This window comes from Georgenia sp. Z1491, from assembly GCF_049856175.1.
GTDB lineage: Bacteria > Actinomycetota > Actinomycetes > Actinomycetales > Actinomycetaceae > JB111.
The window spans coordinates 57,672-114,416 of sequence record NZ_JBNDNA010000011.1; the positions used below are offsets into that span (position 1 = coordinate 57,672).

Annotated in this window: 52 protein-coding genes (2 of these 52 running past the window's edge); 13 read left to right on the forward strand and 39 right to left on the reverse strand. The window is 73.4% G+C overall.

The features are described from left to right. The 13 genes from gmk to ACPYO4_RS12025 all read right to left on the reverse strand — a co-directional run. Nucleotides 1–134 carry the 5' end (the start) of a guanylate kinase gene (gene gmk, locus ACPYO4_RS11965; protein ID WP_425709550.1) on the reverse strand. 475 nt of this gene lie to the left of the window's left edge, so the window shows 134 of its 609 coding nt (coding positions 1–134); it begins with the start codon at nt 132–134; its stop codon lies beyond the left edge, outside the window. Nucleotides 135–208: 74 nt separating this feature from the next. Next, on the reverse strand, nt 209–520 hold the full coding sequence (gene mihF, locus ACPYO4_RS11970; RefSeq protein WP_425709472.1) for an integration host factor, actinobacterial type: 312 nt from the start codon (nt 518–520) through the stop codon (nt 209–211). Between the two features lie 287 nt (nt 521–807). Further along, complete coding sequence (gene pyrF / locus ACPYO4_RS11975) at nt 808–1,725, reverse strand: orotidine-5'-phosphate decarboxylase (protein WP_425709473.1); 918 nt, start codon at nt 1,723–1,725, stop codon at nt 808–810. Further along, nucleotides 1,722–5,105 (reverse strand): carbamoyl-phosphate synthase large subunit, encoded by a 3,384-nt coding sequence (carB, locus tag ACPYO4_RS11980; RefSeq protein WP_425709474.1) that lies wholly within the window; start codon nt 5,103–5,105, stop codon nt 1,722–1,724. Before carB ends, pyrF begins: the two co-directional genes overlap by 4 nt. Continuing rightward, nucleotides 5,105–6,310 carry a glutamine-hydrolyzing carbamoyl-phosphate synthase small subunit gene (gene carA / locus ACPYO4_RS11985; RefSeq protein ID WP_425709475.1) on the reverse strand — a complete coding sequence of 402 codons (1,206 nt, stop codon included), beginning with the start codon at nt 6,308–6,310 and terminating at the stop codon, nt 5,105–5,107. The genes carB and carA overlap by 1 nt, the downstream gene beginning before the upstream one ends. Then, on the reverse strand, nt 6,311–7,642 hold the full coding sequence (locus ACPYO4_RS11990; protein WP_425709476.1) for a dihydroorotase: 1,332 nt from the start codon (nt 7,640–7,642) through the stop codon (nt 6,311–6,313). Then, nucleotides 7,639–8,646, reverse strand: coding sequence for an aspartate carbamoyltransferase catalytic subunit (locus tag ACPYO4_RS11995; protein ID WP_425709477.1), 1,008 nt, complete (start codon nt 8,644–8,646; stop codon nt 7,639–7,641). The genes ACPYO4_RS11990 and ACPYO4_RS11995 overlap by 4 nt, the downstream gene beginning before the upstream one ends. Then, complete coding sequence (gene pyrR / locus ACPYO4_RS12000; protein WP_425709478.1) at nt 8,643–9,356, reverse strand: bifunctional pyr operon transcriptional regulator/uracil phosphoribosyltransferase PyrR; 714 nt, start codon at nt 9,354–9,356, stop codon at nt 8,643–8,645. Before pyrR ends, ACPYO4_RS11995 begins: the two co-directional genes overlap by 4 nt. 79 nt (nt 9,357–9,435) lie before the next feature. Continuing rightward, complete coding sequence (gene nusB, locus ACPYO4_RS12005) at nt 9,436–10,149, reverse strand: transcription antitermination factor NusB (protein ID WP_425709479.1); 714 nt, start codon at nt 10,147–10,149, stop codon at nt 9,436–9,438. After that, nucleotides 10,150–10,707: an elongation factor P gene (gene efp / locus ACPYO4_RS12010; RefSeq protein ID WP_425709480.1), complete on the reverse strand. Its 558-nt coding sequence runs from the start codon at nt 10,705–10,707 to the stop codon at nt 10,150–10,152. 150 nt (nt 10,708–10,857) lie between these two features. After that, nucleotides 10,858–11,358: a hypothetical protein gene (locus ACPYO4_RS12015; protein ID WP_425709481.1), complete on the reverse strand. Its 501-nt coding sequence runs from the start codon at nt 11,356–11,358 to the stop codon at nt 10,858–10,860. After that, nucleotides 11,355–11,966 carry a hypothetical protein gene (locus tag ACPYO4_RS12020; RefSeq protein WP_425709482.1) on the reverse strand — a complete coding sequence of 204 codons (612 nt, stop codon included), beginning with the start codon at nt 11,964–11,966 and terminating at the stop codon, nt 11,355–11,357. Before ACPYO4_RS12020 ends, ACPYO4_RS12015 begins: the two co-directional genes overlap by 4 nt. A gap of 10 nt (nt 11,967–11,976) precedes the next feature. After that, on the reverse strand, nt 11,977–13,467 hold the full coding sequence (locus tag ACPYO4_RS12025; RefSeq protein ID WP_425709483.1) for an HNH endonuclease: 1,491 nt from the start codon (nt 13,465–13,467) through the stop codon (nt 11,977–11,979). 316 nt (nt 13,468–13,783) lie between these two features. On the opposite strand from ACPYO4_RS12025, the gene ACPYO4_RS12030 reads away from it, so the two are divergent. Beyond that, complete coding sequence (locus ACPYO4_RS12030) at nt 13,784–14,536, forward strand: 3-beta hydroxysteroid dehydrogenase (protein ID WP_425709484.1); 753 nt, start codon at nt 13,784–13,786, stop codon at nt 14,534–14,536. Nucleotides 14,537–14,626: 90 nt separating this feature from the next. On the opposite strand, the gene ACPYO4_RS12035 is transcribed toward ACPYO4_RS12030, so the two are convergent. From ACPYO4_RS12035 to aroC, 3 genes are read right to left on the reverse strand one after another with little or no spacing between them, the layout of a single operon-like run. Continuing rightward, complete coding sequence (locus ACPYO4_RS12035; RefSeq protein ID WP_425709485.1) at nt 14,627–15,244, reverse strand: shikimate kinase; 618 nt, start codon at nt 15,242–15,244, stop codon at nt 14,627–14,629. Continuing rightward, entirely contained in the window at nt 15,241–16,893 is a 1,653-nt protein-coding gene (gene aroB / locus ACPYO4_RS12040; RefSeq protein WP_425709486.1) for a 3-dehydroquinate synthase, read from the reverse strand. The genes ACPYO4_RS12035 and aroB overlap by 4 nt, the downstream gene beginning before the upstream one ends. After that, entirely contained in the window at nt 16,890–18,107 is a 1,218-nt protein-coding gene (gene aroC, locus ACPYO4_RS12045; protein WP_425709487.1) for a chorismate synthase, read from the reverse strand. Before aroC ends, aroB begins: the two co-directional genes overlap by 4 nt. 156 nt (nt 18,108–18,263) lie before the next feature. On the opposite strand from aroC, the gene ACPYO4_RS12050 reads away from it, so the two are divergent. Next, nucleotides 18,264–18,794, forward strand: coding sequence for a flavin reductase family protein (locus ACPYO4_RS12050; protein ID WP_425709488.1), 531 nt, complete (start codon nt 18,264–18,266; stop codon nt 18,792–18,794). 109 nt (nt 18,795–18,903) lie between these two features. On the opposite strand, the gene ACPYO4_RS12055 is transcribed toward ACPYO4_RS12050, so the two are convergent. The 7 genes from ACPYO4_RS12055 to ACPYO4_RS12085 all read right to left on the reverse strand — a co-directional run bounded on the left by ACPYO4_RS12055 (nt 18,904) and on the right by ACPYO4_RS12085 (nt 26,313). After that, a complete protein-coding gene (locus ACPYO4_RS12055; RefSeq protein ID WP_425709489.1) occupies nt 18,904–19,695 on the reverse strand; it encodes a creatininase family protein in 792 nt (263 codons plus the stop codon). Next, nucleotides 19,692–21,035, reverse strand: a complete 1,344-nt coding sequence (locus tag ACPYO4_RS12060; RefSeq protein WP_425709490.1) for an FAD-binding oxidoreductase — start codon at nt 21,033–21,035, stop codon at nt 19,692–19,694. Before ACPYO4_RS12060 ends, ACPYO4_RS12055 begins: the two co-directional genes overlap by 4 nt. An 8-nt stretch (nt 21,036–21,043) precedes the next feature. Continuing rightward, complete coding sequence (locus ACPYO4_RS12065) at nt 21,044–22,228, reverse strand: hypothetical protein (protein ID WP_425709491.1); 1,185 nt, start codon at nt 22,226–22,228, stop codon at nt 21,044–21,046. A 74-nt stretch (nt 22,229–22,302) separates the two neighbouring features. Further along, on the reverse strand, nt 22,303–23,262 hold the full coding sequence (locus ACPYO4_RS12070; protein ID WP_425709492.1) for an ABC transporter permease: 960 nt from the start codon (nt 23,260–23,262) through the stop codon (nt 22,303–22,305). Further along, nucleotides 23,259–24,038, reverse strand: coding sequence for an ABC transporter ATP-binding protein (locus ACPYO4_RS12075; protein ID WP_425709493.1), 780 nt, complete (start codon nt 24,036–24,038; stop codon nt 23,259–23,261). The genes ACPYO4_RS12070 and ACPYO4_RS12075 overlap by 4 nt, the downstream gene beginning before the upstream one ends. Then, the gene (locus tag ACPYO4_RS12080) at nt 24,035–25,396 is read right to left on the reverse strand and encodes an amidohydrolase family protein (RefSeq protein ID WP_425709494.1); all 1,362 of its coding nucleotides are present in this window, start codon (nt 25,394–25,396) and stop codon (nt 24,035–24,037) included. The genes ACPYO4_RS12075 and ACPYO4_RS12080 overlap by 4 nt, the downstream gene beginning before the upstream one ends. After that, nucleotides 25,393–26,313 (reverse strand): MBL fold metallo-hydrolase, encoded by a 921-nt coding sequence (locus ACPYO4_RS12085; RefSeq protein ID WP_425709495.1) that lies wholly within the window; start codon nt 26,311–26,313, stop codon nt 25,393–25,395. The genes ACPYO4_RS12080 and ACPYO4_RS12085 overlap by 4 nt, the downstream gene beginning before the upstream one ends. A 130-nt stretch (nt 26,314–26,443) precedes the next feature. On the opposite strand from ACPYO4_RS12085, the gene ACPYO4_RS12090 reads away from it, so the two are divergent. Further along, nucleotides 26,444–27,085 (forward strand): helix-turn-helix domain-containing protein, encoded by a 642-nt coding sequence (locus ACPYO4_RS12090; protein ID WP_425709496.1) that lies wholly within the window; start codon nt 26,444–26,446, stop codon nt 27,083–27,085. Here the strand turns inward: ACPYO4_RS12090 and ACPYO4_RS12095 are convergent. Genes ACPYO4_RS12095 through ACPYO4_RS12105 form a run of 3 tightly spaced genes read right to left on the reverse strand, consistent with a single transcriptional unit; the run spans nt 27,054 to nt 29,907 of the window. Then, nucleotides 27,054–27,512 (reverse strand): cupin domain-containing protein, encoded by a 459-nt coding sequence (locus ACPYO4_RS12095; protein ID WP_425709497.1) that lies wholly within the window; start codon nt 27,510–27,512, stop codon nt 27,054–27,056. The two genes, ACPYO4_RS12090 and ACPYO4_RS12095, sit on opposite strands and share 32 nt — an antisense overlap. Nucleotides 27,513–27,568: 56 nt before the next feature. Beyond that, nucleotides 27,569–28,342, reverse strand: coding sequence for a cysteine hydrolase family protein (locus ACPYO4_RS12100; protein ID WP_425709498.1), 774 nt, complete (start codon nt 28,340–28,342; stop codon nt 27,569–27,571). Beyond that, complete coding sequence (locus ACPYO4_RS12105) at nt 28,339–29,907, reverse strand: AtzH-like domain-containing protein (protein WP_425709499.1); 1,569 nt, start codon at nt 29,905–29,907, stop codon at nt 28,339–28,341. Before ACPYO4_RS12105 ends, ACPYO4_RS12100 begins: the two co-directional genes overlap by 4 nt. 139 nt (nt 29,908–30,046) lie before the next feature. Between ACPYO4_RS12105 and ACPYO4_RS12110 the strand changes: the two genes are divergently transcribed. The 6 genes from ACPYO4_RS12110 to ACPYO4_RS12135 all read left to right on the forward strand — a co-directional run bounded on the left by ACPYO4_RS12110 (nt 30,047) and on the right by ACPYO4_RS12135 (nt 37,337). Continuing rightward, a complete protein-coding gene (locus ACPYO4_RS12110; protein WP_425709500.1) occupies nt 30,047–31,570 on the forward strand; it encodes an MmgE/PrpD family protein in 1,524 nt (507 codons plus the stop codon). Further along, nucleotides 31,571–32,464, forward strand: coding sequence for a methylisocitrate lyase (gene prpB, locus ACPYO4_RS12115; protein ID WP_425709501.1), 894 nt, complete (start codon nt 31,571–31,573; stop codon nt 32,462–32,464). It begins immediately after the preceding gene. 71 nt (nt 32,465–32,535) lie between these two features. Further along, entirely contained in the window at nt 32,536–33,666 is a 1,131-nt protein-coding gene (locus tag ACPYO4_RS12120) for a bifunctional 2-methylcitrate synthase/citrate synthase (RefSeq protein WP_425709502.1), read from the forward strand. A gap of 249 nt (nt 33,667–33,915) precedes the next feature. Beyond that, the gene (locus ACPYO4_RS12125; RefSeq protein ID WP_425709503.1) at nt 33,916–35,466 is read left to right on the forward strand and encodes a xylulokinase; all 1,551 of its coding nucleotides are present in this window, start codon (nt 33,916–33,918) and stop codon (nt 35,464–35,466) included. A 132-nt stretch (nt 35,467–35,598) separates the two neighbouring features. Continuing rightward, complete coding sequence (locus ACPYO4_RS12130) at nt 35,599–36,636, forward strand: zinc-dependent alcohol dehydrogenase (RefSeq protein WP_425709504.1); 1,038 nt, start codon at nt 35,599–35,601, stop codon at nt 36,634–36,636. Nucleotides 36,637–36,683: 47 nt separating this feature from the next. Further along, nucleotides 36,684–37,337 (forward strand): class II aldolase/adducin family protein, encoded by a 654-nt coding sequence (locus ACPYO4_RS12135; protein WP_425709551.1) that lies wholly within the window; start codon nt 36,684–36,686, stop codon nt 37,335–37,337. A gap of 98 nt (nt 37,338–37,435) precedes the next feature. On the opposite strand, the gene ACPYO4_RS12140 is transcribed toward ACPYO4_RS12135, so the two are convergent. From ACPYO4_RS12140 to ACPYO4_RS12170, 7 genes are all read right to left on the reverse strand, one after another. After that, nucleotides 37,436–38,104 (reverse strand): prepilin peptidase, encoded by a 669-nt coding sequence (locus ACPYO4_RS12140; protein WP_425709505.1) that lies wholly within the window; start codon nt 38,102–38,104, stop codon nt 37,436–37,438. Nucleotides 38,105–38,153: 49 nt separating this feature from the next. After that, nucleotides 38,154–39,143: a shikimate dehydrogenase gene (locus ACPYO4_RS12145; RefSeq protein ID WP_425709506.1), complete on the reverse strand. Its 990-nt coding sequence runs from the start codon at nt 39,141–39,143 to the stop codon at nt 38,154–38,156. Continuing rightward, complete coding sequence (gene mltG / locus ACPYO4_RS12150) at nt 39,140–40,312, reverse strand: endolytic transglycosylase MltG (protein WP_425709507.1); 1,173 nt, start codon at nt 40,310–40,312, stop codon at nt 39,140–39,142. The genes ACPYO4_RS12145 and mltG overlap by 4 nt, the downstream gene beginning before the upstream one ends. Further along, nucleotides 40,309–40,809 (reverse strand): Holliday junction resolvase RuvX, encoded by a 501-nt coding sequence (ruvX, locus tag ACPYO4_RS12155; protein WP_425709508.1) that lies wholly within the window; start codon nt 40,807–40,809, stop codon nt 40,309–40,311. The genes mltG and ruvX overlap by 4 nt, the downstream gene beginning before the upstream one ends. Next, nucleotides 40,806–43,487 carry an alanine--tRNA ligase gene (alaS, locus tag ACPYO4_RS12160; protein WP_425709509.1) on the reverse strand — a complete coding sequence of 894 codons (2,682 nt, stop codon included), beginning with the start codon at nt 43,485–43,487 and terminating at the stop codon, nt 40,806–40,808. The genes ruvX and alaS overlap by 4 nt, the downstream gene beginning before the upstream one ends. Before the next feature lie 176 nt (nt 43,488–43,663). Beyond that, nucleotides 43,664–44,287: a 30S ribosomal protein S4 gene (gene rpsD, locus ACPYO4_RS12165; RefSeq protein ID WP_425709510.1), complete on the reverse strand. Its 624-nt coding sequence runs from the start codon at nt 44,285–44,287 to the stop codon at nt 43,664–43,666. Between the two features lie 139 nt (nt 44,288–44,426). Further along, on the reverse strand, nt 44,427–45,788 hold the full coding sequence (locus ACPYO4_RS12170; RefSeq protein WP_425709511.1) for a replication-associated recombination protein A: 1,362 nt from the start codon (nt 45,786–45,788) through the stop codon (nt 44,427–44,429). 120 nt (nt 45,789–45,908) lie between these two features. On the opposite strand from ACPYO4_RS12170, the gene ACPYO4_RS12175 reads away from it, so the two are divergent. Both ACPYO4_RS12175 and ACPYO4_RS12180 read left to right on the forward strand, forming a co-directional pair. Continuing rightward, nucleotides 45,909–48,161 carry an MMPL family transporter gene (locus ACPYO4_RS12175; protein WP_425709512.1) on the forward strand — a complete coding sequence of 751 codons (2,253 nt, stop codon included), beginning with the start codon at nt 45,909–45,911 and terminating at the stop codon, nt 48,159–48,161. Nucleotide 48,162: 1 nt separating this feature from the next. Beyond that, on the forward strand, nt 48,163–49,437 hold the full coding sequence (locus ACPYO4_RS12180) for an MFS transporter (RefSeq protein WP_425709513.1): 1,275 nt from the start codon (nt 48,163–48,165) through the stop codon (nt 49,435–49,437). 141 nt (nt 49,438–49,578) lie between these two features. Here the strand turns inward: ACPYO4_RS12180 and ACPYO4_RS12185 are convergent, their stop codons facing one another. Genes ACPYO4_RS12185 through ACPYO4_RS12195 form a run of 3 tightly spaced genes read right to left on the reverse strand, consistent with a single transcriptional unit; the run spans nt 49,579 to nt 52,206 of the window. Further along, on the reverse strand, nt 49,579–50,376 hold the full coding sequence (locus ACPYO4_RS12185; RefSeq protein ID WP_425709514.1) for an ABC transporter permease: 798 nt from the start codon (nt 50,374–50,376) through the stop codon (nt 49,579–49,581). Further along, a complete protein-coding gene (locus ACPYO4_RS12190) occupies nt 50,373–51,290 on the reverse strand; it encodes an ABC transporter permease (protein WP_425709515.1) in 918 nt (305 codons plus the stop codon). Before ACPYO4_RS12190 ends, ACPYO4_RS12185 begins: the two co-directional genes overlap by 4 nt. After that, on the reverse strand, nt 51,283–52,206 hold the full coding sequence (locus ACPYO4_RS12195; protein ID WP_425709516.1) for an ABC transporter ATP-binding protein: 924 nt from the start codon (nt 52,204–52,206) through the stop codon (nt 51,283–51,285). Before ACPYO4_RS12195 ends, ACPYO4_RS12190 begins: the two co-directional genes overlap by 8 nt. A gap of 109 nt (nt 52,207–52,315) precedes the next feature. On the opposite strand from ACPYO4_RS12195, the gene ACPYO4_RS12200 reads away from it, so the two are divergent. Beyond that, entirely contained in the window at nt 52,316–53,053 is a 738-nt protein-coding gene (locus ACPYO4_RS12200; protein ID WP_425709517.1) for a hypothetical protein, read from the forward strand. 39 nt (nt 53,054–53,092) lie between these two features. On the opposite strand, the gene ACPYO4_RS12205 is transcribed toward ACPYO4_RS12200, so the two are convergent. The 3 genes from ACPYO4_RS12205 to aspS all read right to left on the reverse strand — a co-directional run bounded on the left by ACPYO4_RS12205 (nt 53,093) and on the right by aspS (nt 56,433). After that, a complete protein-coding gene (locus tag ACPYO4_RS12205) occupies nt 53,093–53,713 on the reverse strand; it encodes an L-threonylcarbamoyladenylate synthase (protein ID WP_425709518.1) in 621 nt (206 codons plus the stop codon). A 102-nt stretch (nt 53,714–53,815) separates the two neighbouring features. Then, nucleotides 53,816–54,592 carry a GNAT family N-acetyltransferase gene (locus ACPYO4_RS12210; protein ID WP_425709519.1) on the reverse strand — a complete coding sequence of 259 codons (777 nt, stop codon included), beginning with the start codon at nt 54,590–54,592 and terminating at the stop codon, nt 53,816–53,818. Continuing rightward, nucleotides 54,589–56,433: an aspartate--tRNA ligase gene (gene aspS / locus ACPYO4_RS12215; protein ID WP_425709520.1), complete on the reverse strand. Its 1,845-nt coding sequence runs from the start codon at nt 56,431–56,433 to the stop codon at nt 54,589–54,591. Before aspS ends, ACPYO4_RS12210 begins: the two co-directional genes overlap by 4 nt. A 114-nt stretch (nt 56,434–56,547) precedes the next feature. Between aspS and ACPYO4_RS12220 the strand changes: the two genes are divergently transcribed. After that, nucleotides 56,548–56,745 carry the beginning of an MFS transporter gene (locus ACPYO4_RS12220; RefSeq protein ID WP_425709521.1) on the forward strand. Its footprint extends 1,317 nt past the window's final position, so the window shows 198 of its 1,515 coding nt (coding positions 1–198); its start codon is at nt 56,548–56,550; its stop codon lies beyond the right edge, outside the window.

Genomic DNA, 56,745 nt, shown 5'->3' on the forward strand with positions numbered 1-56,745 from the left:
TACCACAGGTCCGGGTACAGGCGCCGCAGCTCGGTGACCACGGTGCCCTTGCCGACGGCGGTCGGCCCGGACAGCACGGTCAGGCGCGAGGTGTCGACGGGCGCGTGGTCGGGCCCGTGGGTGGTCTCCCCGATCGGTGGCGTCTCGTTCGGCACCGCGTCATTGTGTCAGGTCGACGGGCACGGTCGTCAGTCGCCGGTCGCGATCGTCAGCCGAACCGCTCGACGAGCCGCGAGCGCTGGTGCGGGCCGAGCCCACGCACGCGCCGGGACTCGGCGATGTTGAACTCCGCCATGATCGCCCGCGCCGTGGAGGAGCCGACGCCGGGCATCGCCTCGAGCAGCGCGACGACCTTGAGCTTGTTGAGCGCCTCGTCGTCCGGTGCGCGGCTGAGCACGTCCGAGAGCTGCAGGGCGCCTGCCTTGAGCTGGGACTTGACCTCGGCGCGCACGCGACGCGCCTCGGCGGCCTTGGCCAGGGCCGCAGCCCGTTCGTCGGCCGTGAGCGGGGGGACTGTCACAACGACCACCTCGTCAGTTGGTGAACACCGGTCCGGAGTAGAGGCTGACCCTAGCCCGGGAGACGCGGGTCACGCCAGATGAACACGCAGGTCCGTCCGGGCATCCGGGACGTACCGCGTGGGCGACGACGCGGTGAACGGCGCGTCGCCGGTCCGCCGCACTCCCCCTGCGGGTGCTCCGCCGCCCTGCCACCGCGCCGCGCGCGGGTCGCCCCGGCGGTCGGCCCTCGGGTGTCGCAGGCGGTCGCCCCGCGGGTCGCCCGGACGATCGTCCCGCGGGCCGGGGCTCACCGTCCGCGCAGCGCGCTGGTCACCACGGCGGCGGTCTCACGGGCGGCGCTGCCGACGGCGCCGCGCTGCGGACCGGCGGCGAGGACCGCCCGGGAGGCGGCGGCGAGCACCCGGTGGCGGGCGGGTCCGAACACGGCACGCAGCTCGTCGGGGCCGGCGCCCTGCGCGCCGACTCCCGGGGCGAGGATCAGCCCGCCGAACCCGTCGAGGTCGAGCCCGAGGTCCGTGGCCGCGGTGCCGATCGTGGCCCCGACGACGAGGCCGACCGGCCCCGGCGACGCCTCGGCGCCCAGACGGGCGTTGGTCGCCTCTGCCCAGGCCGCGACCTGACCCGCCACGGACCTGCCCGGGCCGCCGGCGTGCTGAACCGCGGAGCCCTCCGGGTTCGAGGTGAGGGCCAGCGCGAAGACGCCGCGACCGCCCGCGTGCGCGAGCTGGACGGTCTCGTCGAGCGAGGCGGGCCCGAGGTAGGGCGAGACGGTGATCGCGTCCGCGGGCATCGCGGCGTCGTCGGCGAGGTGCGCGGCCGCATAGGCTGCCATCGTCGAGCCGATGTCGCCCCGCTTGACGTCGAGGATCGTCAGCACGCCCGCCGAGCGCGCGGCCACCAGCACCTCCTGCAGGGCCGCCCAGCCGGCCGGGCCGTGCCGCTCGAAGAACGCCGACTGCGGCTTGAGGGCCGCCACGGAGCCCGCCACCTCGTCGACGACGCGCAGGCCGAGCTCGCGCGCCCCGTCGGCGGTGTCCGCCAGCCCCCAGGACGCAAGGACGCCGGCGTGCGGGTCCACGCCGACGCACAGCGGCCCGTGGTCGTCCATCGCGCCGGCGAGCCGCTCGCCGAACCCTGTGCGGGGAGCAGGTGCGTGGCGCCCGGATGACGCGTCGCCGGCCGACTCGCCGCCGGCCTGCGTCATGCGCTCGCCCCGGCCGCGGGAGCGGCACTACCGGGAGCGGCGCTGCCAGGAGCGGCGGCGCCCGCCCGGCCCAGGCCGAGGCGCTCGTCGCGCGCGGCGTCGAGGTCCTGGAGGGAGGCGACGTCGAACGCCCCGGCCCGCTCGGCCTCGATGGCGCGCACCGCGACGACGAGCTGCGCCGTCGTCGTGATGATCGCGCGGTCCACGGCCGTGGTCGCGGTACGGATCTCGTACCCGTCCGCGCGCGAGCCCTGCCCGCTGGGGGTGTTGATGACCATGTCCACCGAGCCGTCGGTGATGAGGTCGATGATCGTCGGCTCGCCGTTCGGTCCCCGCCCCTCCGAGTGCTTGCGCACCGTCGTCGAGGGGATGCCGTGGCGCAGGAGGACCGCCGCGGTGCCCTCGGTGGCGAGGAGCTCGAACCCGAGGTCGACGAGCCGGGCGGCCGGCCCGGCGATGTCCCGCTTGTCCCGGTCGGCGACGGACACGAACACCCGACCGCCGCTCGGCAACCCGCCGAACGCCGCGGTCTGGGACTTGGCGAAGGCGACCGGGAGGGTCGGACCGACCCCCATGACCTCACCCGTGGAGCGCATCTCCGGCCCGAGGATGGAGTCGACGACCTGTCCCTCGCGGGTGGCGAACCGCTTGAAGGGCAGCACGGCCTCCTTCACGGCGATCGCGGAGCCGAGGTCGATCGTGGAGGCGTCCACGGCGGGCAGCAGCCCGGACGCCCGCAGGTCGGCGATCGACTCCCCCGCCATCACCCGCGCCGCGGCGCGCGCGAGCGGCACGCCGGTGGCCTTGGCGACGAACGGCACGGTGCGCGAGGCGCGCGGGTTGGCCTCGATGACGTACAGGACGTCGGAGACCAGGGCGAACTGGATGTTGATGAGCCCGTGGACGCCGACGCCTGCGGCGATCGCCTCGGTCGAGTCGCGGATGCGCGCGATCTCGCCGGCGGAGAGCGAGACGGGCGGCAGCACGCACGAGGAGTCGCCGGAGTGGATGCCGGCCTCCTCGACGTGCTCCATGACGCCGGCTAGGTAGAGCTCGGTGCCGTCGTACAGGGCGTCGACGTCGATCTCCACGGCGTCGTCGAGGAACCGGTCCACGAGCAGCGGGGCCGCGCGACGGGTCGCGTCGCCGGCGTGGACGGTGGCGTCGGCGAGGTAGTCGGTGAGGTCGGCCTCGTCGTAGACGATCTGCATGCCGCGGCCCCCGAGCACGTAGCTGGGCCGCACGAGCACCGGGTAGCCGATGGATCCCGCCACGGCGAGCGTGTCCGCCGGGGTCACGGCGGTGCCGTGGGCGGGGGACGGCAGCCCGGCGTCGTCGAGGACGCGGCCGAAGATCTCGCGGTCCTCGGCCGCGTCGATGGCCTGCGGCGGCGTGCCGAGGATCGGCACGCCCGCGTCCGCGAGGCGCTGCGCCAGCGAGAGCGGCGTCTGGCCGCCGAGCTGGACGATGACGCCCTCGACCGGGCCGGCGGCGAGCTCGGCGCGGTAGACCTCCATGACGTCCTCGAACGTCAGCGGCTCGAAGTACAGGCGGTCGGAGATGTCGTAGTCGGTGGAGACCGTCTCCGGGTTGCAGTTGACCATCACCGTGGTGAACCGGTCGGCGAGCTCGAGCGTGGCGTGCACGCACGAGTAGTCGAACTCGATGCCCTGCCCGATCCGGTTGGGGCCCGAGCCGAGGATGATGATGGCCGGCCTCTCCCGGGGCGCGACCTCGCTCTCGGCGTCGTAGGCGGAGTAGTGGTACGGCGTCTGCGAGGCGAACTCGGCGGCGCACGTGTCGACCGTCTTGAACACCGGGTGCAGGTCGAACGCCCGGCGCACCTCGCGCACGGCGTCCTCGGACAGGCCGCGCAGCTCCCCGATCTGGACGTCGGACAGGCCGTGCCGCTTGGCCCGCGCGAGGACGCCGGAGGTGAGCGCGTGCGCGCCGGCCACCTCCTGGGCGACCTCCTCGACGAGCACCATCTGGTCGAGGAACCACGGGTCGATCCAGGTCGCCTCGAAGAGCTCCTCGACGCTCGCGCCGCCGCGGATCGCCTGCTGCACGTCGACGAGGCGGTGCTCGGTGGGCGTGGCCGTCGAGGCGACGAGTGCGGTCAGCTCCTCACCGGCGGGCGCCTCGCCGCGCCAGTGGAACTGCTGGCCGGACTGGTCCAGGGAGCGCAGCGCCTTGCCGAGCGCCTCGGTGAAGTTGCGACCGAGCGCCATGGCCTCGCCCACGGACTTCATGGTGGTGGTGAGCGTGGGGTCCGCGGCGGGGAACTTCTCGAACGCGAACCGCGGGACCTTGACGACCACGTAGTCCAGCGCCGGCTCGAAGCTCGCGGGCGTGGAGCCGGTGATGTCGTTCGGGATCTCCGGGAGCGTGTAGCCGATGGCCAGGCGCGCTGCGATCTTGGCGATCGGGAAGCCGGTCGCCTTCGAGGCCAGCGCGGAGGACCGGGACACGCGGGGGTTCATCTCGATGACGACGATGCGGCCCGTGCTCGGCTCGACCGCGAACTGGACGTTGCAGCCGCCCGTGTCGACGCCGACCTCCCGCAGCACCGCGATGCCGATGTCCCGCATCCGCTGGAACTCGCGGTCGGTCAGCGTCATGGCGGGCGCCACGGTGATCGAGTCGCCCGTGTGGACGCCGACCGGGTCGACGTTCTCGATCGAGCAGACGACCACGACGTTGTCCGCGTGGTCGCGCATGAGCTCGAGCTCGAACTCCTTCCACCCGAGGATCGACTCCTCCAGGAGCACCTCGGTGGTCGGCGAGAAGTGCAGGCCGGCGCCGGCGATGCGGTCGAGGTCCTCGCGCGTGTGGGCCAGGCCCGAGCCGAGGCCGCCCATGGTGAAGCTCGGGCGGACCACGAGCGGGAGCCCGAGCTCGTCGGCGGCGGCGTGCACCTCGTCGATCGAGTGCGCGATGACCGAGCGGGCGGACTCCCCGCCGGCGCGCTCGACGACCTCCTTGAACGCGAAGCGGTCCTCCGCCTTGTTGATGGCGTCGACCGAGGCTCCGATGAGCTCGATGCCCAGGCGGTCGAGCACGCCGGAGTCGTGGAGCGCGATCGCGGTGTTGAGCGCGGTCTGGCCGCCGAGGGTGGGCAGGATCGCGTCGGGCTTCTCCTTGACGAGGATGGCCTCGACGACCTCGGGGGTGATCGGCTCGACGTAGGTCGCGTCGGCGACCTCCGGGTCGGTCATGATCGTCGCCGGGTTGGAGTTGACGAGGACCACCCGCAGGCCCTCCTCGCGCAGCACGCGGCAGGCCTGGGTTCCGGAGTAGTCGAACTCGGCCGCCTGGCCGATGACGATCGGGCCCGAGCCGATGACGAGGACGGAGCTCAGGTCGGTCCGGCGGGGCATCAGTTCTCCTCGGAGGTGGTGGGGGTCGCGGGCTCGGCGCCGCGGTGGGCGGCCATGAGCGCGAGGAAGCGGTCGAAGAGGTGCTCGCCGTCGTGCGGTCCGGCGGCGGCCTCGGGGTGGTACTGGACGGAGAACGCCGGCAGGTCCAGCGCCCGCAGGCCCTCGACCACCTGGTCGTTGAGGCCGACGTGGCTGACCTCGACCCGGCCGTAGCGGCCGTCGTCGTAGGGCGCGACGGACTCCCCCTCCACGGGGGCGTCGACGGCGAAGCCGTGGTTGTGCGCGGTGATCTCCACGCGGCCGCTCGCCTTGTCCAGGACCGGCTGGTTGACGCCCCGGTGACCGTAGGCGAGCTTGTAGGTGCCGTAGCCGAGGGCCCGGCCGAGGAGCTGGTTGCCGAAGCAGATCCCGAAGAACGGGATCTGCTCGTCGAGGATGCCGCGCAGCAGCTCCACCTCGTGCTCGGCCGCGCCCGGGTCGCCGGGGCCGTTGGAGAAGAACACGCCGTCCGGCGTCAGCGCGAGCACCTCGGCGAGCGTGGTGTCACGGGGGACGACGTGGACGCGCGCGCCGCGCTCGGCGAGCTGGGCGGGCGTACGGGCCTTGATGCCCAGGTCGACGGCGACGACCGTGGCGACGGGCTCGCCGTCGGGCTCGATGGTGTACCGCTCACCGGTGGAGACCTCGCCCGCGAGGTCGGAGCCGGACATCGCCGGAGCGTCCCGGACGACGTCGACGAGGACCCGGGTGGCCTGCGGGTGCAGGTCCGCGGCGCCCGCGGGCAGCGCGGAGCCGGAGAAGATCCCGGCGCGCATGACGCCCGCCTCGCGCAGGTGGCGGGTGAGCGCGCGCGTGTCGACCTCGCAGATCCCGACGACGCCCTCGGCGGTCAGGCGCGCCTCGAGCCCGCCGGTGGCCCGCCAGCTGGACGACCGCCGGGCGGCGTCGCGCAGGACGTAGCCGGCGACCCACACGCGGTCGGACTCGTCGTCCTCGTCGTTGACGCCGGTGTTGCCGACGTGCGGCGTCGTCATCACCACGATCTGGCGGTGGTAGCTCGGGTCGGTCAGGGTCTCCTGGTAGCCGGTCATGCCGGTGGAGAAGACGATCTCACCGAGTGTGCGGCCGCCCGCGCCCCAGGCAGATCCTCGGTAGGTGGTGCCGTCCTCCAGGACGAGCAGGGCGGGTGTGCGCTCGGCGCTCACTCAGGACTCCTTCTTCTCGGGCATGCCGGCGAGGTCGTCGACGAGGGACCCGTCGAGGACGGTCGCCCGGCCGGCGTAGAACGTGTGCGTCACGGCGCCACCCAGCTCGCGGCCCGCGAACGGCGAGTTGCGGGACCGCGAGGCGTGCGCCGCGGTGTCGACGGTGCGTCGGGCGGCCGGGTCGACGAGGGTGAGGTGGGCGGGGGCGCCGGGAACGAGCTGCCGGCCCTGGTCGGCGACGCGGCCGATCCTCGCGGGCGCGGTCGACATCACGCGGGCGACCCCGGCCCAGTCGAGCAGGCCGGTGGCGACCATCGTCGTGGTGACCACGGCCAGGGCGGTCTCCAGCCCGGTCATCCCCATCGCGCCGGCGGCCCACTCGGTGTCCTTGTCCTCGGCGGCGTGCGGGGCGTGGTCGGTGGCGACGATGTCGATCGTGCCGTCGGCCAGCCCGGCGCGCACGGCCTCGACGTCTGCCGCGGTGCGCAGCGGCGGGTTGACCTTGTACAGCGGGTCGTAGTCGCGCACGAGGTCGTCGGTGAGCAGGAGGTGGTGCGGCGTGACCTCGGCGGTGACGTCGATCCCCCGGGCCTTCGCCCAGCGGACGATGTCGACCGAGCCGGCGGTCGAGAGGTGGCAGACGTGCAGCCGGGAGCCGACGTGCTCGGCGAGCAGGACGTCGCGGGCGATGATCGACTCCTCCGCGACCGCCGGCCAGCCGGTCATGCCGAGCTCGGCGGAGACGACGCCCTCGTGCATCTGGGCGCCCTCGGTCAGGCGCGGGTCCTGCGCGTGCTGCGCGACGACGCCGTCGACCGAGCGGACGTACTCCAGCGCCCGGCGCATGAGGACGGGGTCGCTCACGCACCGGCCGTCGTCGGAGAACACGGTGACGCCGGCCGCGGAGCGGTGCATGGCGCCGAGCTCGGCGAGCTGGGCACCGGCCAGGCCGACGGACACGGCGCCGACGGGTCGGACGTCGACGTAGCCGGCCTCGCGGCCGAGGCGCCAGACCTGCTCGACCACGCCGGCGGTGTCGGCCACCGGCATGGTGTTGGCCATCGCGTGGACGGCGGTGAAGCCGCCCGCGGCCGCGGCTCGGGAGCCGGTGCGGACGGTCTCGGTGTCCTCGCGGCCGGGCTCGCGCAGGTGGGTGTGCAGGTCGACGAGGCCGGGCAGCGCGACGAGGCCGTCGGCGTCGACCCGGACGGCGTCGGACGAGGCCTGCGCGGCCGCGTCGTCGCCCACGGCGGTGATCGTCCCGCCCGAGAGCAGGAGGTCGGCCCGGTCCCCGCCGAGGGGCCGTGCCCCGGTGATGAGGTAGCTGGTCATGACGTGGTCCCTTCGGAGCCGGCAAGCAGGAGGTAGAGCACGGCCATGCGCACGGCGACGCCGTTGCGGACCTGCTCGAGGACGACGCTGCGCTCGGAGTCGGCGGCGTCGGCGGAGATCTCCAGGCCGCGGTTCATCGGGCCGGGGTGCATGACGATGCCGTGCGCCGGGAGGAGCGCGAGACGGGCGGCGTCGAGCCCGTAGAGGCGGTGGTACTCCTGGGCCGAGGGGAAGAACCCTCCCCCGCCGGCGGACATCCGCTCGTGCTGGACGCGGAGCATCATCACCGCGTCGGGCGCGGCCTCGAGGGTGGCGTCGAGGTGGTGCTCGACGCGCGCGGGCCAGGCGCCCACGCCCACGGGCAGGAGCGTCGGCGGGGCCACCAGCGTGACGTCGGCGCCGAGCGTGGTGAGCAGGTCGACGTTCGACCGCGCCACCCGCGAGTGCAGGACGTCCCCGACGACGACGACGCGCGCCCCGGCGAGGTCGCTGCCCGGCGGGGCCGGGGTGTCGGTGGTCGGGGGCTCCCCGGGCGCGGGTTCCTCGGCACGCGAGTGCAGGTGGCGGCGCAGCGTGAAGGCGTCGAGGAGGGCCTGCGTGGGGTGCTGATGGGTGCCGTCGCCCGCGTTGAGGATCGGGACGTCGGTCCAGCCGGCGTGCGCGAGGCGGTGCGGCGCGCCGGAGGCGGGGTGCCGGACGACGACGCCGTCCGCGCCCATCGAGCGCAGCGTGAGCGCGGTGTCCTTGAGCGTCTCGCCCTTGGACACCGAGGATCCCTTGGCCGAGAAGTTGATCACGTCGGCGCTCAGGCGCTTGGCCGCCGCCTCGAAGGAGATGCGCGTGCGGGTGGAGTCCTCGAAGAAGAGGTTGACGACCGTGCGGCCGCGCAGGGTGGGGAGCTTCTTCATCTCCCGTTCCTGCGTGGCGGCCATCTGCTCGGCGGTGTCGAGGATGCGCACGGCCTCGGCGCGGGAGAGGTCGGCGGCGGAGAGCAGGTGCCTCATCGGTCCCCCTCCCCGACGATCCGGACGGACTCCGGCGTGCCGCCGACGGCGTGGGTGCCGGCGTCGGTGTGGATGGCGGCCGCGACCTCGTCGGCAGTGCGATCGGTAGTGCCGCCGGCGTCGGTCGCGGCGATGATCCCCGCGTCGGTCTCCGCGAGCGAGACCCGCACGCTCTCCTCCCGGGAGGTCGGCAGGTTCTTGCCGACGAAGTCGGCGCGGATCGGGAGGTCGCGGTGGCCGCGGTCGACGAGGACCGCGAGCTGGACCCGGCGCGGTCGGCCCAGGTCGGACAGGGCGTCGAGCGCCGCGCGGATGGTGCGCCCGGAGTAGAGGACGTCGTCGACGAGGACGACGGTGCGGCCGGTGAGGTCGACCGGGATGTCGGTGCGCTCGAGGCCGCGGACCGGGTGGTCGCGCAGGTCGTCGCGGTACATCGTCGTGTCGAGCGAGCCGTGCGGGACCGGCTCGGCGAGGTCGGCGGCGCGCGCGACGCGGGCCGCGAGCCGGGCGGCCAGCGGGACGCCGCGCGTGGGGATGCCGAGCAGGACGAGGTCGTCGGTGCCCTGGTTGCGCTCGACGATCTCGTGCGCGATGCGGGTAAGCGAGCGGTCGATGTCGCTCGCGGTGAGGACCTCGCGTCCGGCTCTCTCGCCGGCCGGCGTGGGTGATGTGGATGTGGGGTCTGCGGATGCAGCCGGGTCGGGGCACATGGTGCCGTGACCTCCTTCCCTGCCTCGCTGGACAGATCGTTAAAGGATGTCGGTGCGCCCAGGGTACGCCGGGCGCGGGTCAGATCCGGTAGAGGTCCTTGTTCCTGGACACCTCGCCGAGGACGCCGCCGACGAACCGCGGGGAGTCGTCGGTGGAGAGCCGGCCGGCCAGGTAGGTCGCCTGCTCGATGGCGACCCCATCCTGGACGTCGTCGAGGAAGACGACCTCGAAGACCCCCAGCCGCAGCAGACCACGGTCGACCGCGGGCATCCGCCTGAGCGACCAGCCGTGGGAGGTGGCGGTGAGGATCTCGTCGATGATCGTCAGGTGGTCGGCGACGCCCTCGACGAGCTCGACGGCGTAGGCGGGCAGGCCGTCCTGCGCGATCGTGCGCCCACCGCGCTCGGCGAGGACGGCGAGCAGCCGGTCGCCGTCGGTGACCAGGCCCTTGGCGTCGGCCTCGAACAGGACGTCGAGCGCCCGGTGACGCGCCTTGGTCCGGGCGGTGGCGTGGAAGGCCCTGCGCACGCCCTGGGTGTCCGAGGTGCTCCCCCGTACCGAGTCCGACCGGTCCGCGCTCACGCGGACCGCGCCGGCGGGCACCTCGTCCTCGGTCGTGACCTCGACCGGAGTCGGCTCGTCCTCGGTCAGCGGCGCGGGCAGGTCCTCGGTCGACGGCACAGCTTCGTCCTCGCTCACCTGCGCAGGGACGTCCTTACTCACCGGCGCGGAGCCGGTCGGCGCGCGGTCGAGGCCCTGGTCGTCCTCGCGCGCGGGTGTCTCTCCGCCCACTCAGGCGCGTCCGAGGTAGTCGCCCGAGCGGGTGTCGACCTTGACCTTGACGCCCTGCTCGAGGAACAGCGGGACCTGGATCTGGTAGCCGGTCTCGAGGGTGGCGGGCTTCGTGCCGGCCGAGGAGCGGTCGCCCTGGAGGCCGGGCTCGGTCTCGGTGACCTCGAGCACGACGGAGGCGGGCAGCTCGACGAAGAGCACCTGATCGTCGTGGGTGGCGACGACGACGTCGGTGTTCTCGAGCATGAAGTTCGCGACGTCGCCGACCACCTCGGGGCGCACGGGGATCTGGTCGAACGTCGCGGAGTCCATGAAGATGAAGTCGGTGCCGTCGTTGTACAGGTACTGCATGTCGCGGCGGTCGACCGTGGCGGTCTCGACCTTGACGCCGGCGTTGAACGTCTTGTCGACGCCCTTGCCGGACAGGACGTTCTTCAGCTTGGTGCGCACGAACGCGGGGCCCTTGCCCGGCTTGACGTGCTGGAACTCGACGACCGACCAGAGCTGGTTGTCGATCTTCAGCACCATGCCGTTCTTGAGGTCGTTCGTCGATGCCATGCGTGTGCCGTCCTTAGCGTCGGGAGTCGTCTCGGTCGTGCTGTCTCGATGCTGCCGTCCCGGCCCCGCCGGGCGCGTGGTCGGTGCCGGGGCCCGCGATCGTGGCCCGCGACCGGCCGTCGGCCTGGCCGCAGGGGCCCGGGCAGCGGTTCAGGATATCGCGACGAGGACACCCAGTCCCGCGAGCCCCCATGATGCCGCCCACAGGTAGGAGGCGAGCGTGCCGATGATGAAGCGCTCGGCCGTGAGTCCGGCGACGACGACACGCGGCGGGACCGGACGCTCCTGAGGGTCGCCCTGCAGGACGATCGGGGTCTCGTCGTCGCGGCGTCCGACGCCGGAGCAGTGGTCCGCACGCAGCTCGGGATAGCGCCCCAGGCCCTTGAGCGCGAGGACCACGGCGACGACCTCGGGGAAGCCGGTGACCAGGCCGCCGGCGATAGCGGCGCGCTCCAGGTAGCCGATCCACTGCCCGCCGCGGTCGAGGCCGACGGGGTGGGTGACGAGTCCGGGCGTCCCCTCCCTCCCACCGCCGGTCACCGTGAAGCGCCGCAGCAGCCGGGCGACGATGGGGCTCCCCGTCAGGGCGGCGCCGACGGCGGCGACGAGCACGAGGCCGGCCGTGACGAGCCCGAGGAGCCAGCCGTTCACGGGGTCTCCCCCTCGGCGTCGGCGACCATGCCGGCGACGTGCGGCAGCGCGGCCAGCTCCTCACGGACACCGGCGACCCGGACCCGGTCGTGGACCGCCTGGTAGGTGATGCCGAGCTCCTCGGCGACGGCACGCTGGGTGACGCCGGTGACGAGGCGGTCGGACACCTCCCAGCCGGCGTCGGACCTCGTGCGTCTCAGGGCACCGACGAGGTGGAGCACGGCGGTGGCGGCCTCGGCGGCTCCCTCGTCGGCACCCCGCACGACGATCGGGTACGGCGACGCCTTGCTCCGCGCGGTCTCCACCGCGTCCCGGGCGAGGACGAACGCCGTCCCCGACGACGCGCTCGCGCTGTCCGCGAGCGGTGAGTCCACCGGTCCGGCGCCGACCCCCACCGCCCAGTCCAGGCGGGCGAGGCGCAGCGCGACGTCGACCGCAGCGGGGGCGCTCGAGAGCACGGCCTGAACCTCGTCGCCGACCGTCCGCTCGAACGGGAGCACGACGGCGCGGCCCGCTCGTCGCTGCCATGGAGCCAGTTCGGCGAGGATCTCGTCCACGAGAACCCCCCGCTGGGTCGACCGATTCTGATCGGCGGTGACGACGAACATGCGATCAAGGCTATGTTCTTGATTGCAGAGGATCAAGGGGATGATCGGGGGCGGTTGGCCCGGCCCTTTCGCGGGCGATCTCCTCGTCGTGCGCGCGGAGTGCCTCCCGGTTCGCGGCGACGCGGGCCCTCAGCGAGTCGACCCGCCTGTCGGTGACGTTCTGGGCGAGCGTGGATCGGCTCGCGGCGTAGCGGTGCCCGGTCGGCGTCGTCACGGTGAGGCTCGTCGCCGTCGACTCGTGGGTCCAGCCGGCGTTCTCCTTGGCGAGGTTGCACCGCTGGCACAGGCCCGAGGCGTTGGCGAGGCTCGTCTCTCCGCCCTCGGCCCACGGGGTGGCGTGGTCGACCTGCCGGAAGTCCGCCCCGCAGAAAGGGTTGCGGCAGATGTCGTCGCGCAGGCTCACGAGGTGCCGCAGCGAGGCGGGGAACCCTCTGGCACGTGAGTCGACGCCGTCGATCTGCCCGTTCTCGGGCCGGACCCACAGGCGGCGCAGGGTCACGTCGGCCGCCTGGGCCTCGGAGAGGTAGCCGCGGGCCACCGCGGCGGGCACAGGGCCGTGCCCGGGCAGCCAGGCGGACTCGGGTCCGCCGAGCAGCGTCTCGTCGGTCATCACCAGGGTGAGCGCGACGTCCCGCGGCTCGCTGACGTCCGTGCCGGTCACGCGCTCGACGAGGAGGTCCGCACCGATCTGCGCGTTGCTCCGACCGTCGGCGGCGCCTGCTGTGACGGCGCTCCCGGAGTCGCGGTCGAGCGTGGTCTTCACCCGCACGGCGTCCGCCACGGTGAGCAGGGCGGTGAGATAGGCCATCCCGTTCGGGGCCGGGCGGACGTTCACGCGACGCTCGCTGGTGGCACGCTGCATGCGCAGGACGGCGCCGGCCTGGTCGAGCTCCTGGGCGAGCTTGCGCGCCCGGTTGCCGGCCTGCCGGTCACCCATCGCGGGGAGGTCGGGTGCCAGCGCCTCGTCGACGGCGCGGCGATCCTCCGGGGTGAGGAAGGCGATCTCCCTCGCGACCAGCGTGGCGCGCCACTCGGACACCTCACCGGCCTCCATGAGCGCGAAGGTGCGCGGCATCTCCGTGGTGAGGCAGCGGGCGAGACGTAGGTGTACGCCGCCCTGGCTCGGCGACTCGCGGCGCGCCAGTGCGATCTCGTCCGCCACTCCCCTGCCCTGGAGCTCCGCCGGCACACCGCGGTGATCCTCGTCGTCCCGACGCATGTCCTCCAGCGCCACAGAGGCTCGCGCCTGCAGGGCCTCGGCGGCGCACTTGAGCGACTCGACCGCGGAGACGACCGCGATCACCTCGGCCTGGCTCGCGACCTCGAGGTCCGCCAGGGCGCGCGAGAAGCTGGCGATGCCCTCGGCACCTCGAAGGGCGGCAGGAGGCATGACCGGCTCTACGGCATCCGTGGCTGCACCGACGGGGACGCCGGAGTCGCCGCTCGGCGAGCCGCCGTCGGGACCACCCTCGCCCGAGCCCGGCGTCCACTCCGTCGTCATACCGCTCACCTCCCCCGTCCTGTCACTGACCGCCGACGGATCCCTGTCCACCGACCGCGCCACGCCTTGTCGCGAAGACCCCTGCGTCGGTCGATCTGGTGGCTACGTTACGGGCCACCACCGACATCGAATCCTTGGAATTGCAACGGTTGTGGACGGTCATGCAGTGGGGGGACCTGTGGAGACGGCGACGAGAAGCTGGGCCTCATCCGGCACGGCCTGCCACGTATCTCCCGTGCGCCTCCGCCGTGCTCCCCCTAGCCTGGCTCCCACGCGATGTCGTCCGACGGCGGACGACCGACAGGTGGGCAGAGCGATGCGGGTCGCGATCGTCGGCGGCGGGATCTCCGGGCGGGCCATCCAGCGCGCCGTGACCGACCGGGGCGGCGCGGCCGTCCAGCTCTCCAGGTCCACCGGCTACGACGTCATCTGCCACAACCCGCTCGAGCACCTCCGCGGCTACGACGTCATCATCGAGGCAGCCAGCCGGTTCACGACGAGCGCGCGGGCGGCGACCGACTTCTTCACCCGTTCCACGACGGCGGTCGCGAGGGCGGCGAACGCAGGCGGAGCGCGGCACGTCCTGCTCTCGATCGTCGGTTGCGAGCTGCCCGAGGTGCAGGGCTACGGCTACTTCGCCGGCAAGGCCGCGCAGGAGCGCATGGCGGCCGAGGTCAGCGAGCACCTCGTCGTGGTCCGCTCGAGCCAGTGGTTCGAGTTCGCGGAGCAGAACCTGGGCCGTATGCGGCTCGGCCCCCTCGTCGCGGTGCCCACCATGCGCATCCGCCCGGTCGCGCTCGACGCCGTCGCCGACGTCCTGGCCGACTGCGCGCTCGCGCGACGTGCGGGCGACCGCCACGACCTCGTCGGTCCCGAGGAGCTGACGCTGTGGGACATGACCCGGCGCGTGGCCGGGAACGCGGCCGGGGACGGGCGGCGTATCCGGCCCTTCCCGCTCCCGCTGCCCGGACGGATGGGTCGCGCCTTCCGCGACGGCACGCTCGGCCGCGCACCCGGCGCCGAGGTGGTCGGGCCGACGTTCGAGGAGTGGCTCGTCGCGCGGGGCTGACGACAGGGGGGCGGCCCGGTGCCGCCCCGCGCGTCGGTCGGGGGTCGAGCTGCCAGGGCCCCACCCGCCGGTCGGGGGTCGAGCTGCCGGTCAGCCCGCCCGTACGACCTCGAGCACGGCGTCGCGCACCTCGTCCGGGTCCATCGCCGTCGTGTCGATCGTCGTGCTGGCGACGGCCTCGAGAGCTGCGTCCCGCTCGGCCGCCATGGTCGTCCACATCGCCCGCGGGTTCGGCAGCGCGACCGAGCCAAGGCCGGACAGACCGAGCCGGCGCATCGCGGTGCCCGGCGTCAGCCGGAGGTGGACGACCGGCACGCCCTCGGCGCGCAGCTCGGCCAGCCGGTCGGCGACCGCGCCGAGCGCACCCGAGCCCAGCCCGACGACGGCGGGCCTGGCGAGCGGGTCCGTCGCCAGCACCTCGGTCACCACAGCGGACTCGGCCGCCCGGTACTCGTCCTCGCCGAGGTCGACGACGAGCTCGTGCACCGGGGCACCGAGCCGTTCGGCCACGAGCTCGTCGGTGTCGCGCACCTCGATCCCCAGCGCCTCGCCCACCGCGACGGCCGTGATCGAGACCCCGGCCCCGGGCACGCCTACGAGGACGATCGTGCCCGTGCCGCGTGGCGTCGCGGTCTCCGGCGCCCGGTCGCCGTCCGCGCCGGCGATCGGAGCGTCGCCGGTCGCGAACCCGCCCGCGTCCCCGGTCACGCGCTCACCGTGTCCCAGGCCGCCTCGAGCGCAACCTCGTCGGGCCCGTCCAGAATGACCGGATCGCCCTCGGCGCGCAGGGCGACGAACCGCAGTCGGTCGCCGCGCACCTTCTTGTCGTTGCCCATCGCCGCACGGACCTCGCTCCACGGAAGCCCGCTCACGGTCACCGGGAGGCCGAGCGAGCTCAGCACCTCGCGGTGGCCCTCGGCGAGCCCCGGCCGCGCGAGACCCACCCGTTCGGCGAGCTCGGCGGCGACGACCATGCCGACGGCGACGGCGTCCCCGTGGCGCCACGCGTACCCGGAGGCGCGCTCGATGCCGTGCCCGGTGGTGTGCCCGTAGTTGAGGACCTCCCGCAGCCCGGCCTCGCGCAGGTCCTCCCCCACGACGTGCGCCTTCACGGCCACCGCGCGCTCGACCAGCTCGCGCAGTACGCGCGAGCCCGGGTCGAGCGCGGCCTCGGGGTGCGCACGCACGAGCCGCAGGACGTGTCGGTCGCCGAAGAAGCCGACCTTGACGACCTCGGCGAGCCCGGCGGCCAGGTCCGCCCGGGGCAGGGTGGCCAGCAGGTCGAGGTCGCAGACGACGGCGAGCGGCGCATGGAACGAGCCGACAAGGTTCTTGCCGGCCGGCGTGTTGACACCCGTCTTGCCGCCGACGGCCGCATCGACCATCCCGAGCAGCGTCGTGGGCACATGGACGACGCCGACACCCCGCAGCCAGGTGGCCGCAACGAATCCGCCGACGTCGGTGGTGGCCCCGCCGCCGAGCGTGACGACGACGTCCTGACGGCCGTAGCCGTGCTCGCCGAGCAGGTCGTGGCAGCGCCCGACGACCTCCCACGTCTTCGCGGCCTCGGCGTCGGGCAGGACGAAGGAGTGCGCGTCCCTGCCGCCGAAGCGAAGCGCGGCGGCGATCCGGCCGGCGCGCTCGGCCATCGCCTCGGGGTGGACGATGAGCACGCGGCGCGCCGTCTCGGGGATCGCGCGGGCGACCTCGCCGGACAGGTCGTGCCCGATGGTCACGCGGTACGGGTGGGCGCCGGGCACCGTGAGCACGGTCGGCTCCGTCGCGAGCGTGGCGACCTCGGCGGCGACGTCGGTCAGCTCACGGCCGTCGGTGTCGACCGTCCAGGTGGCGACCTCGTCGTAGAGCGGGGCCCGCTGCTCGGCGAGCACGGTGAGCCGGCCGACCGGGTCGTCGGCGAGCAGCGGCCGGGTCGAGGCGGTCCCCACGCGCGCGTGCGCCTGCTCGGGCGAGACCGACAGGTGCACGACGCGTCGCGTCGCAAGGTCGGCGCGCGTGTCCGGGTCGAGGACGGCGCCACCGCCGAGCGTGAGGATGCCGGTCCCGTGCCCGAGGGCATCGATGATCACCTCGCGCTCGAGCTGCCGGAACGCGTCCTCGCCGGCCGCGGCGAAGACTTCCGACACGCTGCGGCCGGCCCGGCGCTCGACGAGGTCGTCGGTGTCCGCGACGGACGTGCCCAGCATCCGCGCCAGGTGGCGGCCGACCGAGGACTTGCCCGCACCCGGCAGGCCGACGAGCACGAGGTCGGGGCCGCGGCCGGGGACCGGCACGCCGGCGATCCGAGTCCCGGTGATCGGCGTCCCGGCGATCGGCAGCGCCGTCCCTTCCCCGCTCACCGCTGGTGCTCCGGGAACGAGGCGAGGTAGGCGGCCAGGTTGCGGGACGCCTCCGCGAGGGAGTCGCCGCCGGTCTTCTCCAGCAGGGCCTGCGCGAGCACGAGCGCGACCATCGCCTCCGCGACGACGGCGCCCGGCGCCACGTGGCAGGTGTCGGAGCGCTGGTGCAGGGCCGTCGCGTCCTCACCGGTGGAGACGTCGACGGTCGACAGCGCCCGCGGGACCGTCGAGATCGGCTTGAGCGCGGCGCGCACGCGCAGGACCTCGCCGTTGCTCATGCCGCCCTCGGTGCCGCCGGCGCGGTTCGTGGTCCGCGCGATGCGGCCGTCGTCGTCGTGGACGATCTCGTCGTGCGCCGCGGAGCCGCGGCGCCGGGCGGTGGCGAACCCGTCGCCGATCTCGACACCCTTGACGGCCTGGATGCCCATGACGGCGCCGGCCAGGCGGGAGTCGAGGCGGGCGTCGCCGGACACGAACGAGCCCAGGCCGGGCGGCAGACCGTAGGCGAGGACCTCGACGACCCCGCCCACGGTGTCGCCGTCCTTCTTGGTCGCGTCGACCTCGGCGACCATCTCCTCGTCGACCCCGGGGACGATGCACCTCAGCGGGGAGGCGTCGAGCGCGGCGACGTCGTCGGGCGAGGGCAGGGGGGCGTCGTCGGGCACCCGGACCGGGCCGACGGCGAGGGTGTGCGAGACGAGCCGCACGCCGGCGACCTGCTCGAGGATCGCGGCGGCCACGGTGCCGAGCGCCACTCGGGCGGCGGTCTCCCGCGCGGAGGCGCGCTCGAGGACGGGCCGGGCGTCGTCGAGCCCGTACTTGCGCATACCGGGGAGGTCCGCGTGCCCGGGGCGGGGACGGGTGAGGGGGCGGTTGCGGGCCACCTCCCGCTCGTCGCCGGTGCCGGCGTCGACGAGGAGGTCGGCGGGGTCCACGGGGTCGGCCGACATGACGGTCGACCACTTCGGCCACTCGGCGTTGCCGATCGTCATTGCGACCGGACCGCCCATCGTCACGCCGTGGCGGACGCCGCCGAGGAGGGTGACGACGTCGGTCTCGAACTTCATGCGCGCCCCGCGGCCGTAGCCGAGGCGGCGCCGGGCGAGCGCGGCGACGATCTCGTCGGAGGTGATCGACAGGCCGGCGGGCACGCCCTGCAGCACGGCGACGAGCGCCTGGCCGTGGGACTCCCCGGCAGTGGTCCAGCTGAGCATGGGACCGATCATCCCATCTGCGGGTCCGGTCGCCGTCGCGTGCCCGAGGGCCGGAAGCCACGGGCGAGAAGTGATCGCCTCCGTGGTGTCACACCGGGGAAACATCACGGTCCTAGCCTGGATGTTGATGGTATCAACATCCACCGAGGAGCACCCATGACCGTCACCCGACCGGCACGCACCATCGACGACGGCGTCGCCACGTCGTTCCGCACGGCCATGGCCGGACTCGCCGCCGGCGTCTGCGTCGTCACCAGCTGCGCCCCCGACGGGGCACCCGTCGGGACGACGGTGAGCACGGGCTTCAGCGTGAGCATGTCTCCGCCGCTCTTCGGTGTCTGCTTCGACACCGGCTCACGGACGCTGCCCACCGTGATCGCACGCGGCGCCTTCGTCGGCAACGTCCTTGCGGGCGAGGCCCAGGACGTCGCTCGTCGCTTCGCCTCCCGCGAGCCGGACAAGTTCCGCGGGATCGCCCACCGGTACACCGCCGACGGTCTGCCGTGGCTGATCAAGGACGCCGTCAGCGCGGTCGAGTGCGAGGTCGTCGGCGCGACCGAGATCGGGGACCACGTCCTGGTGCTGGGCGCCGTCTCAGGCGTGCACCGCGTCCGCGACGAGTCGGCGACCTCGCTCGCCTACGTGGACCGCCGGTTCTTCTCGCTGCCTCGGGGCACTACCGACTGAGCGGGGTCCGGCCGTTCGGGCGGACCACGTTCTCCGTGGATGACGCGCAGCGAGGGGGGCCGGGCTCCGGTCCCCCTCGCTGTGCGCCGTCCACGTGTGCGCCCGGTCGCTACGTCACGGAGAAGGTCGATGCCTCGGTGATCGCCCGTGCGGCCTGGTCCACCGCGGCCCGGAACAGGGCGCGCCCGTCGTCGGCACCGGCCGTGGTCGGGTCGCCGACATGGCCGTCCGGCCCGAAGTCGTCGGACAGCCACCCGAAGCTCGCGGGCCTGCCGAAGCCGACGACCTCGAACCGGTCGAGCCGTTCCGGGACCCGCCTGACCGCACGATCCATGTGCACGAGCTCCGGCCGCAGGTGCAGCATCATCGACGTCTCGGTGTGGCCGCCGTGGATCCCCAGTCCGAGCTCGCTGGGATTGCCGTGCTCCCGCGCGACCTCTCCACCGACGGAGGCCGGGACGAAGAAGGTCGCGAGCCCGAACCTCCGCCTCAGCTCGCGCAGCGCCACCTGCTCGAGCGCGGCGTTGCCGCCGTGGCCGTTGACGAGGAGCACCCGGGTGATCCCCGATCCGGCGAGCGAGCGCCCGATGTCGACGAGCGTCGACATGAGGGTCTCCCACGACAACCAGATCGTGCCGGGAGACCAGGCATGCTCGTCGGACTTGGTGTAGGCCAGTGCCGGGAGAAGGACGACGTCGGCCCGGCCGTCGGCGGCTACCGCGTCGGCGGCGTGGGTCGCGACCTCGGTGGCCGTGACGAGGTCCGTCGACAACGGGAGGTGCGGTCCGTGCTGCTCGATCGCGCCCGTCGGCAGGACCGCCACGGTGTTCTCGGGCAGGGCCGCGACGTCAGGGAACGTGAGGTCGGCCCAGCGGGCGGCCCTCGGCGTCGGCGCGGTCACCGCACACCGATCGTCGTGCGCGTGTCGGTGCGTGCCCGCTCCGGCACGAGCTTGCCGGGGTTGAGCAGCCCCAGCGGATCGGTCCGGGCGGCCGTGGCCGCGACGAGCTCGACGTTGCGGTCGACGTACCACTGGTGCGGCGAGTGGACGCCGAGTCCGGCGGCCTCCAGGAGCGGTATCCCGTCCAGGACCTGCTGCTCGTCCACGTAGTCACCCACCACCATGGCGAGCGGCTCGGCACCCATGAGCTCGAGGTGGAGCCGGGTCCCGGGGTAGACGGCGCGGACCCGGGCCGGGTCGTCCCAGAGCGCGCGCCCGCCGGTCTCCATGTGGAAGCATGCGGGCTCCCCCACCTCCCGCTGCCAGTAGTAGATCGGGTGGTTGTAGGACATCGACGAGAGCCGGTCCGTCTCGGCGTACTCGTCGTAGGTCGCCACGACCTGGCCCCCGCCGGCGGCGACCAGGTCGGCCACCTGATCGACGGTGGAGGACTCGGCGATGACGCGCAGGCTGTGCTGCGTGGCGTCGAGCGGCGTCGGCGCGGGGAGGGTGGCGACCAGGGCGGGCTCGTCGGCGGACGCCAGGCGCGGCAGCACCGGCAGCGTGAGGAGCGCGCGGTGCGCGGCCACGAGGCCGTCGTAGGTCGGGAACGACGCGTACACCGCCGACCAGTCGCGGGCGGGATCGGTGCGGACCGTGGCGCTCGTGACCACTCCCGTGACCCCGTACGCGTGGATGTACGGCGTGGTGTCGGCTCCGTGGACGGTGAACGTCCGGCCGCTGCCGTCCATCGGGGCGACGGTCAGCGAGACCACGAACCCGTCGGTCGTGGTGCCGTGCTCGATCGTCCCGGTGCCCGCGCTCCCGCCCGCGAGGAAGCCGCCGAGCGTCGAGCCCTTCGTCGAGGGGAACATCCAGATGTCCCGCCCCGCCGCCCGCCCGGTGGCGTCGACGGCCGTGAGCCGGGCTCCGGCACCCGCGGTCATCGTCCCGTCGCTGTCGACGGCGATCTCGTCGAGCGCACGGAGGTCGAGGCTCAGCCCGCCCGAGAACGGCGTGAGCTGGCCGTAGTTCCCGGTCCCGGCCCCGCGCGGCGTGACGGGGACGCCGGCCTCGTAGGCGAGCTGGAGGACGCGGGCGACCTCCTCGGGTGTCCGGGGGCGGACGACGGCGTCGGCGAGGTAGCGGCCCGCCGGCAGCTTCTCCTGCAGGATCGGCGACATCCGCGACCAGTCGGAGGAGACCTTGGTGACGAGGTCGAGATCGGTCGAGACCGCGTCCGGCCCGAGCTCGTCGGCGATGAGGGCGGCGAGCCTGCCCGCGGCGGTGGTCGTGCTCATCGTGGCTCTCACTCCCCCATCGAGATCGACGGATCGATGAACTCGTTCGTGTACAGCTCGGCGGGGTCGAGCTCGGCGAGCGTGACGGTGCCCTGGTCGCGCAGCAGCGGGAGGAACGTGTCGGCGATCTCCTGCATCCGCGCGTCGTCGAACTGGCCGAAGACCCCCGTGGCCGGGTCGTCGGTGACGATCTCCTCCTCGACCAGCGCGGCCGCCGAGAAGTCGGCGACGCCCGCGGAGTAGGTCCACCCGACGTTGTACTGCTCCACCACCTCGACGAGCAGGTCGTTCGTCGGCCCCGGGTCCGCGAGGAAGTCGATCTGCGACTGCTGGAAGATCGGCACGAGCCGCTCCAGGCACCCGGCCAGCTCGTCGACCCGGTCGGCGCGCACCGCGAGGGACTGCGGGTAGATCGAGAACCCGACCTCGCTCATAAGCTCGAAGGCCACCGGACGCCCCCAGGCGTCGACCTCGTTCTCGTAGATGTAGGGCTCGGCCGTGACGAAGCCCTGCTGCACGATCGACGGGTCGGAGACGAACCGCGAGGGCGTCCCCTCGTAGCTCGTGTCGGAGGCCGCCATGTCGAAGCTCGTCGTCCGCGCGAGCAGCGCGGGCAGGACGTCGCCCGAGGTCACCACGGTGGCGCCCTGCGAGACGACCTCGTCGATGGTGGTCGCGCCGGGATAGGTCTCGGGGTCCCACATGAGGATCTGCGGGCTGTTCGTCATCTGGGACACCACCGCGACGGTCGGCTGTGCCTCGTGGGAGCTGATCGCGACGTCGGTGCTCACCGCGCCGAGCGTGATCTCGTCGTCGAGGTACATGAGGGCGGGAACCGGCTGGAAGCCGACGTTCGCGCCACCCGTGCGCACCTCGATGTCCACGCCGGTGTCCACGCCCTGGGCGACGAGCGAGCCGCGCACCGACTTCGTGTCCGTGTCGATCTCGGCGTCCGACCCCACGAGCGCGTACGTCCCGCCGTGCTCGGACTGCGGCTGCCAGTCCCACTGGACGACGACGGTCGCCGGGCAGACCTCCGCGAGGTCGAGGGCGCTGCCGGCCTCCGCGGCCTCGGCGTCGGGCGCGGCCCCCGCATCCTCCGCGGGGTCGTCCGCACCGTCGGCGGAGGAGCACGCGGCGAGGGCGAGAAGTCCGGCGACGGCGAGCAGGAGGTGTGGTCGGGCGTGCGTCATGGTGGTTCTCCTTGGCTGGGTGGTTCGGCCGGCGGGGGCCGGGCGAGGGACGGAGGGCACTGAGGGGTCCGCTCTCACGAGCTGGGCCGCTTCCCGTACCAGCGGCCGAGCACGAGGCGGTCGAGGACGGCGAAGAGACCGAAGACCACGACGCCGAACAGGGCGGTCAGGGTGATGGCGGTGAACAGGGCGTCCATCTGGAGGCGCAGCGTGTAGGTGCGCAGCAGGCCGCCGATGCCCACGGGGCCCTGCTGGAAGAAGTAGTCGCCGACCAGCGCACCGATGACGGACAACCCGGCGGCCGTCCGCAGACCGGTGAAGATCGACGGGACCGACGCGGGGAGCTGGAGCTTGACGAGCCGTTGGGTCCGTGAGGCGTTGTTGAGGGTGAGGAGATCGTGCGCGGCGGCGCTCGCCGACTGCAGCCCGAAGAACGTGTTGGAGATCATCGGGAACAGGGCGATGATCACGCAGACGATGACCCGTGCCGGGAAGCCGTAGCCGAACCAGATGCCGATGAGCGGCACCAGGGCGAGGATCGGGATCGTCTGGAGGATGACGGCGTAGGGGTACAGGATCGACTCGGTCCACCTGGACGCCGACATGGCGAGGGCCCAGAGGATCCCGATCACGACGGCGACGGCGAGCCCGATGGCCGCGACGACGACGCTGCGTCCCAGCGCGTCGAGCATCGGCTCCATGAGCTGCGGGTTGGTCAGGGTGCTGCCGAAGACCTCGTGCGGGGGCGGGAGCAGGAACCGCTGGTCCACGGGCAGGATCGCGAGCGCGACGACGTACCAGATGACCACGATCCCGATGAGCGAGAGCACGACAGGTGCCGCCCCGCGCAGGGCACCCACCGTCGCCGGGCCGATGCGCCGGCCGACGCCGGCACGACGACGGCCCGGCCGCTCCGGCGCGGGGACGGGGACGGTGAGTACCCGGTCGGGGTCGGCCACGGGTCGGTCGGACCCCGGGTCCGGGAGGTCGTTCGCGGTCCCTGCGTCGGGACGGATGTGGGCGTGCAGTGTCATGAGTGCTCTCCAAGGGCTGCCGAGACCTCGCCCGTCAGGGCGGCGAACTCGGGGTCGTAGCGGAGCTCGGCGGGTCGCGGGTAGGCCCACGGGATGCGGATGTCCGCCACGATCCGCCCGGGACGGCCGCTCATGACGATCACCCGGTTGGCGAGGTAGACGGCCTCCGAGACGGAGTGCGTGATGAACAGGCCCGCGAACTGCTTGAGCCGGAAGATCCGCTGGAGCTCGGTCTGCATGCGCAGCCGGGTGATCTCGTCCAGCGCCCCGAACGGCTCGTCGAAGAGGGCGAGGTCGGGCTCGGTGACGAGGGCGCGGGCGATCGACACACGCATCCGCATGCCACCCGACAGCTCGCGCGGATACTGGTTCTCGAACCCCGTGAGCCCCACGAGCTCGAGCGCCTCCCGGGCGAGCCTGCGTCGGTGGCCGGCGTCGACCTTCCGCAGCTCACCGGTCAGCTCGACGTTCTTCAGGGCCGTGCGCCACTCGAGGAGGGTGGCCTCCTGGAAGACGTAGCTGGTCGAGCGCGAGCTCACGGTGAGGACGCCGGAGCTCACGGTGTCGAGGCCGGACGCGAGACGCAGGAGGGTCGACTTCCCGCAGCCGGACGGGCCGACGACGGACACGAAGTCACCCGGCCCGATCTCGAGGTCGATGCCGTCGAGCGCGACGGTGCCCGTGGAGAACCTCTTGGTCACCCCCGACATGCGCAGGGTCCTGAAGCTCGTCGCGCGCGGGACCGCGGTGGGGGCGGACGGTTCGGTGAGGGTCATGACGTGGACCTTCCGATCGGTTGACGTGCGGGGGACGGGGCGGGGGCGAGATGCCGGTCGGCGGACCGGTGACCGAACGGACGTCGGAACCGGTCCGGGTGAGCAGCCGGACCCGGGTCCGCCAGGGCGAGGTCCCGGCTCACGCGGGTGTCGGCGACCACGACCCCGGCGCGCAGCACGATGCGGGCGACCTCGGCGCCGGCGAGCACGTCGGCGACCGGTACGTCGGGCACGAGCATGAGGTCGGCCGCGGCGCCGTCGGTGGGCCCCGCCGCCGACAGCCCCATGACCGTGCGGGCGCCCGACGTCACGGCTGTGAGGGCCTCGTCGGCGCCCAGGTGGCCGGCGGTCATGAGGAGGGCGGTCGTCCCGAAGGGATCGGCGGTGCCGACGGGGTTGAACGGGTCCCGGACGTTGTCCCCACCGGCGGCGAGCTCGATCCCGGCGTCGAGGATCTGCCTGAGCGGGGGCATGCCACGCAGCCGCGGCTCGTCGGGGCCGCGCCCCTGCAGGTACAGGTTGGTGATCGGCAGCGTGACCAGCCCGATGCCGGCCCTGCCCACGAGCTCGAGCACGGCGCGGAGCCGGTCGCTCGGCAGGGAGCCGAGCCGCACGCAGTGGCTCGCGGTCACCCGCTGCGCCAGGCCGCGGGCGATGACCTGCTGCGCGAGGTCGACCAGGTCGAGCCGGGGCGCGGCCGTCTGCTCGTCGGTGTGCAGGTCGACGGGGAGACCGGTGCGCTCGGCGACGTCGAGGAGGTCGGCGGTCTCGGCCGCCGGGTCGTCGGCCAGGTGGGGGCAGCCGCCGATGACGTCGACCCCCCGGTCGACGGCCTCGCGCAGGTGCCCGTGGTCGGCGCCCGGTCCGGCGAGGACGCACACCTGGATGGTCACGACGCCCGAGAGCTCGTCCCGCAGCCGGACGAGCGCGTCGACCCCGCGCAGCGGGTCGCCGTCCGCCAGGAGGTCGACGTGCGTGCGGATGGCCGTGACGCCGTTGGCGACGTACCGGCCCACGGCCCGCGTCGCGCGGGACCTGATGTCGGCGGCGCTCACGGACGGCGTGAGCGCCCGCCACCTGGACACCGCGGACTCGAGGTCGTCGCCGCCGGGCGGGAGCCGGTCGGCGGTGAAGGCCTTGTCGAGGTGTGCGTGCGGCTCGGCGGCCGCGGGCAGCAGCCGCCACCCGGAAGCGTCCAGCTCGGTGCGGGGGGCGGTGCTGCCCGCGGTCGCGGCTCCGCCTGCCAGCGGGAGGTCACCGAGGGTCCCGTCGAGCAGTCGGACCGAGCGCAGGCGGTCGACCCGCAGCCCGGCGAGGTGCGCGCGTCCCGACGGCGGCCCGGCGAGGTGGCGGCTCATGCGCCGAGCCCGGTGAGGACGACGACGCCGCCGACCTCGTGCCGCAGGGCGGGGCTGCCGAGCATGTCCCTGCTCGGCACCGGGCAGGTGCGTCCGTCGGCGACGGCGCGCGCGGCGGTGGCCACGCGTGCGACGGCCGTGCCGGGCAGCTCGTGGACGAGGTTGTGCGCGGGCAGCACCCGGCGTACGTCGAGCGCGGCGAGCCGGTCGAGCGAGTCGGCGAAGGCTGCGGTGTCGGCCTCGTCCCCGTGCAGCCAGTGCGCCGAGGCGAGGACCGTGTCGGCGGACAGCAGGGTCCCGGTGGACTCCTCGAGCAGGACGAGCGCGTCGGGCGCATGACCCGGTGTGTGCAGGACCGTGAGGCGTCGGCCGCCGAGGTCGATGACCTCGCCGTCCTGCACCCTCCCGGTCGGCGGGACGGCGCCCACCCGCCAGCCTGTGAGGTCCGGCAGGTCCCGCATCCGCGGCAGGTCGGTAGCCGCGAAGAAGAGCTCGTCGTCCAGGCGCCGGAAGTCCCGGTGGCGGGCGACGACGTACGACATCGCGTTCCAGTACCCCCGAAGCACCTCGGGATCGACCGCGCCGTGCCGGCCGCCGGGGTGGGCGAGCAGCTCCACGACCTCGACCGGGCCGGACGGGTCCAGCAGGTCGCCGTTGCCGCCCCGGTGGTCGAGGTGGTCGTGCGAGCTGAGCACGACGACCGGGAGGTCGGTGAGCCCGGCCACGACGCGGGATATCGGGGCGATCCCGAGACCGGAGTCGAGAAGCAGGGCGCGCTCGGCGCCGATCACCAGGTAGCAGCTCACGTGGCCGGGCTCGCCGATCAGCCAGATGTTGCCGGCGAGCTCCCGCACCTCGAACCAGGCCTGCGCCCGGTCGAGCCCCGCCAGCGGGGGCGCGGTCGGTGTGTGCGTCATCGATCCTCCTCGTGGGATCCTCATGTTGATCTGATCAACATCATCGACAGTACGGAGCGGCTGTTTCACGCAGGTGTCAGGCGGGCGCCGGGCGCGTGACAGAGTCGGCGACGACGAAGGAGTGCCACCCATGGACCGTCAGACGCGCGCCGACCTCGCCCTCGGCTCCGCGATCCGTGCCCGCAGGCACGCCCGCGGCGTCACGCTCGTCTCGCTCGCCGGCGCGACCGGACTGTCCCACTCGTTCCTCTCCCAGGTCGAGCGGGGGCATGCCCGGCCGTCGATGCGCTCGCTGTTCCAGATCGCCCAGGCCCTCGGGACCACGCAGCAGGCCCTCATGGGTGCCGGCCGGGTCGACGCCGACGAGGTCCTCCGCGGTCGGGACGCCCCCCGCGTGCGCGCGGTGCGCACGGGCGGCTCGTCCCGGCCGGACGCCGGCGCGTCCGGCGCCCGGCTGGTGCTGCGCGCCGGCGACGTCGACATCACCGAGTTCGTCGCGCCGCCGCAGGACTTCCGCGACCTCTTCACCCACGACCACGCCGAGTCGCTCTACGTGGCAGCAGGGACCGTCGAGCTCGAGCTCGTGGACCCGGACGGGACGCACCGGCTCGTCACGCTCGATGCGCGCGACACCGTGAGCTACGGCGGCGGGGTCCCGCACCGGTTCCGGCAGGTGGGGGCGCCGACCGCGGTGGTCCTCGTGGTGCACGCCCACGACGGCGGCGCGGACGCGGAGCACGTCAGCGACCCAGGGTCGCCAGACCGGCGATGACCGCGGCCCGGTCCTCGTCGTCGAGCGCCTCCGGCACCCCGGAGGTCACGAGGTGCTCGAACCCGCTGTCCATCGAGCCCAGGTCGTTGGCCATGATCGTCACCGCGTAGAGCCGCTCCGTCCCGGAGGTGTTGCGGATGTGGTGCACCGACCCCTCGGGCAGCACGAGGACGTCGCCCGCGGCGACCTCGACGGTGTGCTCGTCGCTCACGGCCTCGCCGCGCCCGGACAGGAAGATGAAGATCTCGACCGAGTCCGGGTGGGTGTTGTCGGGCTGCACCCCGTGCGGGTCCCAGATCTCGAAGAACACACTCGTGGGCGACTGCTCGGACGGCCCCGTCAGGTGGGTGAGCTTGACCGTGTCGCCCGCCTGGATGCGGTACGTCTGCAGGTCGGAGAGGTGCTTGAGGATCGGCGCGTCGGCCATGTGCGTTCCGTTCGTCGTGGGTGCGGTGGGGGGCAGGTGGAGCGCGGGGGCGCGGGTCAGGTCGTGACACGGGTCGGGGCGAGTGCCGCGGACAGCTCCGCCGGCGTCGTCGTGAATCCGAAGCACTGGCGCACGTTGTAGAGGGTCGCCGCGCGGCAGAAGTCCGGCGACGTGGTCGCGCTCGCGCCCTCGACGAGGACGACGTCGTAGCCGAGGGCCGCGGCGTCGGTGAGCGTCGCGAGCACGCACTGGTCGACGTTGACACCGGCCAGCAGCAGCGTGTCGACGCGCAGCCGGCGCAGGATCGAGTCCAGCGGGGTGTCGACGAAACCGGTCATTCGATACTTGGAGACGCGCAGGTCGCCGGGCTCGACCGTCAGCTCGTCGACGACCTCGGCGCCCCAGGAGTCCTCGGTGAGGACGGCCGGGCTGAGCCCGGCCCGCTCGCCGATGCCTCCCCCGCGCCCGTCGGCGTCGTACACGTGCAGCACGCCGGGAGGGAGGTTGGCCCGGTCCGGGCGGTTGCCCCAGCCGAGCCACACGACGGGTACGCCGGCCCCGCGCAGCTCCGGGAGCAGCTGTCGCAGCGGTTCGATCGCTGCGCGCGCGGGTGCGACGTCGACGCCGATCGAACCGAGCCACCCCCGGGGATGGAGGAAGTCGTTCTGCATGTCGACCACCACGACGGCCGTGCGCGCCAGGTCGATCGTCAGCCGTTGCGGCAGGGCGCCGAGGTCGACGGGCCTCGTCCCGGGCTGACCGGTGAGGTCGACGTGCTCGGGCCACAGGCCCCACGACCGGGGCCGCGGAGCGACGCTCGCCGCGGTCATCGCGCCGCCACCGCCCCGGCGGCCCGGACCAGTGCGAGGTCGGAGCCCGGGGGGCCGACGAACGACACCCCGGCGCGGGACCGCCCGTGGTGCAGCAGCGGGGCGCTGACGGCGGGCAGACCCGCGAGGGAGGCCAGGCTCGTGAGCCGCAGCGTGCGCGAACGGTCGACCTCGACCGACGCGGGCGACGCCGTCAGTGCGGGCGGCGGGCCCGAGGTGGTCGGCAGCAGGAGGATGCGGTCGGCGACGAGGTCGCGGAGCAGGCTCCGCGCGACGTCGAGCGTCTCCCGCGCCTCGGACGCGGCACCGGCGCTCACCCGGGACGCGGCGCCGAACCGCTCGGCGACGTCGGGGGCCAGTGCGCCCGGGTGCGCGACGATCCATGCCCCGTGGGACTGCCAGGCCTCGAAGGCCTGGACCGTTCGGAAGGCGGCGAACCACTCGTCGAGGTCGCCGGGGAGCCCCGCACGGTCCGCGCGCAGGTGCTCGGCCAGCTCCTCGACCTGCAGCCCGAGACTGGTGTCCGCGAGCCCGGTGATCGCGTCCACCACGACGTACGACCGCGGGCGGTCCGGCGTGGCCGACGGGGAGTCCCCGCCGAGCACGACGCGGGCGGCCCGGAGCAGCGTGCCGGGGCCACGGGTGAGCAGGCCGACGGTGTCGAAGCTGGGGGCGAGCGGAAGCATGCCGTCGGTCGGAACCGCCCCCTGGGTGGGGCGCAGCCCCCAGAGCCCCTGGTAGGCCGCGGGCACACGGATCGAGCCGGCGGTGTCAGTGCCGAGACCGATGCTCACCTCCCCGCGTCGCACGGCCACCGCCGGGCCGCTCGAGGAGCCGCCCGGCACCCGACCGGGAGCCTCCAGGTTCGGCGGTGTCCCGGTGGCGGGGTTCGTCCCCGCGATGCTGTAGGCGAGCTGGTCCGTCTGCGCGACGCCGGTGACGGCCGCCCCGGCGAGCAGCAGCGCGTCGACGGCCGGGGAGCTCTTAGCCTCGGGCTGCCGCTCGGCGAGCAGCGCCGGCACCCCGCCGCCGACGGCCTGGCCCCTCAGCGCCAGGACGTCCTTGACGGCCACCGTCTCACCCGTGAGCTCGCCGTCGCTCGACGGCGCGAGCAGCGGGCTCCCCACGACCCGCCAGACCGCGTGGTCCACGGTGCGCGGCGGCGCGGTGACGTGGGCGGCGGCCACGCGCCAGCCGTCGTCGGTGCGTCGCCACACCTGGGTCTGCAGGCCCGGCGTCCCGGTGGGCGAGCGGACCTCGGCCATGACGAGCGCGGTCCCGGGCGCAAGGTCGCGCACGTGCACGGCCACGACCTGCCGGGTCGGCGCGGTGCCGCGGGCAGACCGGTAGGCGGTGATCGCCCGGTGCCCGACCGTCAGCGTCGTGCCGTCCCCGCGCAGCGTGTCCTCGGCGTCGAGGAAGAGGGCGCCGAGCGCCTCGAGGTCGTTCGCGAGCAGCGCGCGGTCGTAGGCCCAGAACGCGTCGAGAAGAGCGGGGGGCGCCGTGCCGTCGACGCGGACGGGTGCGACGGCCTCGACAGGGCCCGGCGCGGTGGTGGTGTGCATGCCGCCCACGCTAGGAAGGGGTGCGTGTCGGTTCTGTTTCTCCCCGGGTCGGCCAGCGAACGATCACGTGTCCGTCATGTGTCCGGGGTGACGGACCCGTGAGACTCTAGGATCCCGCCACCGTCGCCGAGAGGGCCCCATGAGCAGGCACCACGTCACCGTGCACCCGTCCACCGCCGACCTGCCGCGCGAGCGCCAGCTGGCGTGGGCGATCGCCGAGCTCGCGGCCGACCGGGTCGAGCCGGACGCCGAGGTGACGGACATGGTGATCAACCGGGTGATTGACAACCACGCGGTCGCCGCCGCCTCCCTCACGCGGGCGCCCGTCGTCGCCGCACGAGCGCAGGCCCTGGACCGCCCGCGTGACCCGGGCGCGACCGTCGTCGGGCTCCCGTCCACGACCCGGGTGGCGCCCGAGTGGGCGGCCTGGGCGAACGGGGTCGCGGTGCGTGAGCTCGACTTCCACGACACGTTCCTCGCGGCCGACTACTCACACCCGGGCGACACGATCGCGCCGATCCTCGCCGTCGCCCAGCACCTCGCCGCCCGTGGGATCACGGGGGCCGACGTCGTCGCGGCGATCGCCACCGCCTACGAGGTCCAGGTCTCCCTGGTCACCGCGATCTCGCTGCACAAGCACAAGATCGACCACGTCGCCCACCTCGCGCCCGCGGTGGCCGCGGGCCTCGGCACGCTCCTGCGGCTCGGCCCGGACACGATCTTCCAGGCCGTCGGGCAGGCCCTGCACACGACGACGGCGACGCGCCAGTCCCGCAAGGGCCAGATCTCGACGTGGAAGGCCTACGCGCCGGCGTTCGCCGGCAAGGCCGCGATCGAGGCCGTCGACCGGGCGGTGCGCGGCCAGACCTCGCCGGAACCGATCTACGAGGGCGAGGACGGGGTGATCGCCTGGCTGCTCGACGGCCAGGGCGCCGCCTACGACGTCGACCTGCCGGCGCCCGGCGAGCCACGCCGCGCCATCCTGCGGACCTACACCAAGGAGCACTCCGCCGAGTACCAGGCCCAGGCGCTCATCGACCTCGCGCGCAGGATGGGCGAGCAGCACCCCGAGCTGCGCGACCCCGAGCAGGTGGCAGGCATCGTGCTGGAGACCAGCCACCACACCCACCACGTCATCGGCTCCGGGGCCAACGACCCGCAGAAGTACTCACCCGACGCCACGCGCGAGACCCTCGACCACTCGATCCCCTACATCGTCGCCGTCGCGCTTCAGGACGGGACGTGGCACCACGAACGCTCCTACGCGCCGGAGCGGGCCCGCCGGCCGGACACGGTCCAGCTGTGGCAGCGGATCACGACCGTCGAGGACCCCGTGTGGACGGAGCGATACCACTCGAGCGACCCGGCCGTGAAGGCGTTCGGCGGCCGCCTCGTCGCCACGCTGACCGACGGCAGGGTCATCGCCGACGAGCTCGCCCTCGCGGACGCCCACCCGGACGGCGCGCGCCCCTTCGCCCGCGCGCAGTACGAGGGCAAGCTCGTCACGCTCGCGACCGACGTCGTTGGCGAGGACGAGGTGCGACGGTTCCTCGGCGTCGCCGCTCGCCTGGCCGAGCTCGGCCCGGACGAGCTCGGCGAGGTCACCGTCACCGCGCCGGGGACGACGATCGAGTCCGCCGGCCGACCCGAGGGGATCCTCTAGGTGCTGCACTCCGCCACGTCTGCCGCCGACAAGCGCCGTGCCCTGCGCGAGCGCCTCTCCTCCGGGGAGCTTCTCGTGCTGCCCGGGGCGTTCAACCCGCTCTCGGCCAGGCTCATCGAGGACACGGGGTTCGACGGGGTCTACATCTCTGGCGCCGTGCTCTCGGCCGACCTCGGCCTGCCGGACATCGGGCTGACCACGCTGACCGAGATCGCGGGCCGGGCGGGTCAGATCGCGCGCGTGACGGACCTGCCGTCGATCGTCGACGCGGACACCGGCTTCGGCGAGCCGATGAACGTCGCCCGCACGATCCAGGTCCTCGAGGACGCCGGGCTCGCCGGCGCCCACATCGAGGACCAGGTCAACCCCAAGCGGTGCGGGCACCTCGACGGCAAGCAGGTCGTCGACGAGTCCACCGCCCTCAAGCGCATCCGGGCCGCCGTCGAGGCCCGGCGCGACGAGCACTTCCTCGTGATGGCGCGCACCGACGTCGCGGCGATCGACGGCCTGGGCGCCGCCGCCGACCGGGCGCGGGCGCTCGTCGACGCCGGCGCCGACGCGATCTTCCCCGAGGCCATGCGCTCGCTCGAGGAGTTCGCCGCCGTCCGGGCCGCGGTCGACGTCCCCGTGCTCGCCAACATGACCGAGTTCGGCAAGTCCGAGCTGTTCACGCACGCCCAGCTCGCCGACGTCGGCATCAACCTCGTCATCCACCCGGTCTCGCTGCTCCGCTCCGCGATGGGGGCCGCCGAGCGGCACCTGCACCACCTGCGCGAGCACGGCACCCTCACCGCCGTCGTCCCCGAGATGCAGACCCGGGCCCGGCTCTACGAGCTGCTGGACTACGCCGGCTACAACGCCTTCGACGACGAGATCTTCACGTACGAGCCCTGACCCGAGCACCGAGCCGAGCCCCGCCCAGAGCGCTGGGCGCCGCCAGGCACCCCACCGACAGGAGCCACGCCATGACGCAGCAGCCACGCGCAGCCGAGCCGGAGATCCGCAAGGGTCTCGTCGGCGTCGTCGCCGACACGACCGCGATCTCCAAGGTCAACCCCGAGACCAACTCGCTTCTCTACCGGGGCTACCCCGTCCAAGAGCTCGCCGACCGGTGCTCGTTCGAGGAGGTCGCCCACCTCCTGTGGCAGGGCGAGCTCCCCACCGCCGCCGAGTCCGACGCCCTGGTCGCCACCGAGCGCGCCCACCGCGCCCTCGGCGAGCAGACCCGCGCCGTCGTCGACGCCCTGCCGACAACCGCGCACCCCATGGACGTCGTCCGGACCGCGGTCTCCGTGCTCGGCGCGAGCGACCCGCTCGCCGAGGACTCCTCGCGCGAGGCCGAGCTCGAGAAGTCAACCCGGCTGCTCGCCCAGGTCCCCGCCGTCGTCGCCTACGACCAGCGTCGCCGCCGCGGCCAGGAGGCCGTGGCCCCGCGCGACGACCTCGACTACTCCGCCAACTTCCTGTGGATGACGTTCGGCGAGGAGGCCGACCCGGTCGTCGTCGACGCGTTCCGCCGCTCGATGGTCCTGTACGCCGAGCACTCCTTCAACGCCTCGACGTTCACCGCCCGGGTCGTCACCTCCACGCTCGCCGACCTCCACTCCGCGGTCACCGCGGCGATCGGGGCGCTCAAGGGCCCGCTGCACGGGGGCGCGAACGAGGCCGTCATGCACGTGCTGCACGAGATCGGCACCGCCGAGGGCGCGGCGGCCTGGCTCGAGCAGGCGCTGGCCGAGAAGCGCAAGATCATGGGCTTCGGCCACCGCGTCTACAAGAACGGCGACTCGCGGGTGCCGACGATGAAGGCCGCCCTCGACACGCTGGTCGAGCACTACGGCCGGCCCGACCTGCTCGCGCTGTACGACGGTCTCGAGGACGAGATGACGCGGGCGAAGAACATCCTGCCGAACCTCGACTACCCGTCCGGGCCCGCCTACCACCTCATGGGCTTCGACACCGAGATGTTCACCCCGCTCTTCGTCGCCTCCCGGGTGACGGGCTGGACGGCGCACGTGATGGAGCAGCGGGCGAGCAACGCGCTCATCCGACCGCTGTCCGCCTACTCCGGGCCGGACGAGCGGCACCTGGCGTAGGAGTCCGGCGCGCCCCGCGCACGGTCGCGGGGCCGGAGCTCGGCACAGGCTCACGGCGCGCGCCCCACGGAGCGAGCGCACCACCGTGCAGCGCGTCGGCGGCGTCCCGCACGATCGTTCGCGTCACCAGACATACTGGTGCTTCCAACACGAACCGTGGTGAGATCATCGTGGAGTCCGCGCCGGGACTGCGGCTCCCGTCGCGGCCGACGGCGGCCCGACGCCGATCAGCGCCGATTCGAGGTTCCCATGCCCCCGTCATCACCGCTCGTCATCGCGGTCGACTCGTCGACCACGTCCAGCAAGGCCATCATCGTCGACCCCGACGGCAAGGTGGTGGCGCTGGGCAAGCGGGAGATCCAGCTCCGCAGCCCGCAGCAGGGGTTCGCCGAGCACGACCCCGCGGCCTGGTGGAACTCCACCAACGAGGCGGTCGCCGCCGCGGTCTCGCAGCTGAAGAACGCCGACAAGGAGCGCATCGTCGCGATGGGCGTGACCCACCAGCGCGAGACGTTCGCCCCGTTCACCGAGGACGGCACGCCCCTGAGGAACGGCATCCTCTGGATGGACATCAGGGCCTCGGACCAGATCCTGAAGTACGGCACGAAGGACATCTGGGAGCTGTCGGGCAAGCCGCCGGACGTCACGCCGGCCATCTACAAGATGGCATGGGTCAAGGAGAACGAGCCGGGCGTCCTGGACAAGGCCGATCGCGTGGTCAACGTCCACGCCTACCTGGTGAAGAAGCTCATCGGCGAGTGGAAGGACTCCGTCGCCTGCGCCGACTCCCTCGGCCTGTTCGACATCGCCCGGCAGACCTACGACTCCTCGCTCCTCGAGATCGCCGGTGTCCGCGAGGACCAGATGGTCGACCTGTACAAGCCGGGCGAGGTGCTCGGCGAGATCCAGGAGTCCGTCCTCGACGGCTGGGGCCTCTCGCAGCCCGTCACGCTCGTGGCCGGCCTCGGCGACGGCCAGGGCGCCGGCATCGGCGCCGCCTCCGTGGACGAGCAGACGCTCTACATGAACCTCGGCACCGCGGTCGTGGCCGGCGTCCTGTCCGAGGAGTACGCGTTCGGCCCCGTCTACCGCACCCTCGCAGGCGGCGTCGCCGACACCTACGTGCTCGAGGTCCTCCAGTCCTCCGGCGCGTTCCTGCCCACCTGGTACCGCACCGCGTTCTGGAACCCCGAGCTGCGCGGGCGCCCCGACCCCCAGCTCGAGCGGATCGCCGCCGAACGCGCACCGGGCTCCGGCGGCCTGGTGACGCTCCCCTACTGGAACGCCGTCCAGAGCCCGCACTGGGACCCGATCGCGCGCGGCGCGGTCGTCGGATGGCGCGGCTCGCACGGCCGCGGCTCCATGTACCGCTCACTCCTCGAGGCGATCGGCCTGGAGATGGCCCGGTCGCTCGACGGCCTCGAGAAGGCCACCGGCACGACGATCACCACCGTGCGCGCGATGGGCGGCGGCGTCCGCTCGCCGCTGTGGCGGCAGATCATGGCCGACACGAGCGGGAAGCCGATCACGGCCTGCCTCGAGGACGAGATCTCCGCGCTCGGCGCGGGCGTCCTGGCCATGGCCTCCACCGGCGTCCACGGCGACACCTCGGTGCGCACCGCCGCCCAGGCGATGGCGCGCTTCGGCGACGTGACGGAGCCGAACCAGGACAACCACGAGATCTACGCCGAGCTCGGCGCGATCCAGGGCGAGATGTACGACGCCCTCAAGGGGACCACCGACAAGCTCCAGGCGTTCGCCACGAAGTACCCCGACGCCGAGGTGGGCGACGTCGAGTGACACCGCGCCCTGCCGCGGCCGACCCGGTCGCGGCGGGGCGCACACCGACCGGGGCGGCCGACGCGATCGGCCGCCCCGGACCGCACACGCAGGACTGCGCGAGCAGGACCGCACGAGCAGAGAAGAGAGCGCATGCGCGCGTACATGTTCCACGGACCCGGCGACCTGAGGCTCGAGGACGTGCCCGAGGGCCGTCCGGGACCCGGCGAGATCGCCGTCGAGATCAAGGCCGCCGCCACGTGCGGCACCGACCTGAAGTCCTACCGGCGCGGGCACCCCACGCTGTTCCCCTCCCTGCCCGCTCGGTTCGGCCACGAGTTCGCCGGCGTCGTCACCGAGGTCGGCGAGGGCGTGGAGCGGTTCGCCGTCGGGCAGCGCGTCGTCGCCGCCAACACGGCGCCGTGCGGCTCGTGCTGGGCGTGCACCATCGGCCGCGAGTCGCTGTGCGAGAACCTCCAGTACCTCAACGGTGCGTTCGCGGAGCAGATCGTCGTGCCGAAGGCGATCGTCGACCGCAACACCTACGTCATCCCCGACTCCCTCCCGTTCGAGGCGGCCGCCCCCCTCGAGCCGCTGTCGACGGTCGTCCACGGCATGCACGAGTCCGGCATCGAGCTCGGCGACACCGTCGTCATCAACGGTGCGGGCCCCATCGGCCAGATGTTCCTCAAGCTGGCCCAGCTCCGCGGCGCCACCGTCGTCGTGGCCGACCGCTCGGCCGGACGGCTCGAGCAGGCCCGCGCCGCCGGCGCGAGCGAGACCGTCGACCTCACCGGTCTGGAGACCCCCGAGGAGTGCGCGGCCGCCGTGCGCCCGTTCACCCCGGGCGGGCGGGGCGCCGACGTCGCGATCGAGGCCGTGGGTCTGCCGAACGTGTGGGAGCAGACCGTGCTCGGGCTGCGTCCGGGCGGCACCGCCGTGCTGTTCGGCGGGACCCCGAAGAACGCGCCGTTCTCGGTCAACTCCTCCGACATGCACTACAAGGAGTACACGCTCAAGGGCGTCTACCACCACCAGCCGCGGTTCGTCCAGATCGCGGTCGAGCTGCTGAGCACGAACAAGTTCGACGGGCTCAGTCTCGTCACCGAGACCCGCCCGCTCGAGGCCCTCGTGGAGTCGCTCGAGGACATGGCCGAGGGCAAGGGCTCGAAGTACATCCTCCAGCCCTGACCGGCCGCAGGGATGACGACGAGAGACACGAGGAGGGTCAGGTGAGCATGCTGCTCGAGAAGGAGCGCGCCGAGGTGGTGCGCGTCTGCCAGGAGATGCAACGACAGGGACTCGTGGTGGGCACCGCGGGCAACGTCTCGGTGCGGGTGGGCGACCAGGTCGTCATCTCGCCGTCGGGCATGGCCTACGAGGACCTGGAGCCCGGCGACGTCGGGGTGCACGACCTGTCGGGCGAGCCCGTCGACGCCGCGTACGCGCCGTCGAGCGAGCTGCCGCTGCACCTGGCGGTGTACGCGGCCACCGACGCCCGGGCGATCACCCACAACCACGCGCCGGCGTCGACGGCGCTGAGCGTGGTGGTCGACGAGGTGCCGGCGACGCACTACTACTCGTCGATGTTCGGCGGCCGCCTGCGGGTGGCGCCCTACGCGACCTTCGGCACCGACCAGCTCGCCACGAACGTGGCCGGCGCCCTCGAGGGCCGTGCGGGCGCGCTCATGGCCAACCACGGCGCGCTGACGACCGGGCCGACCCTGGCGAAGGCGTTCAGCCTCCTGCAGTACCTGGAGTACGTCTGCGAGGTGCACCTGCGGGCGATGTCCGTCGCGGGCGCGCCCGGGGCCCACGTCAAGGTGCTCAGCGACCAGCTCCTCGCCGAGGCCGGCAGCGGCCTGTCCGGCTACGGGCAGACCAGGAAGTAGTCGGGGCGCAGCCCCAGGGGCGGCCCCGGCCGGGAGCGGCCGGGCACCACCCCTGTCACGGGTCGTGCCGGGCGGTGTGGGCGGGCGGGCCCGCGACGTCAGACCGCGAGACCGCCGGTGAGCTCCAGCCACGTCGCCAGTGCCGCGCCCAGGAGCAGCGAGGGCCCGAGCGGGACGTGGGACCGCAGGTTCGCGCGCCCCACAAGGACCGCACCGATCGAGTGCAGCCCGCCGAGGACGATGCCGAGGACCGGACCCACGGTGGCGGCGGGCACGGACAGGTAGCCCAGCCACGCACCGATCAGCAGGAGCAGCTTGACGTCGCCGAGGCCGACCCCGCCCGGCGTGACGAGCGCGACGACGTAGAGCACGCCCGCCGGGACCAGTGACCCGGCCGCGGCCTGCATCAGTGCCGCCGGAGCTCCGGCCGTGACCGAGGCCGCCACGAGGAGCGGACCGACGACCACGGCGGCGGCCAGCAGGAGACGGTCGGGCAGCCGGTGGGTCCTGACGTCGGTCACCGCCAGCAGCACGGCGATCCCGGCGAGCCAGCCGCCCGCCGCCGCCCACAGCACGCGGGCCGCACCGGTCGCGGCACCGGCCGCGGCCCCTGGTCCGGCGTGCGGGGCCGCTGAGCCGTCCGCCGATAGCAGCGCGACGGAGGCGAGGACCGCGACCACGCCGGCAAGGCCGATCGTCGCCGGACCGACCGCGCCGAACGCCGCCGCCCTCGCCCGTCGGGCGGGAGCACCCGATGCGTCGCCCACGTGCCACCTCCCCCTCCTCGGGCGGCGTGCGGCACGCGGCGCCCGTCCGTCATCTCGCGGGCGGCAGCACCGGCGGCGAGTCAGGGATCGCCGCGCCACGAGCGCGCACGGCCAGCTGGTCGAGCAGCGCGGCCCGCACGGCCACGGCGTCGGGCTGCCGCCCGGTCCACAGTCTGACCTGATCGACGGCCTGGTGCAGGAGCATTCCCCAGCCCTCGGCGACCGTGCCGCCGGACGCGGCCCACGCGGCGGCCAGGGGCGTCGGCGTCGGCCCGTAGACGACGTCGAGGAGGACCGCCTCCGGGCGGACCGCGGCCGGCACGAGCTCCGCCACCGGGTCGGCGACGCCGCGCGGGAGCGTGGACACCACGACGGCGGCTCCCGCGAGCGCGCGCGCCACCCCGGCGGTGTCGGTGAGTCGGACATGCCCCGCCGCCAGGCCGGCGCGGTGCGCGACCGGCAGCGCGGACCCCGGACCGCCCACGTTGCGGGCGACGAACGTCAGCTCGCGCACCCCGGCGCTGCCGAGCGCCGCCACCGCCGACGAGGCGGTCGCACGGGCGCCGAGGACCACCGCCGGTCCGTCCGCCGCCGTCAGGCCCGCGTCCGCCAGCGCTCCCGCGATGCCCGCCACGTCGGTGTTGGCGCCGACGATGAGGCCCCCGGGCTGGACGACGATGGTGTTGACGACGCCGAGGAGCCCCGCCACGGAGTCCTTGACGTCCACCGCGCCCGCGGCCGCGAGCTTGAGCGGCATCGTCACCGACAGCCCGGCCCACGAGCTGTCGAGCCCGGACAGGACGTCCGGGAGCTGGTCGGTCGTCACGTCCTGGAGCCCGTACGCCCAGTCGGTGAGGCCCAGGCTCGCGTACGCCGCGCGGTGGAGGGTCGGCGACAGGGAGTGGGCGACCGGGGAGCCGACGACGGCGGCCCGCCGCCGTACGCCGGGCGCGTGGACGTCCTGGCCGACCAGGACCTCGCCGTGGCCGGTCACGACGCCCCCCGACCCGCCGTGGCCGGTCACCCCGTGGCCGGTCACGACGACGGGTTCTCGGCCTGCCACTCGCGCAGCAGCTGGACGTTCTCGTTCTGCTCCTCCAGCGTGGAGGCGAACAGGGTCTCGCCGGTGTCGAGGTTGACCGTGACGAAGTAGAGCCAGTCGCCCTCGGCGGGGTCGAGGACAGCAGCGATCGAGGTGTCGCCGGGCGACCCGATCGGGGTGGGCGGCAGGCCCGGGTGGACGTACGTGTTGTACGGGTTGTCCGGGTTGGCCGTGTCGTCAGAGGTCGGCATGCCGCCGGTCTCACCCATGCCGTACAGGACCGTGGAGTCCATCCCGAGCATCCCGTTGGTCTCCGTGGTGTCGTTCAGGCGGTTCTCGATGACCGTGGCGACCTGCGGCATGTACTCGTCGATGTTGACCTCGCGCTCGACGATCGAGGCCCGCGTGAGCACGGACTGCCAGTCCTCCTCCGGGACGCCGAGCTGCTGGAGCCGGTCGACCTGGAAGGTCACCATCTCGGCGAGGACCTCCTCCGCCGTCGTGTCCGGCTCGAACGCGTAGGTCGCCGGACCGAACCAGCCCTCGGACTCGCCCTCGGCCACCTCGGGCAGCCCGATCGCCTCGGCGTCGGCGGCCGCCTCGGCGACCTCCTCGACCTCGATCTCGAGGTTGCCGGCCACCCGCTCGACCACCTGGTCGCGGGTGAAACCCTCGGGGATGGTCATGGTGATCTCGTTGCGGCTGGCCGGGTCGAGCAGCGCCGCCACGGCGTCCTCCGCCCGCATCTCCTCCAGCAGGGTGTAGGTCCCCGGCTGGATGCCGCCGGAGTCGGGGTTGTTCGCGTAGGCGTCGGTGAAGGCGCGCTCGGACGCGACGACCCCGGCCTCGACGAGCGTCGAGGCGATCTCCGTGCCGGAGGCGCCGATCGGGATCGTCACGTCGACCTCGTCGCTGCCGGGTCCGGGAAAGTCCTCGGCGCTCGTGTCGGGCCGGAACCCGAGCATGTCGCGGACCTGCGGCAGGGCGAACCAGGCGACGGCGGCGAGGGCGAGCGCGGTGAGCACGACGACGACGACGGACCGGGTGCGACGCCTCCTGCGGCGCCTGCGCGCCTCCTCCTGCGCACGCACCTCGCGGCGCGAGGCCCGGACCGCCCCCTCGGGTTCCGCCGGGCTGTCGGCCACCTCGTCGAACAGGTCGCTCATCGGGAAGTCTCCTTCGGCGCTCGGGGGGTGACCGGGCGGCCTGCGGGCCTTCCGGTCGCGCGCTCGGCGTCCAGTGCGCTCTCGAGGATGAGCACGGCCGCGACCTGGTCGACGACCTCGCGGTGCCGCCGCCCCGGGCGGCCGCTGGCGTGCATGGCGCGGTGCGCGGACGTGCTCGTCAGGCGCTCGTCGACGAGGCGGACGGCGACGTCGGGGCTCGTGGCGGCGATGACGCCGGCGAGCGTGGCGGCGTAGTCGGTGGCGGCGCGCGCGGAGGCCCGCACCTTGCCGTCCATGCTCCGCGGCAGACCGACGACGACCTCGATCGCGCCGGTCTCCTCGGTCAGGCGCGCGATCTCGAGCTGGTCGGCGCCACCGGCGTCGCGTGCGAGCGTGGCGACGGGACTCGCGAGCACGCCGTCAGGGTCGCACCGGGCGACGCCGACGCGGACCGTGCCCACGTCGACGCCGATCCGCACCCCGCGGCGCAGCGTCATGCGCGGCCCAACGCCGCGCGGACGGCCGCGAGCGCGGCCGGGACGGCGGAGGCGTCCGTGCCGCCGCCCTGCGCCACGTCGTCCTTGCCTCCGCCACCACCGCCGAGCTCGCCCGACGCGGTGCGCACGAGCTGCCCGGCGCGTGCGCCGGCGTCGCGCGCGGCCCGGTTGGTCGCGACGACCACGAGCGGTCGGTCGTTCGCCGTGCCGACGAGGGCGACGACCAGGCCCCGGGACTCCCCCGCCCGGCCCCGCACGTCGAGCGCGAGGGTGCGCAGGTCGTCCGCGCCGGAGACGGCGCCGAGGTCCGCTGCCACGAGCGTGAGGTCCCCGACCTGCTCGCCCGCGTCGAGGAGGTCCCCGCCACGGCGCAGAAGCTCGGCCTGCTGGAGCGCGGCCAGCTGCTTCTCGGCGCCCTTGAGCCTGGTCATGAGCGACCCGACGCGGTCGATGAGCTCATCCGGGCGGGAGCCGACGAGCTGGCCGAGCTGGGAGACGATCGCCTTCTCGCGCGCCTGGTTCTGGTAGGCGCCTGCGCCGACGAGCGCATCCACCCGGCGCACGCCCGAGCCGATCGAGGCCTCCCCCAGCACGGTGACGAGCCCGAGGCTGCCGGTGCGGTCGACGTGCGTGCCGGCGCACAGCTCCCTGGACCAGTCGCCGCCGATCGAGACCACACGCACCTGGTCCCCGTACTTCTCGCCGAACAGCGCGACCGCGCCGGACTCTCGGGCGGCGTCGAGGCTCATGGTCTCGTCGGTGACGTCGAGGTCCTCGGTGAGACGCTCGTTGACGCGGCCCTCGATGTCGCCGAGCACGGCGGCGTCGACCGCCGAGCCGTGGCGGAAGTCGAAGCGCACGCGCGACGGCGAGTTCTCCGAGCCGGCCTGCGTGGCCTGCTCCCCGAGGTGCTCGTGCAGCGCCTTGTGGATCATGTGGGTCGCGGTGTGTGCGCGCGCGATGTGCCGGCGGCGCTCGGTGTCGATCGCGGCGTGCACGCCCTCGTCGAGGGTGACGGTGCCCTCGGTGAGGGCTCCGCGGTGGACGGTCAGGCCCTTGACGGGCTGCTGGACGTCCGCGACGTCGACGACCCCGCCGCCGACGAGCCGGATCTCGCCCTGGTCGGCCAGCTGGCCACCCTGCTCGGCCCAGAACGGGGTGCGGTCCAGGACGAGCTCGACGTCGGCGGGCGCACTCGCCGTGGGTGCCGGCTCGCCGTCGACGAGAAGACCGACGACCCGGCCCTCGGCCTCGGCCTCGTGGTAGCCGAGGAAGTCCACCGGAGCACCGAGGGAGGCGAGGATCTCGTTGTACCGGGCCGTGTCGACGTGGCCGGACTTCTTCGCGAGCGCGTCGGCGCGGGCGCGCTGACGCTGCTCGCCCATGAGGGTGCGGAACCCCTCCTCGTCGACGGACACGCCCTGCTCGGCGGCCATCTCGAGGGTGAGGTCGATGGGGAACCCGTACGTGTCGTGCAGGGCGAACGCGTCGTCGCCGGACAGCCGCGCCGCCGTGGGGCCGCCGCGCTCCTTGGCACGCGTGACCGCCGTGTCGAGGATCGTCGTGCCCGAGGCGAGCGTGCGGAGGAAGGAGTCCTCCTCGCCGTAGGCGATGTCACTGATCTGACCGAAGCCGGCCTCGAGCTCGGGGTAGGTCTCCTTCATCGCGTCGAGGGAGACGGGCAGCAGCTCCGGGAGGGTCGCCTCCTCGACGCCGAGCAGGCGCACAGAGCGCACGGCGCGGCGGATGAGGCGGCGCAGCACGTAGCCGCGGCCGTCGTTGCCGGGGCGCACACCGTCGCCGATGAGCATGAGCGCGGAGCGGACGTGGTCGGCCACGACGCGCAGGCGGACGTCATCCTCGGCGTCCGCGCCGTACCGGCGGCCGGTCAGCTCCTCGGTGCGCGCGATGACCGGGAAGACCTGGTCGGTCTCGTAGAGGTTGTTCTTGCCCTGGAGCAGGTAGGCCATGCGCTCGAGGCCGGCCCCGGTGTCGATCGACTTGCTGTCGAGCTCGCCGAGGAGCGGGTAGTCCTTGCCCTGGCCGGGGCCGCGGAGGAACTGGTCGAAGACGAGGTTCCAGAACTCCAGGTAGCGGTCGCCGCCCGGGTCGACCGAGCCACCCTCGGCCTCCGGGCCGAACTCCGGCCCGCGGTCGTAGTGCCACTCGGCGCACGGGCCGGCGGGGCCGGGCTGACCGGTGTCCCAGAAGTTCTCCTCGCGCGGGAGACGCACGATGTGCTCGGGGTCCAGGCCGATCACGGACGTGAGGTGGTGAAGGGCGGCCGCGTCCTCGTCCCAGACCGTCACCCACATGCGGTCGCCGTCGAGCCCGAGTCCCCGCTCGGCGTCCGTGATGAACTCCCAGGCGAGGTCGATCGCCCCCTCCTTGAAGTAGTCCCCGAACGAGAAGTTGCCGGCCATCTGGAAGAACGTGCCGTGGCGCGTCGTGCGGCCGACGTTCTCGATGTCGTTGGTGCGGATGCACTTCTGCACCGAGGAGATGCGGGGGTGCGGCGCCTTCTCCGTACCGACGATGTACGGGATGAACGGCACCATCCCGGCGATCGTGAACAGCAGCGACGGGTCCGGCGAGACGAGCGAGGCCGAGGGGACGACCTCATGACCGTGCCGGGCGAAGTGCTCGTTCCAACGGCGGTGGATCTCGGCGGTGCGCATCGGTCCTCTTCGGCGGTTCGGGGGGCGTCCGCAGACCGGACGGGGCCGGGCGGCTCGGGGCAGACTATCGCGCCGAGACGCGATCGTTACCAATCGGCGTTCTGGCTGATCCGGAGCCCGGTTGAGATGCCTGCGCCCCGATCACCTTCGTGACCGGGGCGCAGCGCGGGGGTGGATCAGCGCGAGTAGTACTCGACGACGAGCTGGACGTCGCAGGTCACGGGGACCTCGGGGCGGGCCGGGCGGCGCTTGAGCTCGGCGCGCAGCTTCTCGAGCTGGACGTCGAGGTAGGGCGGCAGCTCCGGGAGCACGTCGCGGTGCCCGCCGGCGGCGGCCACCTGGAACGGCGTCGTCGTCTGCGAACGGGGCTTGACCTGGATGACCGAGCCGGGCTGCACGCGGAACGACGGGCGGTCGACGATCTTGCCGTCGACGAGGATGTGGCGGTGCGAGACGGCCTGGCGGGCCTGCGCGGTGGTGCGCGCGAAGCCGGAGCGCAGGACGAGGGCGTCGAGACGCATCTCGAGCAGCTCGACGAGGGACTCACCGGTCATGCCTGGCTCGCGGCGGGCCTCCTCGAAGACCCGGACCATCTGGGCCTCGCGGAGCCCGTACTGGGCGCGCAGGCGCTGCTTCTCCTTGAGCCGGACGGAGTAGTCCGAGTCCTGGCGGCGGCGGGCGCGGCCGTGCTCGCCGGGGCCGTAGGGGCGCTTGTCGAAGTACTTCTGCGCCTTGGGGGTCAGGGCGATGCCGAGGGCGCGCGAGAGGCGCACCTGACGGCGGGTACGGCTGGGGGCCATGCGGATTCCTTACTCGTGTCACGACCGAACGGCGCTGCGCCGTCGGTGTGGGGTCGACCGTGGTGGCCGGCTGGTGCCGGCGGTGGCCAGGACCCCAGGAGCGCCTGCGCCGGTGGCGCAGGACAACCTCAGCAGGGTATCAGCGCTTCCCGCGCAGGATCGAGCGGATCGCGCCGAGGCGCCCTGTGATCTCCCGCTCGTGCCCGTGGGTGGTGGGCCGGTAGTAGGTGGCGTCCGCGATCTCCTCGGGCAGGTGGTCCTGCGCCAGGACGCCGCGCGGGTCGTCGTGCGGGTAGCGGTAGCCGACCCCGTGGCCGGCCCGCTCGGCGCCGGCGTAGTGCGCGTCGCGCAGGTGGTGGGGCACCTGGCCGGATCGGCCCGATCGGACGTCGGCCAGGGCCTCGTCGATGCCGAGGTAGGCGGCGTTGGACTTCGGGGCCGACGCGATGTGGATGGTGGCCTGCGCGAGCGGGATCCGTCCCTCGGGCATCCCGATGAGCTGGACCGCCTGGGCGGCGGCGACCGCGGTCGTCAGCGCGGTGGGGTCCGCCATGCCGACGTCCTCGGACGCGTGGACGATGAGGCGGCGGGCGATGAATCGCGGGTCCTCCCCCGCCGCGATCATGCGCGCCAGGTAGTGCAGGGCGGCGTCGACGTCGGAGCCGCGCATGGACTTGATGAACGCGGAGATCACGTCGTAGTGCTGGTCGCCGTCGCGGTCGTAGACGACGGCCGCGACGTCGATCGCCGCCTCGACGTGGGCGGTGGCCACCGCGGTGTCGCCGGCGTCCTCCGCGGCCGCGGCCGCGGCCTCGAGGATGGTCAGCGCCTTGCGGGCGTCCGGCCCGGCGAGCCGCACGAGCACGTCGGCCGCGTCGTCCTGAAGCGTGAGCGACCCGCCCAGGCCGCGCTCGTCGTGAAGGGCGCGCGCCACGAGGCTGCGCACGTCGTCGGCCGTCAGCGGGCGCAGGGTGAGCAGGAGCGAGCGGGACAACAACGGGGCGTTGACCGAGAAGCTCGGGTTCTCGGTGGTGGCGGCCACGAGCGTGACCCAGCGGTTCTCCACGGCCGGCAGCAGCGCGTCCTGCTGGGTGGTGGTGAACCGGTGCACCTCGTCGACGAACAGCACCGTCTCCCGCCCGGAGGTGACGAGGTCCCGACGGGCGGACTCGACGACGGAGCGCACGTCCTTGATGCCGGCCGTGACGGCGGACAGCTCGACGAACCTGCGGCCCGAGGCGCGCGCCACGAGGTACGCGATCGTCGTCTTGCCCGTGCCGGGCGGGCCCCACAGGACGACGGAGGCCGGGGCCGTGCGGCGTGAGCCGGACGCGTCGGCCGGCTCGAGGAGGCGGCGCAGCGGCTGCCCCGGCGCGAGCAGATGGTCCTGGCCGAGGACCTCGTCCGCGCTCGCCGGCCGCATGCGCACGGCCAACGGCGCGCCCGCCGAGGCGGCGGGCGTGCCGTCGTCGGTGGTCGAGGCGGAGGTGAACAGGTCCACCGCCCCAGCCTACGGAGCCCGTCCCACATCCGGACCGCCGTCATCGGGCGTGCGGGGGTGGCGCACGCCTCGTGGCCGCAACGGCAATCAGGTACGTGCGGCCGGTCGCGCGGTGCGAGCATGAGCCTCGTGTTCCGCGCACTGGGCCGACTGGTCACCTCGTTCCCGAAGCTCGTCGTCCTGGCCTGGGTGCTCGTCGTCGCCGGCGCCGGGACGTGGGCACTGACCGGGTTCGGCGGCGACGGGCTCTTCGACCGGATGGCCGCCGGCGACGAACCGGTCATCGAGGGCTCCGAGTCCACGATCGCCTCCCGCGCGATGGAGGACAGCTCGACCGACGCCGACACCGTGACGATGGTCGTCACCGGGATCGACGTGGCCGACCCCGAGACCCAGGCCGCCGTCGCCCAGGTGCTCGGACCGCTCACCGCCGAGCTCGACCAGATCTCGGGCGTCTCCCGCGCCGTCTCCCCCGCGGCTTTCCCCGGCGGTCCCGCCGACGAGCAGGCCGGCCCGTTCGTCTCGGCCCAGGGCGACGGCGTCGCGGTGATCGCGACCATCGACAACGACGCCGACGTCGACGCCACCCACGCCGAGGTCGTGGAGCTCATGGAGTCCGCCGACCTGTCCGCCCTCGGACCGGACGCGGACGCCCACCTCACCTCGACCCAGCTCGTCGTCGACGCCATCAACGCCCAGATCCAGGAGGACCTCATCCGGGGCGAGGCGATCGGGCTGCCGGTCGCCCTCCTCATCATGGTGGTCGTCTTCGGCGGCTTCCTCGCCGCGACGCTGCCCGTGATCGGTGCGCTCGCGTCGATCGTCGCCGGCATGGGTGCGCTGCTCGCGCTCACCTACGGGATGGAGATCCAGTCCTTCGTCCTCAACGTGGTCACCGTCCTGGGGCTCGGCCTGTCCATCGACTACGGCCTGCTCGTGGTCTCGCGCTTCCGCGAGGAGGTCGCCCGCATCCGCGAGACGACCGACGACGCGGGGCCCTTCCGGCCCGGGAGCCGCGACCCGCGGCTGATGGCGGCCGTGCGCAGATGCGTCGAGACCGCGGGACGCACGGTGTTCTACTCCGCCGTCACCGTGGCGATCTCCGTGGCCGGCCTGCTCCTCATGCGTCCCGACATCCTCACGACGATCTCGGCCGGCGCGGTCGCCGTCGTGCTCCTGGCCGTCGTCGCGGCAATCACGCTCATCCCGGCGGTCCTCGTCCTGACCGGCCACCGCCTCGCGCGCGGCTCCGCGCTGGCGAAGGTCCCGGGGCTCCGGCTCCTCGTGCGTGCCTTCGGGGACACCGGGTCCGACGAGGGCGCGTTCTCCAGGCTCGCCCGGTTCGTCCACCGCCATCCCTGGGCGATCCTCGTCGGGGTCACCGCACTCCTCGCCGTGGCCGTCTCCCCGCTGGCGAACATGACGCTGCGCTCGTCGTCGGTCGAGATGGTCCCGACCGACACCGACACCGGGCAGGCGCTGCAGGTGCTCGCCGAGGACTATCCCGCGCTCGGGTTCGCCGACGCCTACACGGTGGCCGACGCCGCGCCCGACGAGCTCGGCGCGTGGGCCGAGGCGGTCGAGGCGATCGACGGTGTGGAGTCCGTCGGGACGCCGAGCGTCCTGGACGACGGCCGGTCGCTCGTCACCATCACGCTCGCCACCGACGACCCGGGCGACGCCACGGGCGTCGCCGCCACGGAGGAGATCCGCGCCGTCGACCCGGGGTTCGAGACCTTCACCGGCGGGACGGCGGCAGCGCAGATTGACTTCACCGACTCCCTGGTCGACGGGCTCCCGCTGACGGCCGGCGTCGTCGTCCTGGCCGTGTTCGTCCTGCTGTTCCTCATGACCGGGTCGCTGCTCATCCCGATCAAGGCCCTGCTCATCAACGTCCTCTCGATCGCCGCGTCGCTCGGGCTGACCACCTGGCTCTTCACGTCCGAGACGGGATCGAGCCTCATCGGCCTGTCCGAGCCGCACGCCGGCCTGGAGACGTACGTGGTGGCGATCATCGTCGCCTTCGGGTTCGGGCTCGCGATGGACTACGAGGTCTTCCTCCTGGCGCGCATCAAGGAGTACTGGGACTCAACTGGGGACAACGACCTCGCCGTCGAGCGGGGGCTGCAGCGCTCGGGGCGGATCATCACCTCCGCGGCGGCGATCATCATCGCCGTGTTCCTCGGGTTCGCCCTCGGGGAGATCGACGCGATCCAGCAGGTCGGGCTCGGGCTCGCGCTCACCGTCCTCCTCGACGCGACCCTCGTGCGGCTGCTGCTCGTGCCCGCCACGATGACGCTGCTCGGCCGCTGGAACTGGTGGGCGCCGGCCCCGCTGAGGCGGCTCTACGAGCGCTTCTCGATCGAGCACTGAGGTGCGGCTCCTCCTCGACCTCACGCCGCTGCGCGAGTCGGTCCCCTACCGGCACCTGTGGGTCGGCCAGCTGGCGTCCGCCCTCGGCGCCCAGCTCGCCACGACCGCGATCGCGCTGCAGCTGTTCGCGCTGACCGGCTCGTCGATGTCGGTCGGGCTCGTCGGGCTGTTCGCGCTCGTGCCCATTGTCGTCGTCGGCCTGTACGGCGGCGCCGTCGTCGACGTGTTCGACCGGCGCAAGGTCGCTCTCGCCGGCGGTGTCCTGCTGTGGGTGACCGGTGGGCTCAACGTGGCGCAGGCCGCGCTCGGCAATACCGAGACGTGGGTCCTCTACGGGCTCGTGGTCCTGCACTCGACGGGCTTCGCGATCGTCTCCCCCGCGCGCTCCGCGATCTATCCCCGTCTGCTGCCGCCCCACCAGCTGCCGGCGGCGAACGCGCTCAACGCCATCGTCATGTCCGGGTCGATGTTCGTGGGCCCGCTGCTCGCCGGGTTCATGGTCGAGCACGTCGGCTACACGATGACCTACCTCGGCGACGCCCTGCTCTACACGGTGGCGATGTGGGGGATGTGGACGCTGCCGCCCGTGCCGCCGCAGGGCTCGGTCGCGGGCGTGCGGGCGCGCATGCCCGGGCTGCGCTCGGTCGCCGACGGCGTGCGCTTCCTCGCCACCGCACCCAACATCCGGATGACGTTCCTCACGGACTTCTGCGCCATGGTGCTGGCGAATCCCCGCGCCCTCCTGCCGGCGGTGGCGATCGTCTGGCTCGGCGGCACCGAGGGGACGACCGGCGTGCTCTCGGCCGCCATCGCCGCGGGGGCGCTGCTCGCGCTGACGTTCTCCGGTCCCGTGGGACGGGTGCGCCGGCAGGGTGTGGGCACGGTGGCGGCGGTGGGCTCCTACGGGGTGGCCGTCGCGCTCGCCGGGGCGGCCGTGCTCCTGGGTGGGCATCTCGGCGCGCCGTGGGCGCTGGTGCTCGTGTGCGTCGCGCTCGCGGTGTCCGGCTCGGCGGACTCCATCGCCATGGTCTTCCGGACCACGATCCTGCAGGTCGCCACCCCCGACCACCTGCGCGGCCGGCTCCAGGGCATCTTCATCGTCGTGGTCGCCGGCGGGCCCCGCCTGGGCGAGTTCCTCCTCGGCTCGCTCGCCACGGTCACCGGCGAGGGCTGGGCGCTCGTGGCCGCCGGTGTTGCGTGCGTCCTCGCCCTCGCCGCGGTCGTGGCCCTCCAGAGGAAGTTCCTCGACTACGACGCCGAGGACCCGCAGCCCTGACCGCGGGGCCGCCCGGTCCGGTCCCCACCTGCGCCGAGGTCGTGCCGCACATGGCGAGATCGTGCTCCGCAGGCACGACCTCACCACCTCCGGCACGACCTCGCCACCGTCCCCCTGCCGGTGCCGGACGAGCCGGCGCCTTCAGCGCAGGAACAGGGCGCGCAGCCGCACGGTCGTCAGCCACAGCCCCGCGCCCACCATCGCCACGAAGTAGCCGAGGTGCCCGAGCGTGGCCCAGTCGACGTGTCCGACGCCCAGGTGGCGCATCAGCTCGACGCCGTGCCACAGCGGAAGCGCCTGGACGAGCCACTGCACGGCCTCGGGGTAGACGTCGATCGGGTAGAGCGTGGCGGAGAGCAGGAACATCGGGAGCATGACGAACCCGATGACGTCCATCTGCTGGAAGCTCGTCATGAAGCTCGTGATCCCCATGCCGATCGCGGCGAAACCGAAGGCGACGAGGACGGCCGCGGGCACCATGAGCAGCGCCCACCAGCTGGTCACCAGGCCCATGAGGGCCATGACGCCGAGGAACCCGCACGCGTAGAGGAACCCGCGGAACAGGGCCATGACGATCTCGCCGAGCGCCACGTCGAGGGGACCGAGGCTCGTCTGCAGCATCGCCTGGTACAGCTTGGCGAAGCGGAGCTTGAAGAAGACGTTGAAGGTCGAGTCGTAGATGGCGCCGTTCATCGCGGAGGTGGCCAGCAGCGCCGGGGCGATGTAGACGGCGTACTCGACCGCCTGCCCGCCGGGGCCGACGACCTCGCCGACGAGGCCGCCCATGCCGATCCCCATCGCCAGCAGGTAGAGCACGGGCTCGAAGAAGCCGGAGACGAGGATGATCCAGTTCTGGGCGAGCACCACGGTGAACCCGCGCTCGACGACCGCCCCGGTGTTGCCCGCCCACAGCGAGCGGATCATGGACCGCGCGCTCATGAGGAGAGCCTGCGCGTGTAGGACCGCCGGGACCACACGAGCCCGAGGGCCGTGCACGCCACGAGGAACGCGACGTGCGCGGCGATGAGCCACGGGGCGACGTCGGCGCCGTAGGAGACCACCCGGGCCAGCTGGCTGCCGTGCCACACCGGGGAGAGCCAACCGATCCACTGGAGGTACACGGGCATCACGGTGAGCGGGAAGAACGTGCCCGCGAAGAGGAACATCGGCATGACGACGAAGCGCTGGATCGCCGAGAACTGGAAGCCCTCGTCCTCGAGCGTCGACGCGTACGCCTGCACCGGTGCACCGAACGCCGCGGCGGCCAGCACGCCGATCGGCACGAGGAGCACCGAGGCCGGCGACGACGTGGCGCCGAACGCGAGCATGATGAGCCAGAAGACGAGGCACTGGGCGGCGAACCGGAGCATGACGCCGACGAAGTGGCCGTGCGCGATGTGCCCGGGGCTCATCGCCGTCGCGGCGGGCGCGTGGTAGAGCCGCTGCCACTTGAACCCGGTCATCACGGGGTAGGTCATCTCGCCGGTCACCGACATCACCGCGGTCGAGACGAGGATCGCGGGCGCGACGAACGTCAGGTAGTCCACGCCGTCGACGGTGCCCGCGCCCTGGCCGACGAGCGTGCCCAGCCCGATACCCATGGCGATCATGTAGACGAGCGGCTGCCCGACGGCGTACATCAGCGCCGAGAAGGCGTAGTAGCGGAAGCTCCGCAGCCAGGCCTCGGTCTGGTACCACCAGCCCCAGCGTCGCGCGGCGGCGGCCATCGCCAGGTGGCGGGGGTCGGCGCCGGCGGAGGTGGCGACCGTCGCGTCGGGACCGCCCGACGACGACACCCCCGTCGTCGCCCCCGCCCCGGCTCCTGCCCGGGCGGCGTCCTCGTGGTCAGTCAACGAGGCTCCTGCCGGTGAGCCGGAGGAACACGTCCTCCAGGGAGGACCTGCGCACGAGCGAGGTGATCGGGCTCAGGCCCCGGTGGGCGACCTCCTCGACGACGGCCTCGCCGTCGTCGGCGTAGAGCAGCACGCGGTCGGGCAGCACCTCGGTGCGCTCGGCGACGTCCGCGAGCTCGGCCACCACGGACGAGTTGCGCGCGGAGCCGAACCGCAGCTCGACGACCTCGCGCGTGCAGTACTCGCGGATGAGCGCGCGCGGCGAGCCCTCGGCCATGATCCGGCCGTGGTCGACGACCACGAGCCGGTCGCACAGCTGCTCGGCCTCGTCCATGAAGTGGGTCGTCACGACGAGCGTGGTCCCGCCCTCCTTGAGGCGGAACAACCGGTCCCACAGGATGTGCCGCGCCTGCGGGTCCAGGCCGGTCGTGGGCTCGTCGAGCAGGAGGATCTTGGGGTCGTTGACCAGCCCCCGTGCGATCGTCAGGCGTCGCTTCATCCCGCCGGAGAGCGACTGCACCTTGGCCCGGGACTTCTCGGTGAGCTGGGCGAACTCGAGCAGCTCGTCGGCCCTGGCGGCAAGCTCGCGGCGCGACATGCCGAAGTACCGGCCGTACATCACGAGGTTCTCCTTGACCCGGAGCTCCTCGTCGAGGTTGTCCTGCTGCGGTATGACGCCGAGGTGGGCGCGGACCTCGGGGCCCTGCCGGCCCGGGTCCATGCCGAGCACGCTCAGCTCCCCGCCGGAGCGGTCCAGCGTGCCGCCGATCATGCGCATCGTCGTCGACTTGCCGGCGCCGTTGGGGCCGAGCAGGCCGAAGCTCTCTCCGGGCGCCACCTCGAGGTCGATCCCGTCGACCGCGACGAAGTCGCCGTACGTCTTGCGCAGGGCAGAGGCGTGGATGGCGGGTGGCACGCGGAGGATGATAAGCCAGGTCAACGGCGTTCGCGCCGCAATTCTCAGGCCGCGCGGGCGTTCGGAGTCACCGATCGGGCGCCGAGGTGCGGCACCCTAGAGTGCGGTCGTGGGCCTCTTCGACTTCATCGCCGGCTACTGGTGGCTGGTGTTCCCCCTCGGCGGGGTCATCGGCGGCGCGGTCGGTGGCGTCGCCACGGGTGTGAGCAAGTGGGACAAGCGCAGGCGTAAGCACAAGATCGAGCTCGCGCGGATCAAGTACGGCGCGCGGGACGCAGAGGCGGAGCGGGTCGAGGCCTCCCGGCGGGAGATCGAACGCACGCGCGCGCGGCACGCGGCGGTGGACGAGCGCTGGCTCGACTACGAGCTCGACATCGCCAAGCTCATCGACCACCCGCTGATGACCGACATGCGCGAACCGCTGACCGTGGACTTCCACCGGGCCAAGCGGGACGCCGACGCCCTCCGGCCGGGCGATGCCGACGGTGCTCCCGGCGCCGCCGGTGCCGACGAGCCGGTCGACGCGGAGCTGCTCGCCGAGTACCGGGACGCGGTGCGCCGGTACGAGACCGCGTTCGACGTCGCCGAGCAGGAGGCGCGGCGGCGTCAGGCCTCGGCGTTCTCCGTGACCGAGCAGCAGGCGCTCGTCCGTGCCAAGAAGTTCCTCTCGCTCGCCGACGACCCCTCGGCCACCTATGCGGAGCGGCAGACGGCCTACCGGCGCGCCACCCGCGAGCTCAGCGGACTCGTCGTGCTGCCGACCGCGGCCACCGACGCCTTCGAGCAGCGCATCGCCGGCGCGATCGGCGCACCCGCCGAGAGCGACGACGCACGTCGGGACTCGTGACGCCCGCCGGGGCTCGGTGGTCCGTGCGTCGTTCCCTGCTCACTCGAACCGGCTGACGTCCCCGGCGCCCACCCGCGCGACGCGCACGTCCCCCTCGCTGAGGTCGAGCACGCTCGTGGGTTCGGTCGAGGTGACGTCGGAGTCGACGACGGCGTCGAGCGCGTGGCCGATCTCCTCGGCCACGACCCAGCCCTCCGACATGGGCTCCTCCGCGTCCGGGAGGATCAGGGTGGAGGACAGGATCGGCTCCCCCAGCTCGCGCACGAGCGCCAGGGAGACGGGGTGGTCGGGGATACGCACGCCGACGGTGAGCTTCTTGGGGTGGACCATCATCCGCGGCACCTCCTTCGTGGCCGTGAGGATGAAGGTGTACGGCCCGGGCGTGAGCGACTTGATGAGCCGGAAGTCGGAGTTGTCGACGATGACGACCGAACCGAGCTGGGCGAAGTCGTGGCACACGAGCGTGAAGTGGTGCTTCTTGTCCAGGCGCCGGAGCTGCGTGATCCGCTCGATCGCGTCCTTGTTGCCCGGCGTCGCGCCGAGCGCGTACCCCGAGTCCGTGGGATAGGCGACCAGACCGCCCTGACGCAGGACGTCGACGGCCTGGGCGATCTTCCGCGGCTGCGGGTCCGTGGGGTGGATGTCGAGGTGGCGCACCATCGCCTCATCCTGCCACCGGTCGTCGGGGCGCGTCGCGCGCCCGCGGGCGCGTGCCGTCGCCCCGTTCCCGAGCCAGGCCCTCGGCACGGCCTGAACGATCGGTCAGGCGGGGTCGGCCGGCGCGATGTTCTCCACCTGCTGGACGAGCCGGAAGCCGAGCGACTCGTACAGGCGCCTGGGCCCGACGACGTCGGCCCACGTACCGAGCTGGACGACGCGCGCGCCTGCGGCGAGCTCGCGCCTCGTGATCGCGCACGTGAGCGCCGAGCCGACGCCCTGGCCCCGGTGGGCCGGGCGCGTGCCCAGGCCCGAGAGCACGGCGACCTCTCCTCCGCCCTGGACGGGCGCGCGCCGGGACGCCATGACGGCCAGCCACTCGCCGTCGCGCACGTAGCCGGTCCACGTGTGCTCCTCGAGGTGCCGGAGCGCCCACGTGTCCGGGTATGCCTCGGCGAGGACGTCGCGAACGACGCGGTTCGCCTCGACCTGCTCGAGGCGGAGCACCGCCTCCTCACCGGGCCTCGTCTCGGGCGCCTCGTGGATCGCGAGCAGGTCCCAGGCCCGTCCCGTGGTCATGGCGAGCCACGGCGCGAGGGCCGTCCGGGCGTCCGCCTCCGCCTCGGCCCGACGCCGCAGCTCGGCCAGCGTCCCGAGCGGCGCCTGGGCGGAGGCCAGGTCGGCGACCGGGTGGGCGATGAGCAGGTCGACGATCTGATCGACGTCGCCGGAGGCGAGCACGCGCCGGCCCCCGCCGTTCGGGTCGGGTCCCACGCCGACGCCCGCCGTGGCCGTCTGGGCCAGCGGCGAGGCCCCGATCCGCGCGGCCTGCGCCCGGTAGAACAGGTCGCCGTCGAGGAAGCCCTCGTGCGCGTCGGTCACGCTCGTGCGGACGGCGCGCCGGTACCGCCCGTCGGCTCGCTGCTGCCCGCCTCGGCCTGCTCCTGCTCCTCGTCCTCGGGCTCGGCGTCGACGCCGGCCTCGGCGCGCTGGTCCTCCGTGATGGGCGCGGGCGCGCCGGTCAGCGGGTCGTACCCGCCACCGGTCTTGGGGAAGGCGATGACCTCCCGGATGGAGTCCACCCCGTGCAGGAGCGCGACGATCCGGTCCCAGCCGAACGCGATGCCGCCGTGCGGGGGCGCGCCGAACTGGAAGGCGTCGAGGAGGAAGCCGAACTTCTCCTGCGCCTCGGCCTCGCCGATGCCCATGACGTCGAACACGCGCTGCTGGACGTCGCGACGGTGGATACGGATCGAACCGCCGCCGATCTCGTTGCCGTTGCAGACGATGTCGTAGGCGTAGGCCAGCGCCTCGCCCGGGTCCTCCTCGAAGCGGTCGATCCACTCCGGGGTCGGGGACGTGAAGGCGTGGTGCACGGCCGTCCAGCGTCCGCCGCCGACGGCGACGTCGCCCTCGTCCAGGGCCTCGGCGACCGGCTTGAACAGCGGCGCGTCCACGACCCACACGAACGCCCACGCATCCTCGTCGATCAGGCCGGTGCGCGCCGCGATCTCCTGCCGCGCCGCACCGAGCAGGGCGCGCGAGGACGTCTGCTCCCCGGCGGCGAAGAAGACGCAGTCCCCCGGCTCGGCGCCGACCGCGGCCGCGAGCCCGGCCCGCTCCGCCTCAGAGATGTTCTTGGCGACCGGCCCGCCGAGGGTGCCGTCCTCCGCGATCGTCACGTAGGCGAGGCCCTTCGTACCGCGCTGCTTGGCCCAGTCCTGCCAGGCGTCGAACGTGCGACGCGGCTGGCTCGCCCCGCCGGGCATCACGACGGCGCCCACGTACGGGGACTGGAACACACGGAAGGGGGTGTCTGCGAAGAAGTCCTTCAGCTCGGTGATCTCGACGCCGAACCGCAGGTCCGGCTTGTCCGAGCCGAACCGGCGCATCGCCTCGGCGTAGGTCATCCGCGCGATCGGGCGCGGGATAGCCACGTCGATGAGCGCCCACAGCTCGGCGAGGATCTCCTCGGCGACGCCGATGACGTCGTCCTGGTCGACGAAGCTCATCTCGACGTCGAGCTGGGTGAACTCCGGCTGCCTATCGGCCCGGAAGTCCTCGTCCCGGTAGCAGCGGGCGATCTGGTAGTACCGCTCCATCCCGCCGACCATGAGCAGCTGCTTGAACAGCTGCGGCGACTGCGGCAGCGCGTACCAGGAGCCCGGGGCCAGGCGGGCGGGCACGATGAAGTCGCGGGCCCCCTCCGGGGTGGACCGGGTGAGCGTGGGGGTCTCGATCTCGACGAAGTCCTGCGCGTCGAGCACACGCCGAGCGGCCTGGTTGACCTTCGAGCGCAGGCGGATCCCGGCGGCCGGGCCGGTGCGGCGCAGGTCGAGGTAGCGATGCCGGAGGCGGGCCTCCTCGCCGACGGCGCCCGAGTCCCCCGCGTGGTCCGAGACCTGGAACGGCAGCGGGGCCGAGCTGTTGAGCACGGTGAGCTCGGTGGCGATGACCTCGATCTCGCCGGTCGCGAGCTCGGGGTTGGCGTTGCCCTCGGGGCGCACGGAGACCTCGCCGGTCACCTGGACGACGAACTCGCTGCGCAGCTCGTGGGCGACGTCCTCGTCGCGGACGACGACCTGGGCGATGCCCGAGGAGTCCCGCAGGTCGAGGAACGCGACGCCGCCGTGGTCGCGCCGTCGATCGACCCAGCCGGCGAGCGTGACGTCTGCGCCGGCGTCGGCGGCGGTGAGAGTTCCTGCGGGGCGCGTGCGGAGCACGAGGGGTCCTTCCGTCGGGGTGCACCCCGCGAGACGGGCGGGGGCCGCCCCCGATGGTACGTCTCACGCACCGGTGAGTTGTCCGGCCGCCCCCCGCGGGGCGACGATGCGCGGGTGAGTGCTGAGGCGGGCGACGATCTCGCGGAACACACCGACGTGAGGACGATCCGGCTCCTCCTCGTCGTCTCGATCGCGCTCATCACCTTCGTCGCCTTCGAGGCCCTCGCCGTGGCGACGGCCATGCCGACGGTCTCCCGGGCGCTCGACGGCGGACAGCTCTACGCGCTCGCCTACGGCATCACGCTCGCCACG

Coding starts and splice junctions, on each gene's coding strand:
- efp (WP_425709480.1), bottom strand. CDS start 10,707: ATGGCATCGACGAACGACCTCAAGAACGGCATGGTGCTGAAGATCGAC.
- ACPYO4_RS12050 (WP_425709488.1), top strand. CDS start 18,264: ATGACCGTCACCCGACCGGCACGCACCATCGACGACGGCGTCGCCACG.
- ACPYO4_RS11995 (WP_425709477.1), bottom strand. CDS start 8,646: ATGAGGCACCTGCTCTCCGCCGCCGACCTCTCCCGCGCCGAGGCCGTG.
- ACPYO4_RS12095 (WP_425709497.1), bottom strand. CDS start 27,512: ATGGCCGACGCGCCGATCCTCAAGCACCTCTCCGACCTGCAGACGTAC.
- ACPYO4_RS12205 (WP_425709518.1), bottom strand. CDS start 53,713: ATGGTGCGCCACCTCGACATCCACCCCACGGACCCGCAGCCGCGGAAG.
- ACPYO4_RS11990 (WP_425709476.1), bottom strand. CDS start 7,642: ATGACCAGCTACCTCATCACCGGGGCACGGCCCCTCGGCGGGGACCGG.
- ACPYO4_RS12085 (WP_425709495.1), bottom strand. CDS start 26,313: ATGACGCACACACCGACCGCGCCCCCGCTGGCGGGGCTCGACCGGGCG.
- ACPYO4_RS12080 (WP_425709494.1), bottom strand. CDS start 25,396: ATGAGCCGCCACCTCGCCGGGCCGCCGTCGGGACGCGCGCACCTCGCC.
- ACPYO4_RS12075 (WP_425709493.1), bottom strand. CDS start 24,038: ATGACCCTCACCGAACCGTCCGCCCCCACCGCGGTCCCGCGCGCGACG.
- ACPYO4_RS12070 (WP_425709492.1), bottom strand. CDS start 23,262: ATGACACTGCACGCCCACATCCGTCCCGACGCAGGGACCGCGAACGAC.
- ruvX (WP_425709508.1), bottom strand. CDS start 40,809: ATGACGCTGCGCCGCGGGGTGCGGATCGGCGTCGACGTGGGCACGGTC.
- ACPYO4_RS12100 (WP_425709498.1), bottom strand. CDS start 28,342: ATGACCGCGGCGAGCGTCGCTCCGCGGCCCCGGTCGTGGGGCCTGTGG.
- rpsD (WP_425709510.1), bottom strand. CDS start 44,287: ATGGCCCCCAGCCGTACCCGCCGTCAGGTGCGCCTCTCGCGCGCCCTC.
- ACPYO4_RS12130 (WP_425709504.1), top strand. CDS start 35,599: ATGCGCGCGTACATGTTCCACGGACCCGGCGACCTGAGGCTCGAGGAC.
- ACPYO4_RS12065 (WP_425709491.1), bottom strand. CDS start 22,228: ATGACGCACGCCCGACCACACCTCCTGCTCGCCGTCGCCGGACTTCTC.
- carB (WP_425709474.1), bottom strand. CDS start 5,105: ATGCCCCGCCGGACCGACCTGAGCTCCGTCCTCGTCATCGGCTCGGGC.
- ACPYO4_RS12025 (WP_425709483.1), bottom strand. CDS start 13,467: ATGACGACGGAGTGGACGCCGGGCTCGGGCGAGGGTGGTCCCGACGGC.
- ACPYO4_RS12125 (WP_425709503.1), top strand. CDS start 33,916: ATGCCCCCGTCATCACCGCTCGTCATCGCGGTCGACTCGTCGACCACG.
- ACPYO4_RS12185 (WP_425709514.1), bottom strand. CDS start 50,376: ATGAGCGCGCGGTCCATGATCCGCTCGCTGTGGGCGGGCAACACCGGG.
- ACPYO4_RS12030 (WP_425709484.1), top strand. CDS start 13,784: ATGCGGGTCGCGATCGTCGGCGGCGGGATCTCCGGGCGGGCCATCCAG.
- ACPYO4_RS12135 (WP_425709551.1), top strand. CDS start 36,684: ATGCTGCTCGAGAAGGAGCGCGCCGAGGTGGTGCGCGTCTGCCAGGAG.
- pyrF (WP_425709473.1), bottom strand. CDS start 1,725: ATGACGCAGGCCGGCGGCGAGTCGGCCGGCGACGCGTCATCCGGGCGC.
- ACPYO4_RS12090 (WP_425709496.1), top strand. CDS start 26,444: ATGGACCGTCAGACGCGCGCCGACCTCGCCCTCGGCTCCGCGATCCGT.
- ACPYO4_RS12105 (WP_425709499.1), bottom strand. CDS start 29,907: ATGCACACCACCACCGCGCCGGGCCCTGTCGAGGCCGTCGCACCCGTC.
- ACPYO4_RS12175 (WP_425709512.1), top strand. CDS start 45,909: ATGAGCCTCGTGTTCCGCGCACTGGGCCGACTGGTCACCTCGTTCCCG.
- ACPYO4_RS12120 (WP_425709502.1), top strand. CDS start 32,536: ATGACGCAGCAGCCACGCGCAGCCGAGCCGGAGATCCGCAAGGGTCTC.
- pyrR (WP_425709478.1), bottom strand. CDS start 9,356: ATGTGCCCCGACCCGGCTGCATCCGCAGACCCCACATCCACATCACCC.
- mltG (WP_425709507.1), bottom strand. CDS start 40,312: ATGAGCGACCTGTTCGACGAGGTGGCCGACAGCCCGGCGGAACCCGAG.
- ACPYO4_RS12060 (WP_425709490.1), bottom strand. CDS start 21,035: ATGAGCACGACCACCGCCGCGGGCAGGCTCGCCGCCCTCATCGCCGAC.
- aroC (WP_425709487.1), bottom strand. CDS start 18,107: ATGCTCAGCTGGACCACTGCCGGGGAGTCCCACGGCCAGGCGCTCGTC.
- alaS (WP_425709509.1), bottom strand. CDS start 43,487: ATGCGCACCGCCGAGATCCACCGCCGTTGGAACGAGCACTTCGCCCGG.
- ACPYO4_RS12110 (WP_425709500.1), top strand. CDS start 30,047: ATGAGCAGGCACCACGTCACCGTGCACCCGTCCACCGCCGACCTGCCG.
- ACPYO4_RS12020 (WP_425709482.1), bottom strand. CDS start 11,966: ATGTTCGTCGTCACCGCCGATCAGAATCGGTCGACCCAGCGGGGGGTT.